Here is a 46,271-nt window from a genome sequence, read left to right as displayed (position 1 = left end):
GGGGTCTCCCCATGTGAGAGTAGGGAACTGCCAGGCATCAAACAAGTGAAGAGGCCATCCGCAAGGATGGCCTTTTTGCGTTTCTACACCTGCTTCCTTTCCATAAACAAATCACCTATCCCCCCATATATACGGTAAACTATCCCGGTTTTTGCATCAGGATAGCGTCTATGAATCACTCCCTTAAGCCCTGGAATACCTTTGGTATTCAACGGAATGCTAATCAAATTGTACGTGCCGAAAGTGCTCAGCAGTTGCTGAATGCATGGCAAAACGCAACAGGAAACGGTGAACCCGTACTTATTCTGGGCGAAGGAAGTAATGTCCTGTTTCTCGATGATTTTGCGGGGACGGTAATCGTCAATCGCATCATGGGGATTGAGTGTAAAGAGAGCGCTGAAAGCTGGCATTTACACGTGGGTGCTGGCGAGAACTGGCACCATCTGGTGCAATATACCCTTGAAAAAGGGATGCCCGGACTGGAAAACCTGGCCCTGATCCCGGGCTGTGCAGGATCATCTCCTATTCAAAACATCGGTGCCTACGGCATCGAACTGAAACACGTCTGCGAATATGTCGATTGCATCGAACTCGCGACCGGAACGGCGAAGCGCCTGACCGCAGAGCAGTGCCGCTTTGGTTATCGCGACAGCATTTTCAAGCACGATTATCAGGATCGTTTCGTCATTGTGGCCGTTGGTCTGCGCCTGGCGAAAGCCTGGAAACCCGTTCTGACTTACGGCGATCTGACCCGTCTTGACCCGGCTACCGTCACACCGCGTGAGGTATTTGATTCCGTATGCCACATGCGCATGACCAAGCTCCCGGACCCGAAAGTCAACGGAAATGCGGGCAGTTTCTTCAAAAACCCGGTGATCAGCAGCGAAAATGCAAAAGCATTTCTCGCTGGCTGGCCAACGGCCCCGCATTATCCTCAGGCGGATGGCAGCGTGAAGCTGGCCGCAGGCTGGCTTATCGATCAGTGTGAATTAAAAGGTACTACTCTTGGTGGCGCTGCTGTTCATCGTCAGCAGGCGCTGGTACTGATCAACCAGTCCAACGCGACAAGTGAGGATGTCGTCAACCTGGCGCACCATGTTCGTCAGCGCGTGGGCGAAAAATTCAACGTCTGGCTGGAGCCTGAAGTTCGCTTTATTGGCCGAACGGGCGAAGTGAATGCCGTGGAGACCATTGCGTGAAGGACAATACTATTCCGTTAACTCTCATCGGTATCCTTGCTGATGGCGAGTTTCATTCTGGCGAGCAGCTGGGCGAACAGCTGGGCATGAGCCGCGCTGCCATCAATAAACATATTCAAACGCTCCGCGACTGGGGCGTGGATGTGTTTACGGTGCCGGGAAAAGGCTACAGCCTGCCGGAACCGATCCAGTTACTGAATGAAGAGATCATCCGCAGCCAGATTGGGCACGGTAACGTCGCGGTATTGCCGGTCATTGATTCGACGAACCAGTATCTGCTGGATCGCCTGAGCGAGCTGAAATCCGGTGATGCCTGCGTTGCCGAGTACCAACAGGCAGGACGTGGCCGCCGGGGGCGTAAGTGGTTCTCACCATTTGGCGCCAACCTCTACCTTTCCATGTACTGGAGGCTTGAACAGGGGCCAGCTGCGGCCATCGGGCTGAGCCTGGTCATCGGCATTGTGATGGCAGAGGTGCTGCACGATCTGGGTGCCGATCAGGTGCGGGTAAAATGGCCCAACGATCTGTATCTCAACGATCGGAAGCTGGCGGGGATCCTGGTCGAACTGACGGGAAAAACAGGCGATGCCGCACAGATCGTTATTGGAGCGGGGCTGAACATGGTGATGCGAAACGTGCAGAACGATGTCGTGAACCAGGCCTGGACCAACCTACAGGAAGCGGGGATCACCATCGATCGCAATACGCTTGCCGTCCGCATGATCAATGAGTTGCGTAGTTCGCTGACGCTCTTTGAACAGGAGGGGTTAGCGCCATTCCTGTCCCGCTGGGAAAAGCTGGATAACTTTATTAACCGACCGGTGAAGCTGCTGATTGGGGATAAAGAGATTTACGGCACATCACGCGGCATTGACGCGCAGGGTGCGTTGCTTCTTGAACAGGATGGTGTGATTAAGCCCTGGGTGGGCGGTGAAATTTCGTTACGAAGTGCAGAGTAACCCTCTCCCCACAGGGGAGAGGGTGTAGCAGCTCATCACTGCGGATACGGCACCCAATCCCCGGCATTCAGTCGGACATAAGGCTTATTCTGATACTGGATCACCACCGCATTGGCGTTTTCCGATACCTCCGCCGTCTGCGGCAGCCCGCTGGTGAGCTGATCCCAGTTCACGCTATCTTCCACAAACAGCTTACCGTCTACTGCGCGAGCGACCAGTTCCGAGATAGCCAGATAGCTGCTTGGCTGGGTGATCTCAACTGGAGCTCCCTGATGCGGCGCCTTCATGCCAAAGAACTTAATCCCGGCCGGAACGTTAGTGATGGACGGGCTTGGGATATCGCGCAGACCAGACACCTGCATCCTGTCGCCTTTCAACGCTCCCCCATGTTCCGGTACTATCACCACCATCACTTTGCGGCCTGATTTTTCCAGCTCGTTGAAGAACGCGTTCAGCTCGTCAAAGAACTTCTGCGCACGGGCCTTATAATCGGCCGTTTTACTCACGCCGGGATAATGGTTCCCGTCGTGCAGCGGCAGCGTGTTATAGAACGTCGCACTACGTGTCCCTTCCTCTTTGCCGACGGTATCTAACCAGCGCTGAAGCACGGCGGTATCGTCATACACCGGCGAGCCATCAAAGCCCAGCAACGTAACCGGCAGCCCTTTCTGGTCCATCAGCGGGGCCTGCATGCCACCCTGTTCACGTACTTCTTTCAGGAAGTTACCGAACTGACCGTTATGACCCATCATCAGGTGCTGGGTAAAGCCCAGTTTTGCCAGGTTATCAAACAGATAACACTGGTTAGCTGCCGGCTGGTAGAGGTTCTTATGCGAAGGCTGTCCGCAGCTGGCGCGCAGCAGGCGGATAGCCGCCGGGCCGCTGTACGACGTGGCCGAGTTGAAGTCCTTGAACTGAATATCGAAATGCGACCACAGCGGGTGCGACATCAAACCAGCCGCGTCAACGTCAGCCCAGGACAGAGAACAGATGTTAATGACCAGCAGCTCAAACGGCTGAGCATCGGCAGGCAGCGCGTCCGGGAATTTCGTCTGACGCTTATCTTCCGCAGCGTAAAAACTGGAGAGCCACGCGTTCAGGTTCGTGGATGTCGGCGGTGCAGTCTGCGCTGGAATATCCCCAACCACAGGCGTATCCCCTGCTGTCGCGACGGTCGCGGCGGCGGAACCGCCCGTGGTGGTCACGGTTGTCGTCGGCTGACCGGCTGGCCACAGCGAGAAGCTCGGGCCCGTCAGCGTCAGGACGTTAAGCCAGATCATAATCGCGACGACAAACACCGTCACCCGGATCCACTGAGACAGGAACAGCCAGGCGACCAGCAGGACAAATACCGCGCCAATCATCTGCCAGTTAATAAAGCGCTCAACCAGATCGAGCATATAGTCCGCACTGAAACCTGCGACCTGGGAGCCCTGGCTCATGATGCTTTCAGGGCCGGGCAGCCAGGTATCATGCCAGAACAGGGCGAAACTGATGGGGATAGCGACCCAGTGACGTATACGGTGCAGCCTGAGGTTCGGGATTGGCATCAGCAGGAATGCCATAAACACCAGGTTAAGCAGAGGGTGGAAATTAAGATAGCCTGCCCACAGCAGACCAAACTTCACCAGAAAGTAGAAATTCCAGCCGGACAGGCCGCGCCAGTATTGCCAGAGTGGCGATGGCGCTGAAGAGGTATAGGTAGAATTAGTCATGTTTTCGGTTTGCCTTGACGTTCGGAGCGCGACTCAGTGTTCCGGCGGGTTTAATATAGCGAGGTTTGACGAACAGTAATCTGACCGCATCGCGAATACGGCGCAGGGAATGGCGTGCATAGTAGCCAAGCGGCAAAAAAATCAGCGCGCACAGAACAACCAGTTGGATGATATCGCTGATATTCATAATGGCGCGCTCTCCTTGTTCTCATCCAGTAAGCGTAGCGGCTCAGGTACCCGACGCCAGACATGCCCGTCATGTTTCGCGTTCAGAACCGGTTTGGCACCGCTTGTCACAGGCAACGGTTTCGCCCACTTTTCAGGAGCCAGGGCACGCATCTGGACAAGCTCAGCGCTGATCAAATTATCTTCAAACCAGACCATGCGGTTCGAGAAGATATCCCCGGTAGGAAGCGGGAAGATATGGTTAAGCGCCGTATCCAGATCGTTCACCCGGCAGAAGGAGAGGAACAGCACCAGGCGGTTATCGCCAATGGTCATGATATCCCCGATACGGTTAGGGCGGCACAGAGTAAGCGCCTGCTCAACGCGAATACCCGGCACGGGGCGCAGGGCAACCATCACCCCTTTTCCGTCTGCCGGTAACAGCGTATTGCTCATCATGTTGCCCACCGCATCGCAGAAGGTGTCCCATTTCTGGTAGCCGCGCAGTTTCATCGGCTGCGTCATTGAAAGCAGGGTGCTGATATCTTCCGGAACATGTCGATTAAACTGCTGGCCCTGGATGCTTTCGATCAGCGTCAGACAGCGCGACAGGGGAGCATTCCACGGGATGACCATATTCGCGCCGCAGCCCAGTAATAAGCGCTCATCGGTGGCGCGCAGGCTGGTATTATTTTCACGCACCACAATTTTTAACGCGCTGCCGCGCTGGCGACGTAATGTGTGAATGTGCCTTGCCAGCGTTTCGATTTGGTTATTCTGGATCAACGAGAAAATAATGGTCGCCGCCTGCGTGGTGCGCGCCTCATCAAATAAGGCTTCATTGGTATCGAACAGTGACCAGTGCTCAGACAGTGCAGGCGCACCTTCCAGTACCGCAATATGACTCAGAACGCGTTTTTCATCACTGCGTGGCTGAACTATCGTCTCTTCCTGTTGAGCAAGATGCCACTCATCCCCGACATGTTTGAGGGTAAGTTGTTGTCGGGAGCTCACCCCTTTTTCATTGCACCAGAAAGCCACGTCGTAAAGATGGCTGTCGGTCTGGACACGAATACTGGCCAGGCCATAGAGAGAACGGTATTCACTCATTAAAAGTGAAAAAAGCTTGTCATTATTACTGCCTGGGTTAACAACCAATAAGGTGCAATTTTGATTTTTTGCCCATCTGTTGATTTTTTCCAGCCATTTCAGCAGTTTTTCAGAGGGGATATTTTGCAGGCCGTTATTAGAGCATTTTAGAATCAGTAAATAGTGTTCAGGAACAATAGAACACTGAATATCGCGGGGTAAAAAGTATAGACTGTCAGCCTCCGCAGGCATGGAAAATAATCGTACTGTCTGGGGTCCACGGTCACTGTCGAGCCTGATGATTGACTTCGGCTCTTCGCCCATCGTAATTATGGCCACGCGGGAATCCTTCCCCTGCGCCGCTATCGTCTGGTTTACCAGACTGATGGCATCTTCATTACGATCCGTATTAACCCACCAGACTCCTCCGACTGGCATGTGGCGCAATTCGTCCCATAATGACTGGATGCCAATAGAAAATATGGAGTCCACGGTGTCCCTCTTTTCGTCGAATTTCTATGTCTCTCAGTTTACTAGCGAAAGCGTAGAAATAAACCTAACATTGAAATTAAAGAACATCAGATTTAGCATGTAAATGAAATTTAGTGGGCAGGACGCCTCGCTGCATCTGAATCTTATGATTTTACTCAAAGGGATGAAAAAAGAATGCAAAATAACGAACCCGCAACCCCAGTCGACTCAAGTCTGGGTTACACATTCCAGAACGATTTTTTGGCACTCACGCAGGCTTTTTCTTTGCCTGAAATAGATTACACCGATATTTCCCAGCGGGAACAGTTGGCGGCGGCTATTAAACGTTGGCCGTTATTAGCTGAGTTTGCCCAACAACAATAAGGAAGCCATTGATGGCTGTACTAGGATTACAGGGCGTCCGTGGTGGGGTGGGTACAACTTCCGTTACCGCGGCGCTGGCGTGGTCATTGCAGGTATTAGGTGAATCGGTACTGGTCATTGATGCCTGTTCCGATAATTTGCTGCGCATGTCATTCAATGTCGACTTTACGCATGCAAACGGCTGGGGACGTGCGCTTCTGGACGATAAAGACTGGCGGGATGCGGGTTTGCGTTATACCTCCCAGCTCGATTTGCTTCCCTTTGGTCAATTGACCGAAACCGAGCGCGGGAATGAAGCCGCGTACCAGCGCCTGTTCTCTCGCTTCATCACCGCATTGCAGAGCCTGAAAGAGAGCGGGCACTATCAGTGGATCCTGCTGGACCTGCCGCACGGTGCCGCGTCGCTGACCCGCCAGCTGCTGGCGCAGTGCGACCATGTGCTCTCCATCGCGAACGTAGATGCGAATTGTCATATCCGTCTGCATCAGCAGCCGATGCCTGCCAATGCCCATATTCTGATCAACGATCTGCGCATTGGCAGCCAGATCCAGGACGATCTCTACCAGGTCTGGCTCCAGAGTCAGCGCCGCCTGTTGCCGATGGTGATCCATCGTGACGAAGCGATGGCGGAGTGCCTCGCGTCCAAACAACCCCTCGGGGAGTACCGTAGCGATTCACTGGCGGCGGAAGAGATCCTGACGCTGGCCAACTGGTGTCTGCTGCACTTTGCTAAACGGCCGGAGCCTGCCGGGAGTTCAGTATGAGCCGCCTGACTAACTGGCTGCTCATTCCGCCGGTCAGTTCGCGCTTAAGTGAACGCTACCGCCATTACCGTCATCACGGCGCCTCGTCGCTGAGCGCAGCGCTGGGCTGTTTGTGGATGATTCTGGCGTGGATGTTCATCCCCCTCGAGCATCCCCGCTGGCAACGCATTCGCGCGCGCCACGGTGAACTCTATCCGCATATCAACCCTGACAAGCCGCGTCCGCTGGATCCCGCGCGCTACGCTATTCAGTCCATCTGGCTACTGACGACCTCAACGGGCGCGGAGAAAAAAACGTCCCGCTGGCGCAGCTTCGATCGTGTGCAGAACCTGCGTGAACACTACCACCAGTGGCTTGACCGGCTACCCGACCGGTGGGCGACAAAACGGGTCATTTAGATAACCAAAAAGAGCTCGGGCACCTACACCCGGGCTTGCGGCGTTTTATTCTCGGCGTGGTTGTGGTGTTCTCGCTGATTCTTGCGCTGGTCTGTATTACCCAGCCTTTCAACCCGCTGGCGCAGTTCACCTTCCTGATCCTGCTGTGGGGCGTGGCGCTGCTGGTGCGGCGCATACCAGGGCGTTTTTCTGCCCTGATGCTGATTGTGCTATCGCTGACCGTTTCCTGCCGCTACATCTGGTGGCGATATACCTCAACGCTGAACTGGGACGATCCGGTCAGCCTGGTGTGCGGCTTAGTGCTGCTGTTTGCTGAGACTTACGCCTGGATCGTGCTGGTGCTGGGTTACTTCCAGGTTATCTGGCCGCTGAATCGACAGCCGGTGCCGCTGCCAAAAGACACGACCCAGTGGCCTACGGTGGACCTCTTCGTGCCGACCTACAACGAAGACCTGTCGGTGGTAAAAAACACCATTTACGCCGCGCTGGGTATCGACTGGCCGAAGGATAAAATCAAAATCTGGATCCTCGATGACGGTGGCCGCGCCGAGTTCCGCCAGTTCGCGGACGAAGTGGGGGTAGAGTACATCGCCCGTACCACGCATGAACACGCGAAAGCCGGTAACATCAACAATGCGCTGAAATATGCCAAAGGGGAATTCGTCTCTATTTTCGACTGCGACCACGTGCCAACGCGCTCGTTCCTGCAAATGACCATGGGCTGGTTCCTGAAGGAGAAAGAGCTTGCGATGATGCAGACGCCGCACCACTTCTTCTCACCGGACCCGTTTGAACGTAACCTCGGTCGTTTTCGTAAAACCCCGAACGAGGGCACGCTGTTCTATGGCCTGGTGCAGGACGGGAACGACATGTGGGACGCCACGTTCTTCTGCGGCTCCTGTGCGGTGATCCGCCGGAAACCGCTGGATGAAATTGGCGGGATCGCCGTCGAGACGGTCACGGAAGATGCGCACACCTCGCTGCGTCTGCACCGTCTTGGCTATACCTCCGCCTACATGCGTATTCCTCAGGCGGCGGGGTTGGCCACGGAATCCCTGTCGGCGCACATCGGCCAGCGTATTCGCTGGGCCCGCGGCATGGTGCAAATTTTCAGGCTCGATAACCCGCTGATGGGTAAAGGGCTGAAGCTGGCGCAACGGCTGTGCTACGTCAACGCCATGTTCCACTTCCTGTCGGGTATTCCACGGCTTATCTTTCTCACAGCGCCGCTGGCGTTCCTGCTCCTTCACGCTTACATCATCTATGCGCCTGCGCTGATGATTGCCCTGTTCGTTCTGCCGCACATGATCCACGCCAGCCTGACGAACTCGAAGATTCAGGGGAAATATCGGCACTCCTTCTGGAGTGAAATTTACGAAACGGTGCTGGCCTGGTACATCGCGCCGCCAACCATGGTGGCGCTGATTAACCCGCATAAAGGGAAATTCAACGTCACCGCGAAGGGCGGGCTGGTGGAAGAGGAGTATGTCGACTGGGTGATCTCCCGGCCCTATATCTTCCTGGTGCTGCTGAATATTGTGGGCGTGATTGTTGGGATCTGGCGCTACTTCTACGGCCCGGAAAACGAAATTCTGACGGTCTTCGTGAGTATGGCGTGGGTGTTTTATAACCTGATTATCCTCGGTGGCGCGGTGGCGGTATCGGTGGAGAGCAAGCAGGTTCGCCGCGCGCATCGCGTCGAAATCAGCATGCCAGCGGCCATTGCCCGCGACGATGGACATCTCTTCTCCTGTACCGTACATGACTTTTCGGATGGCGGTCTGGGTATCAAGATCAACGGTCAGGCGAAGGTGCTGGAGGGGCAGAAGGTCAACCTACTGCTTAAGCGCGGCCAGCAGGAGTATGTCTTCCCGACGCAGGTGGTGCGTGTGAGAGGAAATGAAGTGGGTCTGCAACTGATGCCGCTGACCAAAAAACAACACATTGATTTTGTGCAGTGTACGTTTGCCCGCGCGGATACGTGGGCTCTCTGGCAGGACAGCTTCCCTGAGGATAAGCCTCTGGAAAGCCTGCTGGATATTCTTAAGCTGGGGTTCCGTGGCTATCGTCACCTTGCAGAATTTGCCCCGTCGTCGGTGAAATTAATTTTCCGGTCACTTACTTCACTGGTTTCCTGGGTCGTGTCGTTCATTCCGCGTCGACCTGAGCGAGATGAAGCGAAGCAGGCGGACCCGGTTATGGCTCAACAATGATGATAACGCGATGAAAACAAAACTTTCCTGGTTATGTGCAGTGGCAATGGGGATGAGTGCGCTCCCTGCAACAGTGGCTAACGCGGCGCCTGATAACGCAGCGACCACGCCCGCGCCAACGGTGCCTGTCGTCGCGCAAGCGACCGATCCGGTTGTGACGGCCGCGCCGGGGCAGACGGAGAACGTTGTCCCGAATCAGCCGACGACGGGGAATACGCTGCCCGGCGACAACCCGGTGGTTGGGCAGGTCATGCCTGGCGTGCCGGGAGCCAGTGCGCCGGTGGTTGCCGAAAATACGCCGTCGCGTGACGTTAAGCTGACGTTTGCCCAGATCGCGCCTCCTCCGGGCAGTATGGTTCTGCGCGGCATCAACCCAAATGGCGGTATCGAATTCGGTATGCGCAGTGATGAAGTCGTGTCGAAAGCGGTGCTCAACCTGGAATACACCCCATCGCCGTCGTTGCTGCCGGTGCAGTCCCAGCTTAAGGTCTATCTGAATGACGAGCTGATGGACGTCCTGCCCGTCACCAAAGAGCAACTGGGTAAGAAAACCCTGGCTCAGGTGCCGATTAACCCGCTGTTTATCACCGACTTTAACCGCGTGCGTCTGGAGTTTGTCGGCCACTACCGCGATGTCTGTGAAAACCCGGCCAGCAGCACCCTGTGGCTGGATGTCGGGCGTAACTCTTCGCTTCAGATGACCTATCAGCCGCTGGCGTTGAAAAACGATCTCTCCGCCTTCCCGGTGCCGTTCTTCGACCCGCGTGATAACCGTCCGCTGAACCTGCCGATGGTCTTTGCCGGCTCGCCGGATGTGACCGAACAGCTGGCGGCCTCTATCGTGGCATCCTGGTTTGGTTCCCGCTCCGGCTGGCGTGGTCAAAGTTTCCCGGTCATGTACGACAAAATGCCAGACAAAAACGCGATTGTGTTTGCCACCAACGCCAAACGCCCGGCATTCCTGCGTGACCATCCGGAGGTGAAAGCACCCACCATCGAGATGATCAGCCATCCGGACAATCCGTACGTGAAGCTGCTGGTGATCTTCGGCCGTGATGACAAAGATCTGGTGCAGGCGGCGAAGGGCATTGCGCAGGGAAATATCCTGTTCCGCGGTAACAGCGTTGTGGTGGATGAGGTGAAACCGCTGCTGGCGCGTAAGCCTTATGATGCGCCGAACTGGGTACGTACCGACCGGGCAATCACCTTTGGCGAGCTGAAAACCTATGAAGAGCAATTGCAGTCAACCGGGCTTGAACCTTCTCCTGTCAGCCTGTCGCTGAACCTGCCGCCGGATCTCTATCTGCTGCGCACCAACGGCATTGATATCAACCTGAACTACCGTTACACCGCGCCGGCAACCAAAGACAGCTCGCGCATGGATATCAGCCTCAACAACCAGTTCCTGCAATCGTTCAGCCTGACCAGCAGCCAGGAGACAAACCGGTTGATGCTTCGTCTGCCTGTATTGCAGGGGCTGCTGGACGGCAAAACCGATGTGTCGATCCCGGCGCTGAAGCTCGGTGCGGTGAACCAGCTGCGGTTTAACTTCCAGTATATGAACCCCATGCCGGGTGGATCGGTGGAAAACTGTATTACCTTCCAGCCGGTGCAAAACCACGTGGTGATTGGCGATGATTCCACGATCGACTTCTCGAAGTATTACCACTTTATCGCGATGCCGGATCTGCGTGCCTTTGCTAACGCCAGCTTCCCGTTCAGCCGCATGGCTGATCTCTCTGAATCGATTGTCGTGATGCCAAAAGCGGCCAACGAAGGTCAGGTTGCCACGCTGCTGGACACCATGGGCACCGTTGGGGCGCAAACCGGCTTGCCGGCTATCAACGTGACGGTGACGGATGACGGTAGTCAGATCCAGAACAAAGATGCCGATATCATGGTCATCGGCAACATTCCGGACAAGCTGAAAGACGAGAAGCGCGTCGATCTGCTGGTGCAGGCGGCTCAGTCATGGGTCAACACGCCGCTGCGTCAGACCGAGTTCCCGAGCATCATGCCGGACAGCGGCGATCGTCAGGCCAATATCAGGACGACCGTAAGTTCAACGGGTCCGATGGCCGCGATTGTCGGCTTCCAGTCGCCGTATAACGACCAGCGCAGCGTTATCGCCCTGCTGGCGGACAGCCCACGCGGCTATGAGCTGCTCAACACGGCCATGAACGACAGCGGTAAACGGGCAGCAATGTTCGGTTCCGTCTCGGTGATCCGTGAGTCGGGGGTAAACAGCCTGCGCGTGGGGGATGTCTACTACGTCGGTCATCTTCCGTGGTTCGAACGCCTGTGGTACGCCCTGTCTAACCACCCGGTGCTGCTGGCCGTGCTGGCTGCGCTCAGCGTCGTATTGCTGGCGTGGGTACTGTGGCGTCTGCTGCGAATCATCAGCCGTCGTCGTCTTAACCCGGACCATGAGTAAGCGGTGATGAAAATCTTTCGCGGGTGTGTAGTCGCAGCGTTGATGCTGGCGGCGGCGAATCTTCACGCCGCCTGTCGCTGGCCTGCCTGGGAGACGTTCAAGCAGGATTATATTAGCGAAAGTGGGCGGGTCATTGATCCCAGTGACGCGCGCAAAATCACCACCTCCGAAGGGCAAAGCTACGGGCTGTTCTTTGCCCTCGCGGCAAACGATCGCAAGGCGTTCGATCTGCTGCTGGCATGGACGCGCGATAACCTTGCCGAGGGAGATTTAGCCCAACATCTCCCGGCCTGGCTGTGGGGAAAAAAGGACGACGAAACCTGGGCGGTTATCGACCCTAACTCCGCGTCTGATGCCGATATCTGGATTGCCTGGTCGCTGCTGGAAGCCGGGCGGCTGTGGAAAAATCCCGATTACACGCGCACGGGTAAGGCGCTGTTGACGCGCATTGCCAGTGAGGAAGTGGTGAAGGTGCCGGGGCTGGGTTCTATGCTGCTGCCGGGTAAAGTCGGTTTTGCCGAAGAGAGTGTCTGGCGCTTTAACCCCAGCTACCTGCCGCCGCAGCTTGCGAGCTATTTCACTCGTTTTGGCGCGCCGTGGACGACGCTCCGTGAAACTAACCTGCGTCTGCTGCTGGAGACCGCGCCTAAAGGATTTTCCCCGAACTGGGTGAAATACCAAAAAAAGGGCGGCTGGCAGCTGTCGCAGGATGCATCCCTGATCGGCAGCTACGATGCGATTCGCGTCTATCTGTGGGTAGGGATGATGAACGATAACGATCCGCAGAAAGCCCGGCTACTGGCGCGTTTCAAGCCCATGGCGACCACCACGATCAAACAAGGCTTGCCGCCGGAGAAAGTGGATGTAGCAACCGGGAAACGCACCGGAGATGGGCCGGTAGGGTTTTCTGCCTCTCTCCTTCCGTTTTTACAAAACCGGGACGCGCAGGCGGTGCAACGCCAGCACGTCGCCGATCGTTTTCCCGATAACAATGCTTATTACAGCTACGTTCTGACCCTCTTTGGACAAGGGTGGGATCAGCATCGTTTTCGTTTCACCATGCAAGGTGAATTACTACCGGATTGGGGCCAGGAATGCGCACGTTCACACTGAATCTACTCACCTTATCGCTTGGCCTGGCGCTAATGCCCCTGGCCCAGGCCGCCAACTCCCCGCAGCAGAGACAGCTGCTGGAACAGGTCCGTCTGGGGGAATCCACCCAGCGTGAGGATTTAGTGCGCCAGTCGCTCTATCGCCTTGAGCTGATCGATCCCAACAACCCGGACGTGATTGCCGCGCGCTTCCGCTACCTGTTACGACAGGGCGATACGGCGGGCGCGCAAAAAGAGCTGGATCGCCTGAAAGGAATGGCACCCGATTCCAGTGCCTACCAGTCCTCCCGTACTACCATGCTGCTCTCCACGCCGGATGGTCGCCAGGCCCTCCAGCAGGCTCGCCTGCTTGCCACCACCGGGCACACGCAGGAAGCCATTGCCGCGTATGACAAACTGTTTGACGGTAAGCCGCCCAGCGGCGACATCGCGACGGAGTACTGGAACGTGGTGGCGAAAGAGCCAGCCCGCCGCAACCTGGCCATTAATCAGCTTAAGAAAATAAACGCCAGCAGTCCGGGCAACGTCCCGCTACAGTCCTCGCTGGCACAGCTTCTGTTCCAGAGCGGACGGCGTGATGAAGGGTTCGCGGTGTTGCAGGAGATGGCCAAATCGAATAATGGCCGCAGTCAGGCGTCGGACATGTGGTACCAGCAGATCAAAGATCAGCCGGTCAGCAGCGCCAGCGTCACCGCGCTGCAACAATACCTGAGCGTATTCAGCGATGGCGATAACGTGACGGCGGCGCGCACCCAGCTTGAAGCACAGCAAAAACAGCTCGCCGATCCGGCGTTCCGCGCCAAAGCCGAAGGGTTAGCCGCAGTGGATGCCGGGCAGGGCAGTAAAGCGGTAACGGAGTTGCAAAAAGCAGTCAGCGCCAACCACGCTGACAGTGAAGCCGTAGGCGCTCTGGGGCAGGCCTATTCTCAGAAAGGCGATCGCGCGCGTGCGGTTGCGCAGTTTGAAAAGGCGATCGCCCTCGATCCGCAGAGTGATAACCGGGGCAAATGGGACAGCCTGCTGAAGGTCAACCGATACTGGCTGCTGATCCAGCAGGGGGATAACGCCCTGAAAGCCAACAATACGGCCCAGGCCGAACGCTATTACCAGCAGGCGCGCAATATCGACAATACTGACAGCTACGCGGTTCTGGGGCTCGGTGATGCGGCGGCGGCGCGCAAAGATAACGACGCGGCCGAACGCTATTACCGCCAGGCGTTGCGGATGGACAGCGGCAACAGCAACGCGGTGCGCGGTCTCGCCAATATTTATCGCGCGCAGTCTCCGGAGAAGGCGACGCAGTTTATTCAGTCGCTCTCTGCCAGCCAGCGCCGCAGCATTGATGATATTGAACGTAGCCTGACGAACGAGCAGCTGTCAGCCCAGGCTGAACAGCTGGAAAGCGAGGGGAAATATGCGCAGGCCGCAGAAATTCAGCGCCGCCGCCTTGCGCTTTCCCCGGGCGACGTGTGGATCACCTACCGACTGTCACGCGATCTGTATAGCGCGAGTCAGCGCAGCCAGGCGGATAACCTGATGCGTCAGCTGGCAAGTCAGAAACCGGGCGATCCGGATCAGGTTTACGCCAGCGGGCTGTACCTGTCCGATAACGATCAGGACCGGGCGGCGCTGGCGCATCTGAACACGCTGCCGCGCGACAAGTGGAACGGCAACATTCAGGCGCTGGCGGACCGCCTGCAAAGTAATCAAGTGCTGGAAACCGCCAACCGCCTGCGCGACAGTGGAAAAGAGCAGGAGGCGGAAACGTTGCTTCGTCAGCAGCCTCCTTCCACCCGTATCGACCTGACGCTGGCGGACTGGGCTGAACAGCGGGGCGATCATGAGGCCGCGAAAACCGCCTACAACACCATTCTGCAACGCGAACCGCAGAACGAAGACGCGATCCTCGGCCTGACCGAGGTCTCTCTTGCCCAGGGCAACAAGGACGCGGCGCGCGCGGCGCTGGCGAAACTGCCCGCGGCACAGAACGGCGAACCGCTCTCCATCAATATGCAGCGCCGGCTTGCCATGGCGCAGGCCGGACTGGGTGATCCTGCCGCGGCAGAAAAGACCTTCAACGCCATTCTTCCGCAGGCCAAATCGCAGCCGCCTTCGATGGAAAGTGCGCTGGTGATGCGCGATGCCGCCCGTTTCCAGGCACAAAATGGTCAGCCTCAGCAGGCGCTGGACACCTGGAAAGATGCGATGGTCTCATCGGGCATCACAACGACCCGTCCCACCGATAACGACAGCTTTACGCGACTCACGCGTAATGATGAGAAAGATGACTGGCTGAAGCGCGGCGTGCGCAGCGATGCAGGCGATCTTTATCGTCAGCAGGATCTGAACGTCACGCTGCAACACGACTACTGGGGCTCCAGCGGCACGGGAGGCTATTCCGACCTGAAAGCGCACACCACCATGCTCCAGGTTGATGCGCCGCTGTCGGATGGACGTATGTTCTTCCGTAGCGATCTGGTCAATATGAACGCCGGTTCCTTTGACACCGATAACGGAACTTACGATCCGACATGGGGTACCTGTGCCGAAACGCCATGTCACGGCAGCACGAACCAGTCGGCCAACGGCGCCAGCGTGGCCGTCGGCTGGCAGAACAAAACCTGGGCGTGGGATATCGGTACAACGCCGATGGGCTTCGACGTGGTCGATGTGGTGGGCAGCCTGAGCTACAGCAACGATTTAGGGCCGATTGGCTACACCCTGAACGCTCATCGCCGTCCGATTTCCAGCTCGGTGCTGGCCTTCGCCGGGCAAAAAGATCCCAATACCGACACCACCTGGGGCGGCGTGCGTGCCACCGGTGGCGGCGTGAGCATGAGCTACGACAAAGGCGAAGCTAACGGTATCTGGTCAAGCCTGAGTGCCGACAGCCTCACCGGGAAGAATGTCGAAGATAACTGGCGCGTCCGCTGGATGACCGGCTATTACTACAAGCTCATCAATCAGAACAACGAACGCCTGACGGTGGGCGTGTCCAACATGCTCTGGCATTACGATAAGGATTTAAGTGGCTATTCGCTGGGCCAGGGCGGTTACTACAGTCCCCAGGAGTATGTGTCGTTCGCCTTACCGGTGAACTGGCGTAAACGCACAGAGAACTGGTCATGGGAGCTGGGCGGCTCCGTCTCCTGGTCTCATTCAAAAACAAAAGATGTGATGCGTTATCCGTTACAGGGGCTGATCCCGGACAATGAGCCAGGCCGTTATACCGATAAAGGTGTGATGGAAACCGGAAGTAGCTCGTCAGGCACGGGTTATACCGCAAGGGCGATTGTTGAACGCCGCGTGACGTCCAACTGGTTTGTCGGTCTGGGCGTCGATATTCAGGAAGCAAAAGACTATACCCCGAGCCATGCGCTGTTCTACGTTCGGTATTCTGCCGCGGGCTGGCAGGGTGATATGGACTTACCACCGGAACCGCTGGTGCCTTATGCAGACTGGTGATCGGATTTTTACTTAATCTAATTGTAAGTCTCTCTTAAAAGTGCAGCTATCGGGTATACTCGGACGCACCAGGTTTACACCCTGGTGCGCCCTGCGCTTCGAGTTTTGTGGAGAGTCATTTTGCGTGTCAGCCGTTCCTTAACGATCAAACAGATGGCGATGGTGTCTGCCGTCACAATGCTGTTTGTCTTCATCTTCTGCGTCATTTTGCTGTTTCACTCCGTACAGCAGAATCGCTACAACACGGCTTCGCAACTGGAAAGTATTGCCCGCTCGGTGCGGGAACCCCTGTCAGCCTCGATCCTGAAAGGGGATATCCCCGAGGCGGAATCCATCCTGAAGCGCATTCAGCCCGCTGGTATCGTGAGCCGCGCGGATGTTGTACTGCCGAACCAGTTCCAGGCGCTGCGGATGAGCTTTATCCCGGAGCGTTCCGTCCCGATGATGGTGATGCGCCTGTTTGAACTGCCGGTGCAAATTTCCCTGCCTCTCTACTCCCTGGAAAGACCGGCTAACCCGCAACCGCTGGCCTACCTGGTGCTACAGGCCGACTCGTACCGCATGTATAAATTCGTCATGAGTTGGGTTGCTACATTAGTGACCACTTACTTACTTTTGACATTAATGCTGAGCGTGGCGCTGACGTGGTGTATCAACCGGTTAATTGTGCATCCGTTGCGCCGCATAGCCCGGGAGCTGAACGACCTCTCTCCACAGGAGCACATGGGGCATCAGCTTCCGTTGCCGCGCCTGCATCACGACGATGAAATTGGCATGCTGGTCCGCAGTTACAATATCAACCAGCAGCGTGTCCTGCGTCAGCAGGAAGAGCTCAGTAGCAACGCCACCCGTTTTCCGGTATCTGATCTGCCAAACAAAGCGTTTTTAATGGCCTTGCTGGAGCAGACCGTCGCCCGCCAGCAGACCACCGCGCTGATGGTGATTGCCTGCGAAACCTTGCAGGACACGGCGGGCGTGCTGAAAGAGAGCCAGCGCGAAATGCTGTTACTGACGCTGGTGGAAAAGGTGAAATCCGTTCTGGCGCCGCGCATGGTGCTCACCCAGGTCAGCGGCTATGACCTGGTGGTGATCGCGAACGGTGTTAAAGAGCCGTGGCACGCCATTACGCTAGGTCAGCAAGTACTCACTGTCATTAATGAGCGGCTGCCCATTCAGGGTATCCAGCTTCGCCCGAGCGCCAGCATCGGTATTGCGATGTACTCCGGGGGGCTGACCGCCGAGCAGCTTTATCGTCGGGCTTTCTCGGCCGCGTTCACCGCGCGGCGGAAAGGGAAAAACCAGATCCAGTTCTTTGATCCGGAGCAGATGGAAAAAGCCCAGCAGCGCCTGACGGAAGAGAGCGACATTCTGACGGCGATGGACAATCGCCAGTTTGCGCTCTGGCTACAGCCGCAGGTCAATTTGCGCACGGGTGAAGTGACCAGCGCCGAAGCGTTGCTGCGTATGCAACAGCCGGACGGCACGTGGGAGCTGCCTGAAGGGATGATCGAACGTATCGAGTCCTGCGGCCTGATGGTCACCGTCGGCTACTGGGTGCTGGAAGAGTCTTGCCGCCAGCTTGCGGCCTGGCAACAACGGGGCATCACGCTGCCGCTGTCGGTGAATCTCTCTGCGCTACAGCTGATGCACCCGACCATGGTGCCGGAGATGCTTGAGTTGATCCATCGCTACCGCATCCAGCCCCACACGTTGATCCTGGAAGTCACCGAGAACCGTTGTATCGATAATCCTGACGACGCTGTCGCCATCCTGAAACCGCTGCGTAATGCCGGGATCCGCATTGCGCTGGACGATTTCGGTATGGGGTATTCCGGCCTGCGTCAGCTCCAGCACATGAAAACGTTGCCGGTGGACGTCCTGAAAATCGACAAAACCTTTGTGGAAGGGCTGCCGGAAGTTTGCAGCCTGGTGCAGGCCATTATTCAGATGGCGCACAGCCTGAATCTGCACGTCATTGCCGAGGGTATTGAAACCGACGCCCAGCGTGAGTGGCTGGCTGCGGCGGGCGTAGAGAGCGGACAGGGCTTCCTGTTTGATCGCGCCGTACCGACGGATATCTTTGAGCAACGCTATCTCGCCGACGCTGGCAATAACGCAAAAGTGTAATTTTGTTGCTGGCTTGTGCGAGCCAGCTCAAAGTTCTTAACATTTGTGTTTCAAATTTGAACCCCGTTTATTTCTGTCCTGTTATGTGGGTGTTATTTTAAAGCCGCAGGTTAACCATAACCTTACAAAGCCTGTAGTTTTTCTTTCCAGGGACACCCTATGAAAACCTCACTCTTCAAAAGTCTTTACTTCCAGGTCCTGACAGCCATCGCCATCGGTATTCTGCTCGGTCACTACTACCCGGAGCTGGGCGCGCAGATGAAACCGCTTGGCGACGCGTTCGTTAAGCTCATCAAAATGATCATCGCGCCGGTCATTTTCTGTACCGTGGTGACCGGTATCGCTGGCATGGAAAGCATGAAGGCGGTCGGGCGTACGGGGGCGGTTGCCCTGCTGTACTTCGAGATTGTCAGTACCATCGCGCTGATTATCGGCCTGATTATTGTCAACGTGGTACAGCCTGGCGCGGGCATGAACGTTGACCCGGCCACGCTGGATGCGAAAGCGGTGGCGGTTTACGCTGAACAGGCGAAAGATCAGGGGATTGTTGCCTTCCTGCTGGACGTGATCCCGAGCAGCGTGATTGGCGCGTTCGCCAGCGGAAACATCCTCCAGGTACTGCTGTTTGCCGTGCTGTTTGGCTTTGCCCTGCACCGTCTTGGCAGCAAAGGCCAGCTGATTTTTAACGTCATTGAAAGCTTCTCGCAGGTTATCTTCGGCATCATCAACATGATTATGCGTCTGGCCCCGATTGGCGCCTTTGGCGCGATGGCCTTCACCATCGGGAAATACGGCGTCGGCACGCTGGTACAGCTGGGCCAGCTGATCGTCTGCTTCTACATCACCTGTATTCTGTTTGTGGTGGTGGTGCTCGGCTCCATCGCCCGTGCGACCGGCTTCAGCATCTTCAAATTTATTCGTTACATTCGTGAAGAGCTGCTGATTGTCCTCGGCACATCCTCTTCGGAGTCCGCGCTGCCGCGTATGCTCGATAAAATGGAAAAGCTGGGCTGCCGTAAGTCAGTGGTGGGGCTGGTTATTCCTACGGGCTACTCTTTTAACCTGGATGGCACCTCGATATACCTGACGATGGCGGCGGTCTTTATTGCCCAGGCCACTAACAGCCACATGGATATCTTCCATCAGATTACGCTGCTGGTGGTGCTTCTGCTCTCTTCAAAAGGTGCGGCGGGCGTAACGGGCAGCGGATTTATCGTGCTGGCGGCCACCATTTCGGCGGTGGGCCATCTGCCGGTGGCGGGCCTGGCCCTGATCCTCGGTATTGACCGCTTTATGTCTGAAGCCCGTGCGTTAACCAACCTGGTCGGCAATGGCGTGGCGACGATTGTGGTGGCGAAGTGGGTGAAAGAGCTGGATCACAAGAAGCTTAACGATACGCTGAATAACCGCACATCTGAGGACAAAACCCCCGGTTTATCCTCTTAATCCCTCATAAATGCCCGTATTCCCTTGTGGGGATGCGGGCACCTGCGCATAATAACCGTTCATACCTGTCATAATTCGACAAGATTTTTTTTGGGTATATTTCACTTCCGCCCGTGACGTTTAGCCGAACACGCTGTCTAATCGGAAGGTTTTCATCGTCATCTTTGAGTGCTCACGTCGCGAGACACTCTCTTTAACCAGGAATGTTGATCAGGGGTTCACATGCAGGGCACAAAAATTCGACTCTTAACCGGCGGTTTGCTGATGATGGCAGCAGCCAGTTATGTGCAGGCAGATGCGCTCCAGCCAGACCCGGCCTGGCAACAGGGAACACTGGCGAACGGTTTCCAGTGGCAGGTATTATCCACTCCGCAACGTCCGAGCGATCGCATTGAAATCCGTCTTTCTGTGAATACCGGCTCCCTCACTGAAAGCACCCAGCAGACCGGCTTAAGCCACTTTATTCCTCGACTGGCGCTCACCCAGAGCGGCAGTTTGCAGGCGGTTCAGGTGCGTTCTTTATGGCAACAGGCCATCGATCCGAAACGGCCGCTGCCCCCGGCTGTGGTTTCTTATGACTACACCATGTTTAACCTGAGCCTGCCCAACAACCGTAACGATCTGCTTAAAGAAGCGCTTACCTATCTATCCGATGCCACCGGCAAACTGGCGATTACGCCTGAGACCGTAAACTATGCGTTGAGCAACAGCGACATGGTGGCGACCTGGCCGACGGATACCAAAGAAGGCTGGTGGCGCTACCGCCTGAAAGGGTCCACGCTGCTTGGCCACGACCCGGCAGAACCGCTGAAACAGCCGGTGGATGCAGAGCAGGTGAAATCTTTCTACCAGCAGTGGTACACCCCGGATGCCATGACCCTCATTGTAGTGGGCAACGTGGACAGCCGTGCGGTGATAGAGCAGATCAACAAAGCCTTTGGCGATCTGAAAGGGAAGCGTGAAACGCCTGCCCCTGTTCCTACCTTGTCCCCGCTGCGTCCTGAGACGGTCAGCATCATGACGGATACCGTGCGTCAGGATCGTCTTTCAATGATGTGGGATACGGCCTGGCAGCCGATCCGCGAGTCTTCTGCGCTGCTGCGTTACTGGCGTGCGGATCTCGCGCGTGAAGCGCTGTTCTGGCACGTTCAGCAGACGCTCAGCAAGAACAACGTGAAAGATATTGGCCTGGGCTTTGACTGCCGTGTGCTGTTCCAGCGCGCCCAGTGCGCCATTAACGTGGAATCGCCGGGCGATAAGCTCAATGCCAATCTCGGCGTGGTGGCGAAAGAGCTGGCTAAAGTGCGTAAAGAGGGCCTGTCTGAAGAGGAGTTTAACGCGCTGGTGGCGCAGAAATCCCTTGAATTGCAGAAACTGTTCGCCACCTATGCCCGCGCCGATACCGATATCTTAATCAGCCAGCGCATTCGCTCCTTGCAGAATCAGGTGGTGGATATCGCGCCGGAGCAGTATCAGAAACTGCGTCAGGACTTCCTGAACGGTCTGACCGTGGAGATGCTGAATCAGGATCTGCGCCAGCAGTTGTCGCAGGATATGGCGTTGATTCTGTTACAGCCGAAAGGTGAGCCGGAATATGACATGAAAGAGTTGAAGGCCACCTGGAACGCCATCATGGCGACGGCGCCGCAGCCAGCGCAAACGGCAGCCGATGATTTACATCAGGATGCGAGCGATATTCCGCAGGGCCAGTAAGCCCTGCGTCCCCTCTCCCTGTGGGAGAGGGTTAGGGTGAGGGCATCAGCCCGCCCAGTCCTTAAGCAGGCATCGCCTCGCGCGGAATAATCGCTCCGCGATACTGAATCACCGTGCTGGCCGTTAAATGACCGCGCTGCGCCGCCGCTTCCGGCGTACCTCCCGTCAGACGTACCGCCAGATACCCCGCGCTGAAAGAATCTCCCGCCGCAGTGGTATCGATCACTTTCTCTTTCGCCAGCTTCACCGCCGGGACCTCTGTCACGGCTTCACCTGCAACCGCCACCAGGCAAGACTCCGCCCCACGCTTGATCACCACTTCGCTGACCCCGGCAGCCTGCGTCCGGGCGATGACCTCATCAACCGGTTTTTCGCCCCACAGAGCATCTTCATCATCCAGCGTCAGGAAGGCGATATCGGTGCATTCGAGCATCTGCTGGTAGACCTGCTGCGTCTCTTCGCGGCTGGCCCACAAACGTGGACGGTAGTTGTTATCGAAAATCACCTTACCGCCATTGGCACGGCATTCGCGCAGCAGTGACAGCAGCTTTTCACGGCTCTCCTGGCTCAGGATCGCCAGGCTGATCCCGCTCAGGTAGAGATAATCGAAGGTCGCCAGTTCTTCGCAAATGGCAGCGGCGGCCTCGCTTTCCAGCCAGAATTTGGCGGCCGCTTCATTACGCCAGTAATAGAAGGTGCGCTCGCCGGTGCTGTCGGTTTCGATGTAGTACAAACCCGGCAGGCGGTTTTCCATTCGCTGGATCAGCGAGGTCCCAACGTTTTCACCCTGCCAGGCTTCCAGCATCTGCTGGCTGAAGCTGTCCGTTCCCAGCGCGGTAACGTAGCTCACGCTCAGCGCGTCGGGGGAGACCTGACGGGCAATGTAAACGGAGGTGTTCAATGTATCGCCACCAAAACCGCGGCTGACTTCCGCGCCTTTCTGGGACAGCTCAATCATGCATTCGCCAATCACGGCAATTTTTTTAGACATAGTCGTGAACCTGAACAAAGTAATTAAGGGTAGTGTGCGCTGTGTGTTTTTTATGGTCAACTATATTAAAACGACGTTCCATTATTTTTTTTGAGCCAGCGCGTATTCCGGCATATTTCTGTCATCTTAATTTCATTTTCCCGGTGAATTGAACATAAAGTTCTCACCTGGCGGGCCGATAACTCAGTGACGAGTCCAGAAAGGCTATCCCATACAACAGGACATCCGAAATGAAGTCAGAGCAGGTTATCCAGCGGCTGAGCACTACGCCTGAGGCAAGTATTGAGAACTTGCAGGAGCATCGCTACTGGCTGCAATGTGAGCGAGCGTACACCTATCAGCCCATCTACCGTACCGACGGTCGGTTAATGGCGATTGAGGTGTTAACGGTCGTCACTCATCCATCGAATCCTTCACAGCGTATTGCACCGGACCGCTATTTTGCGGAGGTTGCCGTGCGTCAGCGTATCGACGTGCTGGAAGAGCAGCTGAGAATGCTGGCGACGAAGCAGGCGTTCTTCGAGCAGCACGGTATTCTGGCGTCGGTGAACGTGGATGGCCCCACCCTGATGGCGTTACGTCAGAATGCGACGTTGCAGGCGCTGATTGCTACCTTGCCGTGGATGCGCTTCGAGCTGGTGGAACATGTTCAGCTGCCGCAGGACTCCTCGTTTGCCTCGATGTGTGAGTTTGGCCCGCTGTGGCTGGATGATTTCGGTACCGGTATGGCCAACTTCTCCGCCCTGAGCGAAGTGCGTTATGACTACATCAAAGTGGCCCGCGATCTGTTTATCATGCTGCGCCAGACGCCGGAGGGACGGAACCTGTTTACGATGCTCCTGCAACTGATGAACCGCTATTGCCAGGGCGTCATTGTGGAAGGCGTAGAAACGCTGGAGGAGTGGCGCGACGTGCAAAATTCCCCGGCAGCGGCGGCACAGGGTTATTTCCTCTCTCGTCCTGTCCCCATGGATACCCTGGAAAAGGTGATAACCAGCCTCTGATCTGCCCGCTTCCCTTTGTCTGAACTATAGTTTTAGAGGCAAGTTCATCAGGAAAGGGGACAACAATGACAAAAACAACCAGGGTGATTTCCTGGACAGCAGGGATTTTCTTGTTGCTGATCGTGGTCTTAATCATCATTATCGCCACGTTTGACTGGAACCGCCTCAAACCGACCATCAACCAGAAAGTCTCAACCGAGCTGAACCGCCCCTTCGCAATACGTGGCGATTTGGGCGTCGTGTGGGAGCGCCAGAAAGAGGAAACTGGCTGGCGGAGCTGGGTGCCCTGGCCGCACGTTCATGCCGACGATATTATTCTCGGTAACCCGCCCGACATCCCCGAAGTAACCATGATCCACCTGCCGCGAGTGGAAGCCACGCTGGCGCCGTTAGCCCTGTTAACCAAAACGGTGTATCTGCCGTGGATCAAACTCCAGCAGCCCGACGCGCGGCTGATTCGCCTGTCAGAGAAAAACAACAACTGGACGTTCGAGCTCGCCAGCAGCGGCGATAAAGATCAGAATGCGCAGCCCTCTTCGTGGTCTTTCCGCCTCGACAATATTCTGTTCGATCGGGGGCGGATCGCCATTGACGATAAAATGAGTAAGGCTGACGTGGAGATCCTCGTCGATCCGCTGGGCAAGCCGCTGCCGTTTAGCGAAGTAACGGGCAGCAAAGCCAAAGGCGATGACAGCAAAGCGGGCGATTACGTCTTTGGCCTGACGGCGAAAGGGCGCTACAACGGCCAGCCGCTCACCGGTAAAGGCAAAATCGGCGGCATGCTGGCGCTCAGGAGCGAGGGCACGCCGTTCCCGGTGCAGGCGGATTTTCGCTCCGGCAATACCCGCGTGGCGTTCGTGGGCACGGTTAACGACCCGATGAACATGGGCGGCGTCGACCTCCAGCTTAAGTTTGCCGGTGATTCGCTGGGGGAACTGTACGATCTCACCGGCGTACTGCTGCCGGATACTCCGCCGTTTGAAACGGACGGGCACCTGGTTGCCAAAATCAACACCGAAAAATCGTCCGTCTTTGACTACCGTGGATTCAACGGCCGCATCGGCGACAGCGATATCCACGGCACGCTGACCTACACTACCGGTAAACCGCGCCCGAAACTGGAGGGGGACGTTGAATCCCGCCAGCTGCGTCTGGCCGATCTTGGTCCGCTGATTGGCGTAGATTCGGGCAAAGGCACGAAGTCTAAAGAGGTTAAAAAGGACGTTCAGCCTGCGGGTAAAGTGCTGCCCTATGACCGCTTCGAAACCGACAAATGGGACGTGATGGATGCGGATGTGCGCTTCAAAGGACGTAAAATCGAGCATGGCAGCACGCTGCCGCTGAGCAACCTCTCGACCCATATCATCCTGAAAAACGCCGACCTGCGCCTGCAACCGCTGAAGTTTGGCATGGCCGGGGGAACCATTTCATCGAATATCCACCTGGAGGGGGATAAAAAGCCGATGCAGGGAAGGGCGGAGATCCAGGCGCGTCGGCTGAAGCTGAAAGAGCTGATGCCGGACGTGGAACTGATGCAGAAAACCCTCGGTGAGATGAACGGCGACGCGGATATTCGCGGCACGGGTAACTCCGTAGCGGCGCTGCTGGGCAGCGGAAACGGCAACCTGAAACTGCTGATGAACGACGGGCTGGTGAGCCGTAACCTGATGGAGATCCTGGGGCTGAACGTCGGGAACTTTATCATCGGGCAAATCTTCGGTGACGACGAAGTACGCGTTAACTGCGCGGCGGCAAATCTGGATCTGGTCAACGGCGTGGCGCGTCCGCAGATCTTCGCCTTCGACACGGAAAACGCGGTTATCAACGTCACCGGTACCGCCAGCATGGCGTCCGAGCAGCTCGATTTAACCATCGATCCGGAAAGTAAAGGCATTCGTATCATCACCCTGCGCTCGCCGCTGTACGTTCGCGGAACCTTCAAAGATCCGCAGGCGGGCGTGAAGGCCGGGCCGCTGATTGCGCGTGGTGCGGTCGCCGCCGCGCTCGCTACGCTGGTCACCCCTGCGGCGGCGCTGCTGGCGTTGATTTCGCCGTCAGAAGGCGAAGCGAATCAGTGTCGGACGATTTTGTCGCAGATGAAGAAGTAGTCCCATTTCTCCCTCTCCCTGTGGGGTGAGGGATCCCCACAAAATAATGCCTGCACAGACGGCCCCCTCTCCCTTGAGGGAGAGGGCTGGGGTGAGGGGGAACATACGGCTCTGGTGGTCATTCCGTTCACTTTATGTTCCTTGTTACTCTGTCACGACATGACCGGTGAACGTGCCAGGGTGGCTCAGTCGCCACCACCCTGGCGACCCGCCCTCTCGGCGCATCCCCGCGCCTCGCCCCGGCATTCACTTACAGCGCCTGATGCTTCGTCTCATGCGTCAGCAGCAACGCAATCAGCGTCAGCGCTGCCATTGCTGCCAGATAGACACCCACATAGAACAGGCCATAGTTCGCCTGAAGCCAGGTGGCGATATACGGGGCTACCGAGGCGCCCAGAATCGACGAAACGTTATAGGAGAACGACGCGCCGGTGTAACGCACTTCAGTCGGGAACAGCTCCGGCAGCAGCGCGCCCATTGGGCCAAAGGTCAGCCCCATCAGGCTCAGGCCAATCAGCAGATACGCCATCACCAGCGCAGGGCTACCTGAACCCAGCAGCGGCGGGAAGACAAACAGCGCGAACAGAATAATCAGGGAGGTGATGACGATCATGCTTGAACGACGGCCAAATTTATCCGCCAGCAGGCCCGCGATAGGCACCATCACACCAAATCCGATGACCGCCATCATCAGCATCCACAACACTTCGTTACGTGGCAGGCCCAGGCCGACCGGCGCGGCGGCAGTACTAAAGGTCATGGAGTAAACGGTCATGATGTAGAACAGCGTGTAGGTCGCCAGCATGATGAACGTGCCCAGCACGGTCACGCGGAGGTGTTTGGTCAGCAGCGTCCCCAGCGGAACTTTAACCTGCTTTTTCGCCGCGGCGACTTTAGCAAAGACCGGCGTCTCGTGCAGCGACACGCGCACGTACAGGCCAATCAGCACCAGCACAGCAGAGAAGACGAACGGAATACGCCAGCCCCAGCTCATGAACTGTTCATCGGTCAGCAGCCAGGAGAGGAGCAGGAAGGTGCCGTTAGCAAAGAAGAACCCAATCGGTGCGCCCAGCTGCGGGAAAGAGCCATACAGGGCACGCTTGCGCGCCGGAGCGTTTTCGGTCGCCAGCAGTGCCGCGCCGCCCCATTCCCCGCCCAGCCCCAGACCCTGACCAAAGCGCGCCAGCGCCAGCAGCACAGGCGCCAGAATGCCGATAGTTTCATAGGTCGGCAGCAGGCCGATGGCGACGGTGGAGATCCCCATCGTCAGCAGCGAGGCAACCAGCGTCACTTTACGGCCAACGCGATCGCCAAAATGCCCAAAGACCGCTGAACCAATCGGACGCGCAACGAAGGCGATAGCAAAGGTGGCTAAAGACTGTAGCGTGGCTGCCGTCGGGTCGCCCTGAGGGAAGAAAATATGCGGAAAGACAATGACCGCAGCGGTGGCGTAAATATAAAAGTCGAAGAACTCAATGGCGGTGCCAATCAGCGATGCGACGACGACTTTATTGCGCGAGTTGACCGGAACGTGTTCCGCCCCTTCGTTAAGTGTGGTGGCTGTTGCTTGCATAATATTTTCTTATTTTTGGACGAACGAAGGGCCATATTAGGCATAGCAAAAGCGACATTTCAATCTGTAACAAAGGCGTGGCGTGGTCATAAAAGCAACAAAAAGCGGATAATTTTCAGACCAGCGAAAACACTTCTATGAAATGCTTCACACTTTTTAAATATCAGTCATTAAAACTGGTTTTGCGTTAAATAAAAGTTACGGACTGGATTTATATGCTGAAATGGCGGATCGGGCTGAAATATCAGCCCGACAGGACATCAGCGGTGGGTTTTACCCGGCATGCGCGGGTCATCTTTATACTCAGCCGTGGCGATCCACGCGGCGCAGAACAGCGTCAGGCGAGCGAAGAAATAGAAGAAAGCCATCAGCCCCAGCACCGAACCAAAGGCCGCGCCGGAGGGCGACTTCACCAGCGACGGAAGCGTATAGGTCATCACAATTTTGATCACTTCAAAGCCAATGGCGGCAATCAACGTCCCACGGATCAGCGCCTTCTTGCGCGGCCGATGGCGGGGCAAACGCCAGAAGATCCAGAAGAACAGCAGGTAGTTAGCAAAGATGGAGATGGCAAGCCCTATACCGCGCCAGGCCGGTTTCAGCCATTCAATATAATCCAGGTACAGCGCGGAGATAATCATCTGCTGCGCGGAACCGGCGACCGAGGTGATAGAGAGCGTGATGACCAGCGCCACCAGCAGCCCAATCAGCGAAATAAAGTCGCGCAGATACTTCACCCATATCTTCTCCTGATCCTGCGGCCTACGCTCCCAGACGTCACGCGACTGGGCGCGAATAGCCTCACGCAGGTTGCCCATCCAGTTCACCCCGGAATAGAGCGCAATCAGCAACCCGACGATACCCACAGTGGTACGCTGCTGCACGGCGGTGTTGATGGTGCTTTTGAGCGTTGTGGCGAGCGTCTGGTCGCTGACGTTGGTCAGGATCTTATTGAAAATGTCCTGCAACAGCGTCGGGTGAGACGCCAGCACAAAACCGGCGGCGGCAAATGACACCATCAGAATGGGGATCATCGACAGGAACGAGAAATAGGTAATCGCCGCGCCAAACTGATTTCCCATGCGGTCGTTAAAGCGCTCAGCGGCGAGTATCAGGTGAGCAATCGCGGGTATCTGCTGAATTTTTTCGGCTATGCCGGTCACGGTACCCAGCGCTTTGCTGGCCGTTCCAGGCTCTTTCGGCGCTTCAGGCTCGTTATCCATCTTTTTGATGGGTTCATAATCTAAATGTTGAGTCGGTCGTTGCGGGTTATTTTCCGGCGTCACGCGCATTTTCCTTTTCGTTGAGCTGGATGTTACTGAATTATAGCTTGCGACTAGTCCACGTAACCTTTTGTGAGTTCGGTAAGCCACTCCATAAACACATGCACCCGACGGGAGAGGTTACGGCGGTGGGGATAAATGAGGGAGACGGGCATTGGTTCAGCCCGATATTGCGGCAGGATCTCAACGAGTTTTTTCGTGCGCAGGGCATCACGCACCCCGACGCGCGGGACCTGAATAATGCCAAGCCCGGCGATACAGGCAGCCTGGTAGGTTTCCGTGCTATTAACCGTCAATACGCCCCCCGTTTTTACCCACTGGGTCGCGCTGCCGTTGTAATACTCAAAACCCTGCGGACGGGTGCCCAGCGTGGCGGAGTAGTGAATGAGGGCATGCGAAGCCAAATCGTCCAGCGTCTCAGGGTAGCCGAATCGCGTCAGATAATCCGGGCTGGCGCAGTTAATCACCGAGAGTTTCCCAAGCGGGCGGGCGATAAGCCCGGAGTCCTTTAAGTTTCCCACGCGAACCACGCAGTCAAATCCTTCGCGGATGACATCGACCAGACGATCGCTGCTACTCAGCTCCAGTTCAATGCCGGGAAACTGTTGTAAAAATGCAGGCAGTTTCGGAATGACGACATTTCGCGCAATGGCAACGGGCATATCCACACGTAGCCGACCACTGATGGTTGAAGGGTCGTGCAGGAACATGCCGTCCAGTTCGTCCAGATTCATCAGCAGATCTTTGGCGCGCTCGTAATAAACCATGCCGTCCTGCGTCAGGCTGACGCGGCGGGTAGTGCGGTGCAGCAGCTGCGTGCCCAGCGCGTTTTCCAGTGCCTGGATCTGTCGCGATACGCTCCCCTTCGGCAGGCTTAACGTCTCCGCCGCGCGGGAAAAACTCTCCAGTTCCGCGACCCGAAGGAAAAGCTGCATTGCGTGTATTTTATCCATAGATGTTGGTCATTGTTGTTAAGAATGAAACAGTGAAGCGCTCACGGCACTATTTATTGATTTTCTACCATCTAATAAGCTCTTTCTCAATCTTCATCACAGCCGAAACGAGGTGAATTATGAGTGAACGTATTGCTTTAGTGACGGGCGGTAGCCGCGGCCTGGGTAAAAATGCCGTTTTGAAGCTGGCCGCGGAAGGGACAGGCATTATCCTCACCTGGAACAACAGCCAGCAGGAGGCGCAGGAAGTTGTGCGCGAAATCGAGGGAAAAGGCGGAAAAGCGGCAGCATTGCAGCTCAACGTCGGCGATACGGCAAGCTTTTCGCGCTTTGCTCAAAAGGTGAAAGATACCCTTAAACACGTCTGGCAACGTGACACCTTTGACTATTTAGTGAACAACGCAGGTACAGGGTTATATGCACCCTATACCGAGACGACCGAGGCGCAGTTTGATGATGCGATGAACATTCACTTCAAAGGACCGTTTTTCCTCACGCAACAGCTGCTGCCGCTCATAAAAGACGGAGGGCGGATCCTGAACGTCTCCAGCGGACTGGCCCGTTTTACTCAGCCCGGTTCAGGAACCTACGCGGCAATGAAAGGGGCGATGGAGGTGCTGACCCGCTATCAGGCAAAAGAGCTTGGCGCGCGCGGAATTTCCGTCAATATCATCGCGCCCGGCGCGATTGAAACCGATTTTGGGGGCGGGCGAGTGCGGGATAATGCGGAGCTTAACCAGCTGCTGGCCTCGCAGACAGCGCTGGGACGCGTGGGCCTGCCCGATGATATTGGTGACGCCATTGCGGCGTTGCTCAGTGACAAACTGGGCTGGATGAATGCGCAACGTATTGAAGTTTCAGGCGGTATGTTTCTGTAATGTTCAGTCTTAAGGGGGAAGGAACCCTCTTAAGGAAATCCTTAAAACAGGTATGTTTAAATGCTGGAAGATATAAAGAGAGCTGGGTGATTTGTAACCTCTCCATTCATTGAGTTTTTTCTTAAAAAATGCCTCTGTAGAATCCCCCTTCGCTATTCTCAGAGGAGTAAAACGATGCGAGTAATCATGTTTGACAGGCAGTCATTATTTATTCATGGAGCGATGTATAGTTTGCAGAAGTTAATTCCGAAAATAGATATGACAGGAACTCGTCAGACTGATGAATTATGGGCGCAATTATCCGCGTCACCCTCCGCTATCGTCATGATAGATGGGTATTTAATTCGTGATAATGGTGTGGCTTTACTGGAAGAGATTATGGATCGCTTTCCAACGTCGCGCGTGGTGTTGGTGTTAACGAAAAAAGAGCGGCGTTGGGTTGAGCAAATGTTTCAGCGCAACGTGGTGGCGATAATTCCCCGCAATGCGAATCCCGAACGCTTTTCCGCAGTGCTGGATTCTGTATCGCGAGGAATGGTCTGTTTTCCCGGCGAGTGGCTGAAGCAGCACACCTCTCAGGATGAACTGGCAGTGTTAAGCGAGCGCCAGCGTGAGGTATTGAAGTTACTGGCGGCCGGAGAGTCCAATAAAGAGATTGGACGTAATCTCAATATCAGTGCGGCAACGGTAAAAGCCCATCTTGAGACGCTTTTCCGGCGTCTTGATGTCAAAAACCGGACGCAAGCCGCGATGTACTACACCCGGGCGACGGCCTGAAGGATCTTCTCTGGCAGAGGGGACTCTTCCCCAAAACTGAAGAGGGTTAATATCAGTGCGTCATGCTGCTGTTGGGTTAATGGGCGTTTGTTCATTTCCCGCAGCAGCGCCTCACATAATTGAATATCATTACAAAGCAAATTCTCCGCCTCAGTCGGCGTGATGAGACCGTTAAATTTTTCCCACTGGCGAATTACGTGACCATAACCTATAACCCATATTCCCTTTTCGTCACGGTATTTCTCCAGGGAAAGACCCTGTTGTTTTTTAATTAATGCGATTGCAGCAGAAGATATCTGCATTGCATAACCCGTCATAAGCGTTTCCTCTTAATGACGCGACTATAGAGGAAACGCCGCCGGGGAAATATCCGCCAAATGGCTGTTGATCAGGTTTAACTGAACGGGAATTCCTTTTTCAGTAAACCGAATAGCCAGTCGTTATGCCATTGCCCTGAAAGGAAATAACTCTCGCGCAACTCACCTTCCAGCTGAAAACCTGTTTTTTCCAGCAGTCGCCTGGAGGCGATATTTCCCGCCGTCACGGTCGCGGTGAGCCGACGGATATTGCCCTGAGTCAGCGCAAAATCACACACAGCCCGCAGAGATTCAAAGCCGTAACCTTTCCCCTGCGCAGAAGGCGCAAAGAGAAAACCGACTTCAGCACAATCTGCCTCCCGGTGCACATATCCGGTTACGCCCAGCGGCGTCTGGCTGGCCGTCTCACGCACCATAAGGCAGAGCCAGTGCGAACTGCCCGGCGTCCACGGCAACAGACGAGACTCAAAGGCTTCCCGAATGTCCGCCTCGCTACGCGCAGGGGCGACAAAACGCATTACCTCAGGATTTTGCTGTAGCGACAGAAAAAAGGGCCAGTCTTGCTCTTGCAGCGGCGAGCAGGTGAGACGCGCGGTGGTTAAGGCGGGCATGACGATCCTCCGGAGACATTGCAAATGATTATAAGGTTGTCACTTTATTTCAACAGAAAGTCAGGTATGTTTAACCTCATATAAATAAAAAGAAAAACGACTTTTAATGCCGCTTTAGCGGTACTCATTGTCTCTCAAGGAAAACAATGATGATTAGCTCATCGCATCATACCCGCGAACAGTTTGAACACTGTCTGGCGGCGATCCGTCAGGCGTCTGTTGAAATTTTACTTCTGTTGAATGTACATGTTTCTGAAGGAAAAGATCCACGCTGGTTTCTGGAGCAACTGGATAGCGCCCGCCTGGGGCTGGGCGGGTGGGGCGCTGTAGCCAGGAAGCTGAACCTGAATGATGCGGAAATGACGGCCTTTACGCTGCAATTACGCTTGCTTCAGCAGCGTGTTCCCCAGTATGAAAGCGGGCAGGATGTCAGCGAAAATCAGCTGATTGCGGCGATGCGCTTCGTCACCTCCCTTGAATATCTGCGTCTGCAACAGCCCCTCCTGACCTACGAAACCGGGAGGGTGCCAGAGAAGGAGAGCCAGCTTCAGGCGCAGAAACAGGTGCGTGCCATTGAGCTGATGATTAAAGGGCTGATACAGCAGGCGTGGCCCGATCCGGTGCGGCTGAATAATCATCTTAAGACCTTGTTTAACGCTGAACGCGTGCGTCGCTGGCTGAAAAACGGTGAGATTAATGATGTTCTGAGCGGCATGTTGTTCAGCGAACTGGCCCAACTGCTGGTGGATAAAAAAGAATTTAGCCGCTACTACGCGCCGCTGTTTAACGCCCCGGACATGCTGACGCTGCTGGTAGAGCCCCGCAAAACCCTGCAAACCTTCCTCGAAGATATTCGACAAATCCGCAACAGCATCACCGTGCAGCAGCCGTTAAGCGGAGCGCAAATCCAGCTGCTCGACTGCTATTACACGCAGATCACCCGCTCCGTTCAGCGCGCGTTTGAGGAAGGGCGGACACGCGTTAACCCGGCGGCGCTGATGGCGGTGGACGAAAGCGAGCTGTACGCGTTCTGGGAAAAGGCGCAAAAAATGGACCGCACCACAGGCGGCGATCTTTTTGAAGTGCGCGACAGTATAGAAAAACCGACTCAGCGTGCCACGCGTACGCCAGAGCAGCGCGAACAGCTGATTTCCGGCGTGCTGTGGGGAGCGGTTGGCGTGATGGTTATCGCGATTGTCGTGGGGGGATTCTGGCTGGTGAACAGCAGTAAACCGCAGCCGGCTGTGGCCAGTACGGCATCTCCCGCACCGGTGCAGGAGATGCGCGAAACGCCTTCCTCGCGAGAAACGCTGACGCGGATGGGTGTCACCTGGGATGAAAACAACTTCCGTTCAGCGATTAGCCGCAACGATACCCGGGTGGCGCTCCTGTTTTTGCAGGGCGGGATGGACTGGAAAATGTCATGGACGGAGGAGGCGTTGTCGGCAGGCTACGACGATGTGCTGGAAGTAATGTTGCGCTACCGCCTGCAAATGACAGAGCAAAAGCCCTGCCGACGCTTTATTAATACGCTTAGCCATGCGATGGCGAACGGGGAATCGCTGACGCCTATGCGTAAGCAGTACCTGAAAGCATTCTGTACCGTCCCTGCGGTGGTGAAACGCCAGCAGCACGACGCCGATATGGCAACGCGCCGCGCGAAGACGCAGCCCGATGCCAGCACAAAAAAATGGCAGTCCATCCAGACTGCCATTTATGAGGTGATTCGTTAACTTTTCCCTCTCCCCTCAGGGGAGAGGGTTAGGGCAAGGCTCAAGGTTCACCATATAACCCAATCAACCGCCGCACCACGCCATTCGTCCAGCCGAAGCCATCCTGCAACGGATACTCCCCCCCGCCACCTTCGCGTGGCGTGCTGCTGGCGATGTGGTACTTCTCAATCAGCTTATGATGGGTTTTGTAGTAATGGTTCACCGTGTGCAGCCAGCTCCAGGCGATCTCATCTCCCAGCGAGTCGTTGCCGTACTGCTTGAACCCCTGGATCGCCATCCACTGGAGCGGCGCCCAGCCGTTCGGCTTATCCCACTGCTCCCCGGTTTCATATTCGGTGGCGAGAATACCGCCCGGCGTGAGCAGACGGGCTTTAACGGCATCGGACAGCCGTTCAGCCTGCTCATGCGTCGCCATGCCCACATACAGCGGCACAATGCTGGCCGCAGAGAACAGCGCCAGGGCTTCACGCCGCCAGTCGTAATCACGATAACAGCCGTTCTCTTCGTCCCACAGATAGCGGTTTACCGCCGCGCGCCGGTCGCTGGCTTTCTGGCGGAACAGATCAGCCGTCTCTTTATCCCCTTTCGACGCGGAGATGTTGGCGATAGCGCTCTCCAGTTTGAACAGGAATGCGTTCAAATCGATGGGGATAAATTGTGTTGTGCGGATGCTGGCCAGCCGCGCAGGATCGCGCAGCCAGCGGGATGAGTAATCCCATCCTGAGGCTGCCCCGGCACGCAGGTCACGGTACACCTCGTTCGGCGGACGACCAGAATGACGGGCAGTTTCAACGTCCTCAATCCACGATTCATCCCGCGGCGTATCGCGATCGTCCCAGTAACGGTTGAGCAATGAGCCATCCGGCATACGAACCGCACTGCGATAGGCCTGATTGAGCAGCAGCGATTCCGCCCCGTCCATCCAGAAGGCGTACTCCATCTTGAGGTGCTCAAGATAGCGCTTCGCCCCGCGCACGCCGTCCTCTTCAAACAGCTCCACCATCAGGGCAAAAACGGGCGGCTGGGAGCGGCTGAGATAGTAGGTGCGGTTGCCGTTCGGGATATGGCCGTAGCGCTCAATCAACCAGGCGAAGTTATCGGCCATACATTTCAGCAGATCGTTACGACCGCTTTCTGCCAGCCCCAGCATGGAGAAGTAAGAGTCCCAGTAGTAGGTCTCGCTGAATCGCCCGCCGGGCACAATATAGGCCTGCGGCAGCGCCAGCAGCGACGACCACGGGATGTGATCCTGCGGCTCGCGCGTCAGCACCGGCCACAGATTATCGATATGTTCTTTCAGGGACAGGCCGGGATCAGAGACGTACTCTTTGCTGTAGTCCTCCGGTAGCCAGAAGTGATTCTCTACAAAGCGCGCCAGGTCAAAATCACGGTGGCGACGCACCTTGCGATAGCGGATCAAAATATCCAGCGGATCCATCTTCGGCGCGCAGTCGGGAAAGGTTTTGCTGTCCGCAAACAGCCGCGACGACTGGACGTGTTCAAACAGTTCAAGGTAGCGGTCAGCGGGCGTAAGGGCATCGGACGCCGGCAGCCCTTCAATCATTTCCGGTTCCGGCTCTGCCTCGATCATCTCATCCAGTTTTAACTCACAGGGATCGGTTTCATAGCGCAGCTCTTCTGCAATATCGAACTCGATATCCTCGGCAGTCTGTAGTTTCTGGTTGAACATGGTGTTCAGGACCTCCGGTTTTTGTCGTAACAAATACGGGTTTTTCCCGGCTATCTTTTAAGCGTAGACATTCGCTTCGGTTAATGCGGTGCGAAGTGTGCGGTAGATCACGCTTTCAAAATGGATTTAAACACGCTGAAAATCAGATATCCCTTTGATTATGAAATCATTAAATCAGAATCTTTGGAAACAGAGCAGGAATAAAATTCAGAGCATTCGGTATTCTGCATATACGCAGGGATTAATGTGCCTGACGCGCATTGCCTTGAAGGCTGTTGGCGGTTTGATTGGCTTTCTGGCTGGCGCCTTCGCTTTTATCCATCGCCTTGCTGGCCGCTTTTTCTGCATGGGCGGCGCTGTACGCAGCCAGATGGGAAATCACGATAGCGTAAATGCTCATTAACGACACCCACAGAATGCTGTTTTTCCACCACAGCAGGGTAGGAATAGTCAGTATCGCCCATACCAGCGCGAGAACAAGGTGCATTTTGGCCATCAGTTTTGCGGTGATCTTTACGTGCATTTTCATATCTCTAATCTTTTTCCGTAGTAACAGGCGAACGCGTAGCGCTTTCTAAGATTAGTTAATTCCACCGCGGGTAGCGGGTTATTTTGTTACCGTTTGTACACCCGTTGGGTTTACCTGCCCAGGGCATAAAAAAACCGGCCAGTTGGCCGGTTTTGTTGCGGATCAGACCGATCAGCGCATGGTCACAAATTCTTCCGCCGCAGTCGGGTGGATTGCCACGGTGTTATCGAAGTCTTTCTTCGTTGCGCCCATCTTCAGCGCCACCGCGAAGCCTTGCAGGATCTCGTCCATGCCGAAGCCAATGCCGTGGATGCCGACGATCTTCTCTTCCGGGCCCACGCAGACCAGCTTCATGCGGCACGGCTGACGGTGCGAGGTGACCGCGGTATACATCGCGGTAAACGCCGATTTATACACTTTCACCTGATCATCGCCGTACTGCTCACGCGCCTGCGGCTCGGTTAAGCCGACGGTACCGATTGGCGGGTGGCTGAAGACCACGGTCGGAATGTTGCTGTAATCCAGATGTTCGTCCGGCTTGTTGTTAAACAGACGCTCGGAAAGACGACGCCCCGCCGCCACGGCAACCGGCGTCAGCTCTACGGCGCCGGTGTTATCACCGACGGCATAAATGCCCGGTACGCTGGTGTTCTGGAATTTATCAACGACAATGTAGCCTTTTTCATTGGTTTTCACCCCGGTTGCGGCCAGGTTGAAGTTGTCGGTGGCCGGTTCACGGCCAATCGCCCAGATCAGGCAGTCAACGGTCTGGCTGCGGCCATCTTCCAGCTCCAGCGTCAGGCTACCGTCCGCATTTTTCACCACCGCTTTTGGCACGGCGTTGGTGTGCAGGGTTGGGCCTTCGGCGTTCATCACCTCGACCAGCGTGTCGACGATCAGCGGGTCAAAGCTGCGCAGCGGCGCGTGTTTACGCACGAACAGGTGCGCTTCCGCCCCCAGGCCGTTAATCACGCCGGCCAGTTCAACCGCAATGTAACCTGCGCCCACAATGGCAACGCGTTCTGGCAGAGCAGGCAGCTCGAAGAACCCGTCGGAGTCGATACCGTATTCCGCGCCCGGAATGTGGGGGTGGCTCGGACGGCCGCCGGTGGCGATCAGGATGTGATCGGCGGTGATCGTCTCGCCGTTCACTTCGATCGTCTTCGCATCCACGAAACGGGCGAAGCCGCGGATCACGTCGACGTTATTCTTGCCCAGCACGTTATCGTACGAGGTGTGAATACGGTCGATGTAGGCGGTACGGCTGGCGATCAGTTTATCCCAGTCGAAGTGGTTGATGGTGGTGTCAAAGCCGTAGTCCGGGCCATACATATGGATAGCTTCACGGATTTGCGCGGCATGCCACATCACTTTCTTCGGTACACAACCCACGTTCACGCAGGTGCCGCCGAGTTCTTTGGCTTCAATCAGCGCACACTTCTGGCCGTACATGGCTGCACGGTTGATGGAGGCGATGCCGCCGCTGCCGCCGCCGATTGCGATGTAGTCATAATGCTTAGTCATAGCGTTGTCCTTAATCGTGAATTGCCGCGATTGTATACCTGAAATCAATAGTTTCCACCGATGGCTGCGATTACTCCGGCACGATCCAGCTCACGGTGGCGTGACCCGTACCGGCTGGCACCAGCGTTTTGTGCAGCCACGGCAGCACGTTGTTCATCTGTGCTTCGAGCTTCCACGGCGGGTTAATGACGATCATGCCAGACGCGGTCATGCCGCGCTGGTCGCTGTCAGGGCGCACCGCCAGCTCAATTTGCAGGATTTTGCGAATGCCCGTCGCTTCGAGGTCTTTGATCATGCGTTTAATTTGCGCGCGCAGCACCACCGGATACCACAGGGCGTATGTCCCGGTGGCGAAGCGTTTGTAGCCTTCGTGAATACCCGTCACCACCGCCTGATAGTCGGTTTTGATTTCGTACGGTGGGTCAATTAGCACCAGGCCGCGACGGGAAACCGGCGGCAGTTTGGCTTTCAGCTGCTGGTAGCCATCGGCTTTGTCTACGCGGGCGCGGTTATCTTTCTGAAACTCAGAACGCAGCAGCGGGAAGTCGCTCGGGTGCAGCTCGGTTAACTGGATGCTGTCCTGCTCGCGCAGCAGCTGGCGGGCAATCAGCGGGGAGCCAGGGTAGTAACGCAACTGGCCGTTGCGGTTGAAGTGATTCACCACGCCAATGTACGGCTCCAGCTCGGCAGGCAGATCGTCCTGCTGCCAGATACGCGCAATCCCTTCCAGATATTCACCGGTACGCTCAGCATGCTCGCCGCTCAGCTGATAACGGCCCGCGCCCGCGTGGGTGTCCAGATAAAGGAACGGTTTATCCTTTTCTTTAAGCGATTCGATGATCAGGCTCTGAACGGTGTGTTTGAGGACGTCGGCGTGGTTGCCTGCGTGGAAGCTGTGGCGATAACTGAGCATGGGTAATGATATTCCGCTGAATTGACGATTTGCCACAGTTTACAGCAGAACGGCACAGATTACCCGCAGGCCCGGTAAGCGCAGCGCCACCGGGCTCTTTTCCGCCACGTCTGGCATTGAAATCCTCTACACTTAACCCCATTACTGAACAATATGCACAGCGCCGGATGCGCGCTTCATTCACCTATTTCAACAGGACAGCGTTTATGACCAATCCATTACTGACGCCTTTTTCGTTGCCACCGTTTTCTAAAATCCTCCCCGAGCATGTGGTTCCAGCGGTTACGCAATCGCTGGACAACTGCCGCGCGGCGGTAGAAAGCGTGGTCGCGCAGGGCGGGCCGTACACCTGGGAAAATCTGTGTCAGCCGCTGGCCGAAGTGGACGACGTGCTGGGGCGCATCTTCTCCCCGGTGAGCCACCTGAACTCGGTAAAAAACAGCCCGGAGCTGCGCGAAGCCTACGAGCAAACCCTGCCGCTGCTCTCTGAGTACAGCACCTGGGTCGGCCAGCATGAGGGGCTCTACAAAGCCTACCGCGACCTGCGCGACGGCGACCACTATGCCGAACTGAACACGGCGCAGAAAAAATCGGTCGATAACGCCCTGCGTGATTTCGAACTGTCCGGGATTGGCCTGCCAAAAGAAAAACAGGTTCGCTACGGTGAAATCGCCGCGCGCCTGTCCGAGCTGGGCAACCAGTACAGCAATAACGTCCTCGACGCTACCATGGGCTGGACGAAGCTGATTACCGATGAATCTGAACTGGCGGGCATGCCGGAAAGCGCGCTGGCGGCAGCAAAAGCCCAGGCCGAAGCGAAAGAGCAGGAAGGCTTCCTGTTAACGCTGGATATCCCAAGCTATCTGCCGGTGATGACCTACTGCGACAACCAGGCCCTGCGCGAAGAGATGTACCGCGCCTACAGCACCCGCGCCTCCGATCAGGGGCCGAATGCGGGCAAATGGGATAACAGCCCGGTGATGGCGGAGATCCTCGCCCTGCGCCACGAGCTGGCACAGCTGCTGGGCTTCGACAGCTACGCGGATAAATCCCTCGCCACCAAAATGGCCGAGAACCCACAGCAGGTGCTCGACTTCCTGACCGATCTGGCGAAACGCGCCCGTCCTCAGGGTGAAAAAGAACTGGCTCAGCTGCGCGCCTTTGCGAAAGCGGAGTTCGGCGTAGACGAGCTTCAGCCGTGGGATATCGCGTACTACAGCGAAAAACAGAAACAGCATCTCTACAGCATCAGCGACGAACAACTGCGTCCGTACTTCCCGGAAAACAAAGCCGTTAACGGCCTGTTCGAGGTGGTGAAACGCATCTACGGCATTACCGCGAAAGAGCGTACCGACATCGACGTCTGGCATCCGGACGTGCGCTTCTTTGAGCTGTATGACGAGAAAAACGAACTGCGCGGCAGCTTCTACCTCGATCTCTACGCGTGTGAGAACAAGCGCGGCGGGGCGTGGATGGACGATTGCGTGGGCCAGATGCGTAAAGCGGATGGTTCCCTGCAAAAACCGGTCGCCTACCTGACCTGTAACTTCAACCGTCCGGTGAGCGGCAAACCTGCGCTGTTTACCCACGATGAAGTGATCACCCTGTTCCACGAGTTCGGTCACGGCCTGCACCACATGCTGACCCGCATCGAAACCGCTGGCGTCGCCGGTATCAGCGGTGTGCCATGGGATGCAGTCGAGCTGCCTAGCCAGTTTATGGAAAACTGGTGCTGGGAGCCGGACGCGCTGGCATTTATCTCCGGCCATTACGAAACGGGTGAACCGCTGCCGAAAGAACTGCTGGATAAAATGCTGGCAGCGAAAAACTCCCAGGCGGCGATGTTTATCCTGCGCCAGCTGGAGTTCGGCCTGTTCGACTTCCGCCTGCACGCCGAGTTCAGCCCGGAGCAGGGGGCGAAAATCCTCGAAACCCTGGCTGAGATTAAAAAGCAGGTTGCCGTTATTCCAGGGCCAACCTGGGGACGCTTCCCGCACGCGTTCAGCCATATCTTCGCAGGCGGGTACGCCGCAGGCTACTACAGCTACCTGTGGGCCGACGTGCTGGCGGCGGATGCCTTCTCGCGCTTCGAAGAAGAGGGGATTTTCAACCGCGAAACCGGTCAGTCGTTCCTCGACAACATCCTGACCCGCGGCGGTTCAGAAGAGCCTATGGAATTGTTCAAACGCTTCCGTGGCCGCGAGCCTCAGCTGGATGCGATGCTGGAGCATTACGGAATCAAAGGCTGATTGCTACGTGAAGATCTGCTTAGTAGATGAAACAGGCGCCGGGGACGGCGCCTTATCTGTTCTGGCGGCCCGCTGGGGGCTGGAACATGATGAAGACAACCTGATGGCGCTGGTGATGACGCCGGAACATCTGGAGCTGCGCAAGCGCGATGAGCCAAAGCTTGGCGGGATTTTTGTCGATTTTGTCGGCGGCGCGATGGCGCACCGGCGTAAGTTCGGCGGCGGTCGCGGCGAAGCGGTGGCCAAGGCGGTTGGCATTAAAGGGAGCTATCTTCCGGACGTGGTGGACGCCACGGCGGGGCTGGGGCGCGATGCGTTTGTGCTGGCCTCGGTGGGCTGCCGGGTGCGGATGCTGGAGCGTAATCCGGTTGTCGCCGCGCTGCTCGACGACGGGCTGACGCGGGGCTATGAGGACCCGGAAATCGGCCCGTGGTTACAGGAACGTTTACAACTTATTCATGCCTCCAGCCTGACGGCGCTCACCGACATCACCCCGCGCCCGCAGGTGGTTTATCTCGACCCCATGTTCCCGCATAAGCAGAAAAGCGCGCTGGTGAAGAAAGAGATGCGGGTGTTTCAGTCGCTGGTGGGGCCGGATTTAGATGCCGATGGCCTGCTGGAACCGGCTCGTCAGCTGGCGACGAAGCGTGTGGTGGTGAAGCGGCCGGACTATGCGCCGCCGCTGGCGGACGTTGCGACCACTAACGCGGTGACCACGAAAGGGCACCGGTTTGATATTTATTCGGGTACGCCGGAATAGAAAAAGCCGGGTGGCGGCTTCGCCTTACCCGGCCTACATCCTCGATCTATTCCCTCTCCCTTTGGGAGAGGGTTAGGGTGAGGGGAATTTAACGCACTTACTCGTCTTCTTCGTCACGCAGTGGAACAATCAGCATATCCACGTGAACGGTGTTAATCAGCTGGCGCGCGGAAGACATCAGTTTGCTCCAGAAGTCCTGATGGTGACCACATACCACCAGGTCCATATCGTATTTCTTAATCGCATCAACCAGCACCTGGCCCAGATCGCCGCTACCGCTTAAGGTTTCAGTGATCGGATAGCCCGCGTTGGTAGAAAGCTCGCTCAGCGCGTGGTGAGTCTCTTCGGAGATGCGTTTCTGCATATCGCCGAGATTCACGTCGATCAGACCGGTGTAGAGGTCGGAGTAATTCACATCAACGTGAATCAGCGAAACTTTCGCGTTGTAGGGACGTGCCATGGATACTGCTTTATCAACCAGCACTTTACTCTCCGGGGAGAGGTCTACCGCGATAAGAATGTGTTTGTAAGCCATAGTGTTACTCCTTCCTTAAGTTATCGATGACTAAATGGGAAAGCCGTCGTCTGATGCTTTCATTACGGCCCAGTTAAACATATTTTTCAAGCTTTGGTGTTGATAACGATTAACCTTGTGGCAAAAAAATTAACGGATCTCCTACACTATTTAATGAGCCGTTCGGATATTAAAACGCGAACCGGATCGACTTTTGGTCATTCTTTCACTGAACTGTCTGTCAGGGCATTGGGGTGCGGTAGCTCAGGAGCCTTGCTTCGTGGGCGGACGCCGGGGAGGATGTATGATTAGCACCGTCGCATTGTTTTGGGCGTTATGCGTGGTTTGCATAGTGAATATGGCGCGCTACTTCTCATCGTTACGTGCGCTGTTAGTGGTACTTCGTGGTTGCGATCCGTTGCTTTATCAGTATGTGGACGGTGGAGGGTTCTTCACCTCGCACGGACAGCCCAGCAAGCAGATGCGTCTGGTGGGGTATATCTACTACCAACGCTACCGCGATCACCACGATGAAGAGTTTATCCGTCGCTGCGAGCGCCTGCGTCGTCAGTTCATTTTGACCAGCGCCCTCTGTGGTCTGGTTGTGGTGAGTATGATTGCGCTGATGATTTGGCACTGAGCATAAAAAAAGCGGGCCAGTTTCCTGACCCGCTTTTTTGTCGCCTTCAGCCGATTAAATCAGCTTCAGCGAAATCCAGTACAGACCGCCAGACAGCAGGATGGACGCCGGGAGGGTGAACACCCAGGCCATCAGGATGTTGGTCACGGTTTTACGCTGCAAACCGCCGCCGTCAACAATCATTGTACCTGCCACGGACGAAGAGAGTACGTGGGTGGTGGAGACTGGCATACCGGTGTAACTCGCCAGACCGATAGATACCGCTGCCGTCATCTGCGCGGACATACCCTGCGCATAGGTCATGCCTTTCTTACCGATCTTCTCGCCGATGGTGGTCGCCACACGACGCCAGCCAATCATCGTACCGATACCCAGCGCCAGCGCGACCGCCATGATGATCCAGATTGGCGCGTACTCAATGGTATTGAGCATATCGCCTTTCAGTTTCTTCAGCAGACGTTGGTCGTCAGCATTAACCTCTGGCAGCTTCGCGACTTTATCGGTCACGTCGGAGATACAGAGCATGATGCGACGCAGCTGACCACGCTGTTCAACAGCCAGTTTGTCATAGCTTTCGATATCGGCCAGCATGCCTTTCGCACGTTCCAGCGCGTTAATCGCGTTTGCCGGATGGCAATGGAACTCGCCCGGTGCCGTCGTTGCGCCTGACTCCGGAGAAGGAATCAGCTGGTCCACGCCGGTCGCTTTCTTCAGCAAATCAGGATGCTGCTGGAAGTAAGTCTCAACGTTGTTTACCGCATCACGGGTACGGGTGATTTCGTAACCGGAGGCGTTCATGTTAACCACGAAGCCCGCCGGTGCGACGCCAATCAGAACCAGCATCACCAGGCCGATACCTTTCTGACCATCGTTCGCGCCATGAGAGAAGGCGACGCCGATAGCGGAAATGATCAGCGCGATACGCGTCCAGAACGGCGGCTTTTTCTTGCCGTCTTTCTTCTCACGCTCTGCTGGCGTCAGGTGGATACGCGCACGTTTTTTCGTGTTGCTCCAGTAGCGACGCAGGATGAAAATCAAGCCACCCGCCACCACCAGACCGACGATAGGGGAGATGATCAGAGAGCCGAAAATGCCGAGAACTTTCGGGATATTCAGCGCATCAACGACGGAGGTCCCGGTCATCAGGGCATTGGTTAACCCGATACCGATAATCGCGCCGATGAGGGTGTGAGAGCTGGATGCCGGCAGGCCGAAATACCAGGTACCGAGGTTCCAGATAATCGCAGCAAGCAGCATAGAGAACACCATGGCCAGGCCATGACCGGAACTCACGTTAAGCAGCAGATCCGTTGGCAGCATATGCACAATGGCATACGCAACGCTCAGTCCGCCCAGGAGGACACCAAAAAAGTTAAATACCGCCGCCATAACAACCGCAAGCTGCGATCGCATTGCGCGAGTGTAGATAACCGTTGCTACTGCGTTTGCAGTGTCGTGGAAGCCGTTGATCGCTTCGTAAAACAGCACAAAAACCAGAGCAAGCAATAATAAAAGCCCGGTATGTAAATCCAGGCCGGCAAACAAATGTAGCATAGGACGTTACGCCATTTTGAGGACATGAACGCGGCGCATTATCCAGGACAAATGCGCAACGGGCAAAGTGAAATATAGACTTTTTTTGACATACCACCTGATTTGAGAAATGTGCCTGAAAGGATAATCTTTAAATATCAATGAAATGGCTTTGTAATATCTTTTTACGCTGGTGCGACCACTGAGGAAACTTTACAATCCGCGGCAGTTAACGAAGAGGATTTTGACGTGGAAAGGTTTGATGCCGTAGTTATTGGCGCCGGTGCGGCGGGTATGTTTTGTGCGGCGATGGCCGGACAAGCGGGTCGTCGCGTGCTGCTGCTGGATAACGGAAAAAAGCCTGGCCGCAAGATCCTGATGTCTGGCGGCGGGCGCTGCAACTTTACTAATCTTTATGTCGAGCCTGCGGCCTATTTGAGCCAGAACCGCCATTTTTGCAAATCTGCGCTGGCGCGCTATACCCAGTGGGATTTTATCGAACTGATGGGTAAACACGGTATCGCGTGGCATGAGAAGACGCTGGGACAGCTGTTCTGCGACGACTCCGCGCAACAAATCGTTGATATGCTGGTGGCCGAGTGCGAGAAAGGCGGCGTAGTAATGCGCCTGCGCACCGAAGTGCTGGACGTCGCCCGTGACGAGCAGGGCTACACGCTGCAACTCAACGGTGAGACCGTCAGCGCCGATAACCTGGTGATCGCCAGCGGCGGCCTCTCGATGCCGGGGCTGGGCGCCTCACCGTTCGGCTATAAAATTGCCGAGCAGTTTGGCCTGAAGGTATTGCCCACCCGCGCCGGGCTGGTACCGTTCACGCTGCATAAGCCGCTGCTGGAGCAGCTTCAGACACTCTCCGGCGTGTCTGTACCGTCGGTCATTACGGCCGAAGACGGCACGGTGTTCCGCGAAAACCTGCTCTTTACCCATCGTGGACTCTCGGGGCCGGCGGTATTGCAGATCTCCAGCTACTGGCAGCCGGGGGAGTTTGTCTCCGTAAACCTGGTGCCGGACTGCGATCTGGACGCGTTCCTCAACGAGCAACGCGCCGCGCACCCGAATCAAAGCCTGAAAAATACCCTGGCGATGCAGTTGCCGAAGCGTCTCGTGGAGTGCTTGCAGGTGTTAGGGCAAATTCCGGATGTTGCGCTCAAGCAGCTCAACAGCCGTGAGCAGGAAACGCTGGTGGAGACGCTGACGAACTGGCGCGTACAGCCAAACGGCACCGAAGGCTACCGCACGGCGGAAGTGACGCTGGGCGGCGTGGATACAAACGAACTCTCATCCCGCACGATGGAAGCCCGCAACGTGCCGGGTCTTTATTTCATTGGTGAAGTGATGGACGTGACCGGCTGGCTCGGCGGGTATAACTTCCAGTGGGCGTGGGCCAGTGCCTGGGCATGCGCGCAAGCGCTGGCTGATGTCCGAGGACAATAAAGTTGTACACAAAGCACTAAAGTTGTAACCATTCTCAAAAAACGACGCTAATGTTGTATACTTACTGAATGTGTGGTTATAGGGTTGGAGACTATAAAATGCACATATAGGTACGTATCAATGTCGTTTTTAGGGTACGATAATGGCTAGGGGTAGGCGTCTCAAATCCTATTTGGATTATGAAAATGCGCTAGGTGACGGCATAGGAGTGGGCTATGGCCAAAGTTATCAGCCCTGGCTTAGAGCTCAGGACGTTAAATCCCGTGGAAACCGTTCGATAGTCTTTGGCCTTAAGACGTTTCGAAACCATCATCTCCTTTCTTCTGTCGAAAGTAACTTTTTCTATCTGGCTGAGTTTAATGACTCGGTGATTGATATCCGGGAACAATTCCCACTCTTTCCTCTCCGGCTTACCCAACAAATAGCAAATCATCTACATTTTCAACATCCTATGGTGAGGGGAGTAAGAGGAGTACCTGTCGAAGTTCTGAATGTTATGACAACTGAATCGCCACGGATAATTTAGACACTTCCGAGCCGTTGATAATACTGGTTTTCATATTCTGTCGGTGACATCTGATCGCT

General features: G+C 56.0%; 34 protein-coding genes and 2 pseudogenes. 21 read left to right on the top strand and 15 right to left on the bottom strand.

What is annotated here, in order from left to right:
- The first annotated feature begins 170 nt into the window (after positions 1–170).
- Positions 171–1,199, top strand: a complete 1,029-nt coding sequence (murB, locus tag ACOTYB_RS21175) for a UDP-N-acetylmuramate dehydrogenase (protein ID WP_022652019.1) — start codon at positions 171–173, stop codon at positions 1,197–1,199.
- A complete protein-coding gene (birA, locus tag ACOTYB_RS21170) occupies positions 1,196–2,158 on the top strand; it encodes a bifunctional biotin--[acetyl-CoA-carboxylase] ligase/biotin operon repressor BirA (RefSeq protein WP_003861169.1) in 963 nt (320 codons plus the stop codon). The genes murB and birA overlap by 4 nt, the downstream gene beginning before the upstream one ends.
- A 35-nt stretch (positions 2,159–2,193) precedes the next feature.
- Here birA and bcsG read toward each other — a convergent pair whose 3' ends face one another.
- From bcsG to bcsE, 3 genes are read right to left on the bottom strand one after another with little or no spacing between them, the layout of a single operon-like run.
- Positions 2,194–3,873: a cellulose biosynthesis protein BcsG gene (gene bcsG / locus ACOTYB_RS21165; RefSeq protein ID WP_220317105.1), complete on the bottom strand. Its 1,680-nt coding sequence runs from the start codon at positions 3,871–3,873 to the stop codon at positions 2,194–2,196.
- Positions 3,866–4,060 (bottom strand): cellulose biosynthesis protein BcsF, encoded by a 195-nt coding sequence (gene bcsF, locus ACOTYB_RS21160; RefSeq protein WP_220153424.1) that lies wholly within the window; start codon positions 4,058–4,060, stop codon positions 3,866–3,868. Before bcsF ends, bcsG begins: the two co-directional genes overlap by 8 nt.
- Entirely contained in the window at positions 4,057–5,619 is a 1,563-nt protein-coding gene (gene bcsE, locus ACOTYB_RS21155; RefSeq protein ID WP_023315006.1) for a cellulose biosynthesis c-di-GMP-binding protein BcsE, read from the bottom strand. Before bcsE ends, bcsF begins: the two co-directional genes overlap by 4 nt.
- A gap of 174 nt (positions 5,620–5,793) precedes the next feature.
- On the opposite strand from bcsE, the gene bcsR reads away from it, so the two are divergent.
- The 9 genes and pseudogenes from bcsR to ACOTYB_RS21110 all read left to right on the top strand — a co-directional run bounded on the left by bcsR (position 5,794) and on the right by ACOTYB_RS21110 (position 21,654).
- Positions 5,794–5,982, top strand: coding sequence for a cellulose biosynthesis protein BcsR (gene bcsR / locus ACOTYB_RS21150; protein ID WP_003861175.1), 189 nt, complete (start codon positions 5,794–5,796; stop codon positions 5,980–5,982).
- Positions 5,983–5,993: 11 nt separating this feature from the next.
- Positions 5,994–6,746, top strand: a complete 753-nt coding sequence (gene bcsQ / locus ACOTYB_RS21145) for a cellulose biosynthesis protein BcsQ (RefSeq protein ID WP_003861177.1) — start codon at positions 5,994–5,996, stop codon at positions 6,744–6,746.
- A pseudogene (gene bcsA / locus ACOTYB_RS21140) lies at positions 6,743–9,357 on the top strand (UDP-forming cellulose synthase catalytic subunit). Before bcsQ ends, bcsA begins: the two are co-directional and overlap by 4 nt.
- Before the next feature lie 10 nt (positions 9,358–9,367).
- Positions 9,368–11,791 carry a cellulose biosynthesis cyclic di-GMP-binding regulatory protein BcsB gene (gene bcsB, locus ACOTYB_RS21135; protein ID WP_071787994.1) on the top strand — a complete coding sequence of 808 codons (2,424 nt, stop codon included), beginning with the start codon at positions 9,368–9,370 and terminating at the stop codon, positions 11,789–11,791.
- A 6-nt stretch (positions 11,792–11,797) separates the two neighbouring features.
- The gene (gene bcsZ, locus ACOTYB_RS21130) at positions 11,798–12,904 is read left to right on the top strand and encodes a cellulose synthase complex periplasmic endoglucanase BcsZ (RefSeq protein WP_220153893.1); all 1,107 of its coding nucleotides are present in this window, start codon (positions 11,798–11,800) and stop codon (positions 12,902–12,904) included.
- Positions 12,886–16,368, top strand: coding sequence for a cellulose synthase complex outer membrane protein BcsC (bcsC, locus tag ACOTYB_RS21125; RefSeq protein ID WP_220317104.1), 3,483 nt, complete (start codon positions 12,886–12,888; stop codon positions 16,366–16,368). Before bcsZ ends, bcsC begins: the two co-directional genes overlap by 19 nt.
- A 120-nt stretch (positions 16,369–16,488) precedes the next feature.
- A complete protein-coding gene (gene hmsP / locus ACOTYB_RS21120; RefSeq protein ID WP_220153423.1) occupies positions 16,489–18,495 on the top strand; it encodes a biofilm formation regulator HmsP in 2,007 nt (668 codons plus the stop codon).
- A 159-nt stretch (positions 18,496–18,654) separates the two neighbouring features.
- Entirely contained in the window at positions 18,655–19,941 is a 1,287-nt protein-coding gene (dctA, locus tag ACOTYB_RS21115; protein ID WP_015571524.1) for a C4-dicarboxylate transporter DctC, read from the top strand.
- Between the two features lie 222 nt (positions 19,942–20,163).
- Complete coding sequence (locus tag ACOTYB_RS21110) at positions 20,164–21,654, top strand: M16 family metallopeptidase (protein ID WP_003861190.1); 1,491 nt, start codon at positions 20,164–20,166, stop codon at positions 21,652–21,654.
- A 61-nt stretch (positions 21,655–21,715) separates the two neighbouring features.
- On the opposite strand, the gene ACOTYB_RS21105 is transcribed toward ACOTYB_RS21110, so the two are convergent.
- A complete protein-coding gene (locus ACOTYB_RS21105) occupies positions 21,716–22,645 on the bottom strand; it encodes a sugar kinase (protein ID WP_003861191.1) in 930 nt (309 codons plus the stop codon).
- A 230-nt stretch (positions 22,646–22,875) separates the two neighbouring features.
- On the opposite strand from ACOTYB_RS21105, the gene pdeH reads away from it, so the two are divergent.
- Positions 22,876–23,649, top strand: a complete 774-nt coding sequence (gene pdeH / locus ACOTYB_RS21100) for a cyclic-guanylate-specific phosphodiesterase (protein ID WP_003861193.1) — start codon at positions 22,876–22,878, stop codon at positions 23,647–23,649.
- Between the two features lie 65 nt (positions 23,650–23,714).
- Entirely contained in the window at positions 23,715–25,757 is a 2,043-nt protein-coding gene (locus ACOTYB_RS21095) for an AsmA family protein (protein WP_199129617.1), read from the top strand.
- Between the two features lie 250 nt (positions 25,758–26,007).
- Here the strand turns inward: ACOTYB_RS21095 and ACOTYB_RS21090 are convergent, their stop codons facing one another.
- The 3 genes from ACOTYB_RS21090 to ACOTYB_RS21080 all read right to left on the bottom strand — a co-directional run bounded on the left by ACOTYB_RS21090 (position 26,008) and on the right by ACOTYB_RS21080 (position 29,566).
- The gene (locus ACOTYB_RS21090; protein WP_003861198.1) at positions 26,008–27,330 is read right to left on the bottom strand and encodes an MFS transporter; all 1,323 of its coding nucleotides are present in this window, start codon (positions 27,328–27,330) and stop codon (positions 26,008–26,010) included.
- 260 nt (positions 27,331–27,590) lie between these two features.
- Positions 27,591–28,616 (bottom strand): inner membrane protein YhjD, encoded by a 1,026-nt coding sequence (gene yhjD / locus ACOTYB_RS21085; RefSeq protein ID WP_409249028.1) that lies wholly within the window; start codon positions 28,614–28,616, stop codon positions 27,591–27,593.
- A gap of 50 nt (positions 28,617–28,666) precedes the next feature.
- Complete coding sequence (locus ACOTYB_RS21080) at positions 28,667–29,566, bottom strand: LysR family transcriptional regulator (protein ID WP_017384184.1); 900 nt, start codon at positions 29,564–29,566, stop codon at positions 28,667–28,669.
- Between the two features lie 119 nt (positions 29,567–29,685).
- On the opposite strand from ACOTYB_RS21080, the gene ACOTYB_RS21075 reads away from it, so the two are divergent.
- Complete coding sequence (locus ACOTYB_RS21075) at positions 29,686–30,444, top strand: SDR family NAD(P)-dependent oxidoreductase (RefSeq protein WP_023323855.1); 759 nt, start codon at positions 29,686–29,688, stop codon at positions 30,442–30,444.
- 174 nt (positions 30,445–30,618) lie between these two features.
- The gene (locus ACOTYB_RS21070) at positions 30,619–31,221 is read left to right on the top strand and encodes a helix-turn-helix transcriptional regulator (protein ID WP_003861204.1); all 603 of its coding nucleotides are present in this window, start codon (positions 30,619–30,621) and stop codon (positions 31,219–31,221) included.
- Here the strand turns inward: ACOTYB_RS21070 and ACOTYB_RS21065 are convergent.
- Together ACOTYB_RS21065 and ACOTYB_RS21060 are read right to left on the bottom strand one after the other, a co-directional pair.
- Positions 31,200–31,538, bottom strand: coding sequence for a lysozyme (locus tag ACOTYB_RS21065; protein WP_003861206.1), 339 nt, complete (start codon positions 31,536–31,538; stop codon positions 31,200–31,202). The genes ACOTYB_RS21070 and ACOTYB_RS21065 overlap by 22 nt on opposite strands.
- Before the next feature lie 77 nt (positions 31,539–31,615).
- On the bottom strand, positions 31,616–32,149 hold the full coding sequence (locus ACOTYB_RS21060) for a GNAT family N-acetyltransferase (protein ID WP_003861207.1): 534 nt from the start codon (positions 32,147–32,149) through the stop codon (positions 31,616–31,618).
- A gap of 146 nt (positions 32,150–32,295) precedes the next feature.
- Here ACOTYB_RS21060 and ACOTYB_RS21055 point away from each other — a divergent pair, with 146 nt between their 5' ends.
- A complete protein-coding gene (locus ACOTYB_RS21055; RefSeq protein WP_220153421.1) occupies positions 32,296–33,882 on the top strand; it encodes an STY4199 family HEPN domain-containing protein in 1,587 nt (528 codons plus the stop codon).
- A 40-nt stretch (positions 33,883–33,922) separates the two neighbouring features.
- Here the strand turns inward: ACOTYB_RS21055 and ACOTYB_RS21050 are convergent, their stop codons facing one another.
- The 4 genes from ACOTYB_RS21050 to ACOTYB_RS21035 form a co-directional block, all read right to left on the bottom strand.
- Positions 33,923–35,572 (bottom strand): alpha,alpha-trehalase, encoded by a 1,650-nt coding sequence (locus ACOTYB_RS21050; protein WP_003861211.1) that lies wholly within the window; start codon positions 35,570–35,572, stop codon positions 33,923–33,925.
- 241 nt (positions 35,573–35,813) lie between these two features.
- Positions 35,814–36,101 (bottom strand): hypothetical protein, encoded by a 288-nt coding sequence (locus tag ACOTYB_RS21045; RefSeq protein ID WP_003861213.1) that lies wholly within the window; start codon positions 36,099–36,101, stop codon positions 35,814–35,816.
- A gap of 171 nt (positions 36,102–36,272) precedes the next feature.
- The gene (gorA, locus tag ACOTYB_RS21040) at positions 36,273–37,625 is read right to left on the bottom strand and encodes a glutathione-disulfide reductase (protein ID WP_003861215.1); all 1,353 of its coding nucleotides are present in this window, start codon (positions 37,623–37,625) and stop codon (positions 36,273–36,275) included.
- 70 nt (positions 37,626–37,695) lie between these two features.
- Positions 37,696–38,538, bottom strand: a complete 843-nt coding sequence (locus ACOTYB_RS21035) for a 23S rRNA (adenine(2030)-N(6))-methyltransferase RlmJ (protein WP_023323852.1) — start codon at positions 38,536–38,538, stop codon at positions 37,696–37,698.
- Between the two features lie 206 nt (positions 38,539–38,744).
- On the opposite strand from ACOTYB_RS21035, the gene prlC reads away from it, so the two are divergent.
- Both prlC and rsmJ read left to right on the top strand, forming a co-directional pair.
- Positions 38,745–40,787: an oligopeptidase A gene (prlC, locus tag ACOTYB_RS21030; protein ID WP_409249027.1), complete on the top strand. Its 2,043-nt coding sequence runs from the start codon at positions 38,745–38,747 to the stop codon at positions 40,785–40,787.
- A 7-nt stretch (positions 40,788–40,794) separates the two neighbouring features.
- Entirely contained in the window at positions 40,795–41,547 is a 753-nt protein-coding gene (gene rsmJ, locus ACOTYB_RS21025; protein ID WP_003861219.1) for a 16S rRNA (guanine(1516)-N(2))-methyltransferase RsmJ, read from the top strand.
- A 97-nt stretch (positions 41,548–41,644) separates the two neighbouring features.
- Here rsmJ and uspA read toward each other — a convergent pair whose 3' ends face one another.
- On the bottom strand, positions 41,645–42,082 hold the full coding sequence (uspA, locus tag ACOTYB_RS21020) for a universal stress protein UspA (RefSeq protein ID WP_003861223.1): 438 nt from the start codon (positions 42,080–42,082) through the stop codon (positions 41,645–41,647).
- Positions 42,083–42,365: 283 nt separating this feature from the next.
- Here uspA and uspB point away from each other — a divergent pair, with 283 nt between their 5' ends.
- A complete protein-coding gene (uspB, locus tag ACOTYB_RS21015; RefSeq protein ID WP_003861224.1) occupies positions 42,366–42,701 on the top strand; it encodes a universal stress protein UspB in 336 nt (111 codons plus the stop codon).
- Between the two features lie 54 nt (positions 42,702–42,755).
- Here the strand turns inward: uspB and pitA are convergent, their stop codons facing one another.
- Positions 42,756–44,255, bottom strand: a complete 1,500-nt coding sequence (gene pitA / locus ACOTYB_RS21010) for an inorganic phosphate transporter PitA (RefSeq protein WP_003861225.1) — start codon at positions 44,253–44,255, stop codon at positions 42,756–42,758.
- A gap of 228 nt (positions 44,256–44,483) precedes the next feature.
- Here pitA and ACOTYB_RS21005 point away from each other — a divergent pair, with 228 nt between their 5' ends.
- On the top strand, positions 44,484–45,686 hold the full coding sequence (locus ACOTYB_RS21005) for an NAD(P)/FAD-dependent oxidoreductase (protein ID WP_220153419.1): 1,203 nt from the start codon (positions 44,484–44,486) through the stop codon (positions 45,684–45,686).
- A gap of 142 nt (positions 45,687–45,828) precedes the next feature.
- A pseudogene (locus ACOTYB_RS21000) lies at positions 45,829–46,194 on the top strand (transposase); the annotation flags it as partial.
- Positions 46,195–46,271: the final 77 nt, after the last annotated feature.

The sequence above is a fragment of the Enterobacter cloacae complex sp. IR5450 genome (genome assembly GCF_049238665.1).
In the GTDB taxonomy this organism is placed as follows: Bacteria; Pseudomonadota; Gammaproteobacteria; order Enterobacterales; family Enterobacteriaceae; genus Enterobacter; species Enterobacter hormaechei_C.
The sequence above is the reverse complement of the archived record's forward strand: the minus strand, read 5'-3'. Positions and strand labels throughout refer to the sequence as shown.

Bases quoted from the DNA above. Each gene is read 5' to 3' on its own strand.
- murB (WP_022652019.1), top strand. From the start codon at position 171: ATGAATCACTCCCTTAAGCCCTGGAATACCTTTGGTATTCAACGGAAT.
- bcsC (WP_220317104.1), top strand. From the start codon at position 12,886: ATGCGCACGTTCACACTGAATCTACTCACCTTATCGCTTGGCCTGGCG.
- bcsR (WP_003861175.1), top strand. From the start codon at position 5,794: ATGCAAAATAACGAACCCGCAACCCCAGTCGACTCAAGTCTGGGTTAC.
- bcsZ (WP_220153893.1), top strand. From the start codon at position 11,798: ATGAAAATCTTTCGCGGGTGTGTAGTCGCAGCGTTGATGCTGGCGGCG.
- dctA (WP_015571524.1), top strand. From the start codon at position 18,655: ATGAAAACCTCACTCTTCAAAAGTCTTTACTTCCAGGTCCTGACAGCC.
- ACOTYB_RS21055 (WP_220153421.1), top strand. From the start codon at position 32,296: ATGATGATTAGCTCATCGCATCATACCCGCGAACAGTTTGAACACTGT.
- ACOTYB_RS21050 (WP_003861211.1), bottom strand. From the start codon at position 35,572: ATGTTCAACCAGAAACTACAGACTGCCGAGGATATCGAGTTCGATATT.
- gorA (WP_003861215.1), bottom strand. From the start codon at position 37,625: ATGACTAAGCATTATGACTACATCGCAATCGGCGGCGGCAGCGGCGGC.
- ACOTYB_RS21080 (WP_017384184.1), bottom strand. From the start codon at position 29,566: ATGGATAAAATACACGCAATGCAGCTTTTCCTTCGGGTCGCGGAACTG.
- bcsQ (WP_003861177.1), top strand. From the start codon at position 5,994: ATGGCTGTACTAGGATTACAGGGCGTCCGTGGTGGGGTGGGTACAACT.
- pdeH (WP_003861193.1), top strand. From the start codon at position 22,876: ATGAAGTCAGAGCAGGTTATCCAGCGGCTGAGCACTACGCCTGAGGCA.
- uspA (WP_003861223.1), bottom strand. From the start codon at position 42,082: ATGGCTTACAAACACATTCTTATCGCGGTAGACCTCTCCCCGGAGAGT.
- bcsB (WP_071787994.1), top strand. From the start codon at position 9,368: ATGAAAACAAAACTTTCCTGGTTATGTGCAGTGGCAATGGGGATGAGT.
- ACOTYB_RS21070 (WP_003861204.1), top strand. From the start codon at position 30,619: ATGCGAGTAATCATGTTTGACAGGCAGTCATTATTTATTCATGGAGCG.
- uspB (WP_003861224.1), top strand. From the start codon at position 42,366: ATGATTAGCACCGTCGCATTGTTTTGGGCGTTATGCGTGGTTTGCATA.
- pitA (WP_003861225.1), bottom strand. From the start codon at position 44,255: ATGCTACATTTGTTTGCCGGCCTGGATTTACATACCGGGCTTTTATTA.
- ACOTYB_RS21095 (WP_199129617.1), top strand. From the start codon at position 23,715: ATGACAAAAACAACCAGGGTGATTTCCTGGACAGCAGGGATTTTCTTG.
- ACOTYB_RS21075 (WP_023323855.1), top strand. From the start codon at position 29,686: ATGAGTGAACGTATTGCTTTAGTGACGGGCGGTAGCCGCGGCCTGGGT.
- bcsG (WP_220317105.1), bottom strand. From the start codon at position 3,873: ATGACTAATTCTACCTATACCTCTTCAGCGCCATCGCCACTCTGGCAA.
- bcsF (WP_220153424.1), bottom strand. From the start codon at position 4,060: ATGAATATCAGCGATATCATCCAACTGGTTGTTCTGTGCGCGCTGATT.
- ACOTYB_RS21110 (WP_003861190.1), top strand. From the start codon at position 20,164: ATGCAGGGCACAAAAATTCGACTCTTAACCGGCGGTTTGCTGATGATG.
- prlC (WP_409249027.1), top strand. From the start codon at position 38,745: ATGACCAATCCATTACTGACGCCTTTTTCGTTGCCACCGTTTTCTAAA.
- ACOTYB_RS21060 (WP_003861207.1), bottom strand. From the start codon at position 32,149: ATGCCCGCCTTAACCACCGCGCGTCTCACCTGCTCGCCGCTGCAAGAG.
- ACOTYB_RS21035 (WP_023323852.1), bottom strand. From the start codon at position 38,538: ATGCTCAGTTATCGCCACAGCTTCCACGCAGGCAACCACGCCGACGTC.
- ACOTYB_RS21045 (WP_003861213.1), bottom strand. From the start codon at position 36,101: ATGAAAATGCACGTAAAGATCACCGCAAAACTGATGGCCAAAATGCAC.
- ACOTYB_RS21065 (WP_003861206.1), bottom strand. From the start codon at position 31,538: ATGACGGGTTATGCAATGCAGATATCTTCTGCTGCAATCGCATTAATT.
- ACOTYB_RS21105 (WP_003861191.1), bottom strand. From the start codon at position 22,645: ATGTCTAAAAAAATTGCCGTGATTGGCGAATGCATGATTGAGCTGTCC.
- ACOTYB_RS21090 (WP_003861198.1), bottom strand. From the start codon at position 27,330: ATGCAAGCAACAGCCACCACACTTAACGAAGGGGCGGAACACGTTCCG.